Raw genomic sequence first — 56,408 nt, 5'->3', positions numbered from 1 at the left:
GCACGCGCCGGCTGTCGCTGCACAGCCGCGCCGGGACGGGGCCGGTTCTGGCCGAACTTGCGCGCCAGCTTGTCCGGACCCGGCGTTTCGCGCTTGCGTTCGATGGCTTGCAGGCCGGGCGTCGGGGCGCTGCGCGGCACCAGGTGCTGCGGGCCGTTGCCGATCAGGTCGGAACGGCCCATGCGATGCAGGCCTTCCCGCAGGATGTCCCAGTTGGCCGGGTCGTGATAGCGCAGGAAAGCCTTGTGCAGCTTGCGGACCTTGCCGGCCCGCACGGTCTCGACGATTTCCGACTCGTCCGTCACCTTGTGCAGCGGGTTCTTGCGGGTGTGATACATCGCGGTGGCCAGTGCCATCGGCGTGGGCAGGAAGGTCTGCACCTGGTCGAGGCGGAAGTCGTTCTTCTTCAGCCACAGCGCCAGGTTCAGCATGTCCTCGTCCGTCGTGCCCGGGTGGGCGGCGATGAAGTAGGGGATTAGGTACTGTTCCTTGCCGGCCTCCTTCGAGAACCGCTCGAACATTTCCTTGAACGCATGGTAGGCGCCCATGCCGGGCTTCATCATCTTCGACAACGGGCCGGTTTCCGAATGCTCGGGCGCGATCTTCAGCAGGCCGCCCACATGATGGGTGACCAGTTCCTTCACATATTCGGGCGAGCGCACCGCCAGGTCGTAGCGCAGCCCGGAGCTCACCAGAATCTTCTTGATGCCCGGAATGGCGCGCGCCTTGCGATACAGCTGGATCAGCTTGCCGTGGTCGGTGCCGAGGTTGGAGCAGATGGTCGGATAGACGCAGGACAGGCGCCGGCAGGATTCCTCGATCTTCTTGTCCTTGCAGGCCAGCCGGTACATGTTGGCGGTGGGTCCGCCGAGGTCGGAAATGGTGCCGGTGAAGCCCTTGGTCTTGTCGCGGATCAGTTCGATCTCGCGCAGGATGGACGGCTCCGACCGGCTCTGGATGATGCGTCCCTCATGCTCCGTGATCGAGCAGAAGGTGCATCCGCCGAAGCAGCCGCGCATGATGTTGACCGAGAAGCGGATCATTTCCCAGGCCGGAATGCGGGCCTTGCCGTAGCGCGGATGCGGCGAGCGCGCATAGGGCATGTCGAAGACGAAGTCCATTTCGTCCATGGCCAGCGGCAGCGGCGGCGCATTCAGCCAGACGTCGCGGTCGCCATGCTGCTGCACCAGGGCGCGGGCATTGCCGGGATTCGATTCCAGGTGGAACACCCGCGATGCATGTGCATACATCACCGCATCATCCTTGACCTGCTCGAAGGAGGGCAGGCGCACCACGGTCTTGCTGCGCACTTCCTTCAGCGCCGCCATGCGCTCCTCGCGCGACAGGATCAGCACCGGCTTGGGCGCTTCCGGCGCCGCCTCGGTCTTGCAGGAGGCGTCTTCCTTGGACTTCATTTCATACGGGTCCGGATGCGGCTCGACCCGGCCCGGCGTGTCGATGCGGGTCGAGTTTGCCTCGCTCCATTCCGCCGCCGGTTTCCAGCCATGCGGCACCATGAAGGCGGTGCCGCGCAGGTCGCGGATGGACTTGATGCTTTCGCCGGCGGCGACGCGGTGCGTCAACGAGATCAGCGCCCGCTCGGCATTGCCGAAGATCAGGATGTCGGCCTTGGAGTCGGGCAGCACCGAGCGCTTGACCTTGTCCGACCAGTAGTCGTAATGGGCGATCCGGCGCAGGCTGGCCTCGATGCTGCCGATCACCACGCCGACTTCCGGATAGGCTTCCCGCACCCGCTGTGCGTAGACCACCACCGCCCTGTCCGGGCGCTTGTTCGGTTCGCCATTGGGCGTGTAGGCATCCTCGGAGCGGATCTTCCGGTCGGAGGTGTAGCGGTTGATCATCGAGTCCATATTGCCGGCGGTGATGCCGAAATACAGATTGGGCCGGCCCAGCGCGCGGAAGTCGTCCACCGACAGCCAGTTCGGCTGGGTGATGATGCCGACGCGGAAGCCCTGCGCTTCCAGCAGGCGGCCCACCAGCGCCATGCCGAAGCTGGGATGGTCGATGTAAGCGTCGCCGGTGACCAGGATCACGTCGCAGCTGTCCCAGCCCAGCGCATCCATTTCCGCCCGGGTGGTGGGCAGGAAAGCCGCCGGCTTGACATAGTCGGGACGATAACGCGGGTAGGAACGGATGTTTTTCGGTGCTTCCATGGGGCCAATGAAGGTAAGCGCATGCGCCGCGGCTGGCGATGCGGGTAGGTGGAATTTCGGGGAAGGCGAGAGTATGACAGCTTTATCGAAAACTGGCCGGATACCGCCAAAAAGCCGCGAAGTCAAGCCAGCGAAATGGCGGACAGTGTTGCCTTCCTGCCTCGTTAGCGAAGATAAAACATCTTATACTCGCCGCCTGTTCTATCACCGCCCAACCGTATGTCCGAATCCGATTTCCTCGCCGCCATCGATGTCGAGCGCCTGGCGCAACAGCTGGAAGGCCATGCCGATTACCGCGTCTTGCGCCGGCTGGCCGAGCGCCGTTGCTATGCCGAGCCGGACGGCAGGCCGCTGGCCCGTGGCGTGGTGGTGGATACGGAAACCACCGGATTGTCGCTGGAAGTGGATGCGATCATTGAATTTGCAATGGTGGTATTCGAATTCGACCGGGAAAGCGGGCAGGTCTACCGGATACTCGACATCCTCGACGAACTGGAAGATCCGGGCCGGCCGATACCTCCGGCGTCGACTGCGGTGCATGGCATTACCGATGAGATGGTAGCCGGCAAGCGTATCGACGATGCGCGGGTGGCCGCCTTGCTGGCCGGGGTGGAACTGGTAATTGCGCACAATGCGCGCTTCGACCGTCCGTTCCTGGAATCGCGCCTGCCGATCTTCGAAACCCTGCCGTGGGCCTGCTCGCTGCAACAGGTATCCTGGGCGGAGGAGAGCATGGCCTCGGCCAAGCTGGAATATCTGGCTTACCGCCTCGGCTTCTTCTTTGACGCGCACCGGGCCCAGGCGGACTGCCTGGCCTTGCTGGAATTGCTGCAAAAGCCCTTGCCTGTGTCTGGCCGCCTTGGCCTGGCCTGCATGCTGGAACAGGCCCATGTGCGTGATTTCCGCGTCTATGCGCTACGGGCGCCGTTCGACAGCAAGGACATGCTCAAGGCGCGTTCCTACCGTTGGGATGGCGAACGCCGCTGCTGGCACCGCACGCTGGCGGGGGAGTTGATGTCGGAGGAGATTGCCTGGCTCAAGGCGCATGTGTACGGCGGCCGGGCTACCAGCCTGGATTTTGAGGCGATGGATGCGCTGTGCCGCTTTTCACTGCGTCCCGGCAAGGTGTTCAGCCGGGACATCTGATATCGCTAGTCCGCTGCCGGTCTTACTTCGGCGGCGCGCCGGGCTTATCGATGGACTCGGGCGTGGAATGGTTATTGACCTGTCCGGGCATGGGCATTGCGGTCGATTCCTGCTGCTTGTCCAGTGTCTGCGGATTGGCTTGCGACGGGCTGGCCGAGTCGGGAATGGTGGCGGCGGCCGATGGTGACTGCGGTGCCATGGCGGCATCCTGCTGCGGCAGCGCGGATGGCGGCAGGGCAACGGAACTGCCCTTGCTCTCTACTGTGGCGGCGCCGGGCTGGCTCACTGCAGTCGCCGCGGTCGTCGGCTTGGGCGCATCGCTGCGGTTGCAGCCGGCCAGCGCCAGCGCCATCAGGCAAGCTGTCAGAGGCAGCGTTTTTGTCATGTGTATTGCTCCTGTATGGCATGCGGGCAGATGCCCCGCGCTTCGTGAATGCGCAAAGATGCAACTATCGAGAATGGGAAAGACGCTGAAAACAGGGCGGACGCTGGGTCCGCCCCGGTCGGGCAGGGATTAACGACGCAGCAGTCGGCTGATGATGAAGCCGGCGCCGGCGGCGATCGCCAGTGCCGTCATTGGCTTTTCACGCACGCGCACGCGCGTGTCGGCAATGACCTGGTCCTGCAGGTCCTTCATCTGGCCTGCCTTTTCGGTCATCATGCTGGCCGCCTGCGACGCAGCGGTCGACACCTTGTCAACGGCGACATGGGCTGTGCTGGACAGCTTTTCGACGGTCGGACGAGCGGCTTCGGCAGCCTTGTCTATCGTGTCATGCGCCGTGGTCTTGACCTCGTCGACACGCTCCTTCACCGCGGTGGCGGAACCTCCCATCGAACCCGGTGCGGGCGTGGTGCTGGAAGCGGTGCCGGTGGAGGGGGTGCTGGACGACGATGCGCCGGTGGAACCCGTCGAAGGGGTAGAACCGGCAGAGCCCGTCGATCCGGTAGAGCCCGTCGATCCGGTTGCGGGTTTGGCGGTGGTCGAGCCGGCAACGCCGCTTCCGGTGTTGGAACCCGTCGATCCGGTCGCGCCGCTGGAGCCAGTGGATCCGGCCGAACCGGTCGAACCGGTCGAACCCATCGAGGTGCCCGAGCCGGAAGTGCCTGCCGAACCCGGGGTCGACGTGCCGCTGGTGCTGGCGCCGGATGTCGGGAAGCTGCTGCTACCCGTGGTCGACGGCTTCTGCGTCGTGCTGCCGGTGGTGGAAGTGGACGAGCCGCCCGTGGAGCCGGAGGTCGAACCGGTGCTGCTGCCTGGCATATTCTTGCTGGTATCCACCATGATGCTTTCCTTTATAAAATTCGACGATCAAACATCCGCTATGCGGACCGGGGTATGAGGCAAGGCGAGCCGACGCACTGTTCGCTGAATTGCCGGCACGCCGAAGCATACAGCTTTGCCATTCGTTGAAATTAAGATAAAACATTTACGCTTCCGGATTCGGTTCGCTACCGAACACAATCCCTGCGTTTATTGAAATGGCAACGCCATCTCACTCTCTATCATCCTCACGCCAGCATCGCATTGCGCCGAATTAAAGCGGTGCCCCGGCACTCGTCAACCGCCTGCCTGCCATTTTGCGTTACTCTTTCGCAAACCTTTCACGACAATAACGATACGGAGCACACCTGATGTCCATCGAGCAGCCAGCACCCCTCTGGTCACCATCCGCCGAACGCATTGCCGGCAGCCGGCTCAATGATTACCTGCAGTGGCTGGGGCGCGAAAAGCGCCTGCCGTTTTCCAGCTACGACGCCTGCTGGCAATGGTCGGTCAGCCACCTGGAAGATTTCTGGGAATCGATCTGGCAATATTTCGACCTCAAGAGCTCGGCCCCCTACACGCAAGTGCTGGGTGAGCACAGGATGCCTGGCGCGACATGGTTCGATGGCGCCCGGCTCAATTTCGCCGAGCAGGTATTCCGCTTTCACACCGACGACGCGGCAGCCGATGCGCCCGCCATCATTTCCCGTTCCGAACTGCGCGGCTTGTCGGAACTGTCCTGGCGCGAGCTGCGCAGCCAGATTACGTCGGTGGCCAATGCACTGCGCGCGCTCGGCATCGGCCCGGGCGACCGGGTGGTGGCGTACCTGCCCAACATCCCGGAAACCGCCGTCGCCTTCTATGCCTGCGCCAGCATCGGCGCCATCTGGTCGAGCTGCTCGCCCGACATGGGCCATGCCAGCGTGCTGGACCGCTTCCGCCAGATCGACCCCAAGCTGCTGCTGGCAGTCGACGGCTACCGTTACGGCGGCCGCGATTTCGACCGCATGGAGGTGGTGGGCACGCTGCGCGAGGCGCTGCCGACGCTGGAACATACCGTGCTGCTGCCTTACCTGAACCCTGTCGCCGCGCTGGACGGCGCCATGCCGTGGCAGGCGCTGCTGGAGCATCCGGCGGCCCGGTCGCAGCCTATCCGTTTCGAACAGCTGCCGTTCGACCATCCCCTGTGGATCCTGTATTCCTCCGGCACCACCGGCATGCCCAAGCCCATCGTGCATGGCCATGGCGGCGCGCTGATCGAGAGCGTCAAGGGCCATGCGCTGCAACTGGACCTGGGCGAGCGCGACCGCTTCCTGTGGTTTTCCACCACCGGCTGGATCATGTGGAATTCCCAGGTCACCGGCCTGCTGGTCGGCGCCACGATCTGCATCTACGACGGCAATCCGGGTTATCCGGACCTGGGTACGCTATGGCGTTTCGCCGGCGAAACCGGCCTGACCTTCATCGGCGCCGGCGCCGCCTACTTCGCCAACTGCATGAAGGCCGGCCTGGAGCCGGCGCAGATTGCCGACCTGACGCCGCTGCGCGCGGTCGGCGTCACCGGCTCGCCGCTGTCGGTCGAAGGCTATGAATGGATCTACCGCCATGTGAAGGCCGACCTGCTGCTGGCCGTGATCAGCGGCGGCACCGATATCGCCGCTTCCTTCGTCGGCGCCTGCCCGGTCCTGCCGGTATACGCCGGCGAGATGCAGGCGCGCAGCCTCGGCATCGCCGTCTACGCCCTGGACGATCAGGGCAACAAGCTGGAGGACGCGGTCGGCGAACTGGTGGTCACCGAGCCGATGCCATCGATGCCGCTCTACTTCTGGAACGATGCCGGCAACAAGCGCTACCTGGAAAGCTACTTCGAAACCTATCCGGGCCTGTGGCGCCATGGCGACTGGCTGCGCATCACGCCGCGCGGCGGCGCCATCATCTATGGCCGCTCCGACACCACCATCAACCGCCATGGCATACGGATGGGCACGGCCGAGATCTACCGCGTGGTGGAGGACCTGCCGGAAGTGCTGGACAGCCTGGTGGTGGACCTGGAATACCTGGGCCGCGACTCCTGGATGCCGCTGTTCGTGGTGCTGCGCGAGGGCGTGACGCTGGACGCGGCGCTGGAGCAGCGCATCCGCGAGCGCATCCGCACCGAACTGTCGGCGCGCCATGTGCCCAACGACATCCACCAGGTCGAGCAGGTGCCGCGCACCCTGACCGGCAAGAAGATGGAGCTGCCGGTGAAGAAGCTGTTTTTGGGCATGCCGGTGGAGCAGGTCGCCAACCGCGATGCCATGGCCAATCCGGACAGCCTGGATTACTACATGGCGCTGGCCAGGCAGCGCAGTGCCGGCGCTGCCTGAGCGCAGCCTGATGGTCTGAAAGCCGGCGCCCGCTATTTAGCCGCGGCGCGCCGTTCCTGCAGTGCGGCCTCGCATGGGTTGTCCGCCGGATTGACCGCATCCCAGGCGGCGGTGGCGACCACGCTCAGCCCGCCGGTCAATACCGCCGCGCCGAGCCGCGCCAGCGCTCCCGGGCTGGAGGGGTCGAGCGCCATTTTCGGCTTGGCCAGCGGGCCGGCGATCGCCACATCGCCGCTCACCAGCGCCACGCCCAGGCTGATGCCGTTGCGGGCGCGCACCCTGCCGCGCAGGTCCACATCCTGTTGCCGCAGATCGATGCTGCCTCGGGTGAGCAGCTGGCTGGCATCGCTGCGGGCGCCCACCAGTGCGCCATCCGCCTGTCCATGGCGCAGCGGCAGCCGTGCAGAAAAGCATTGCAGCCGCAACTGGCTGGCATCGCGTTCGGAAAACAGCGGAAACAGATCGGTCAGCAGGCTTTCCGCATTGCCTGCCTTTTCCGAACGAATCACCGTGGCGCCGCCGCGCACGGTGATCAGGCCATCGGCGCTGGCGGCGATGTCGCGCTGGGTGTCACCCTTCGCCTGCAGGGTGGCGCGGATGCGCATCGGTCCGCCGCTGACGGGCACCTTGCGTCCGCGTTCGCTGAACCAGCGTTCCAGCATCATGCCGCTGGCGTCCAGCGTCAGGTCGGCGGCATGCCGCGTTGCATCCAGGTTGAGCTTGCCGCTGGCGCTGCCGCCCAGCAGGGCCATCGAGAAGGGCGCAACATGGATGCGGCCGCCGCCGCCGCGCAGGCTGGCTTCGAGCTGCTCCATGCGTATGCCCGAAGGCAGCTGGAATTTGTCTATCCGAAGCGTCACTTTGCTGTCCAGGCCGGCCAGCGCTTCCAGCGTTTTCCAGGGCAGGGGTGCGCGTCTGAATATCTCGCCCTGGGCAAGCGGCGCTGGCGGCGGCCTGCCGGCGTCGCGGCGCAATGCTGCCCAGTCTAGGCTGGGTAGCGCGAGCTGGCCTTCAAGCCGCGGCTTGCCGTTCTCGTGGCGCAGTGTAAGGTTGCCGCTGGCTTCGGTCGAGCCCAGCTTCAGTTGCCTGATGTCGAACAGAAGCGCCTGATCGGCGCCACGCAGCCGGGCCTGCAGCGAGAGCGCCGCGGGGGGCGCATCGGCTGGATCGCCGGCGCTGAAGAAGCCGATGGCCTGCGCCACCGAGTCCGCCTGCACCGACAGATCCGCCGCCGTGTTGGCACTGCCCTGTGCCGACAGCGGCAAGATGCCAGTCAGGGTCGCCGAGGCGGCCGGCAGACGCAGCACGATGCGCCCCTTGCTCGATGCGCCGGCCTGGCCGGCTTGCGACAGGTCCGCCATCTCCGCTTCCAGGCGCATCTGCTGCGATCCACGCAGCAGCTCGGCCTGTAACTGCGCATTGCGCCAGCCCGGCGCCGCACTGCCGGCCAGCGACTGTATCTTCCATTGATGTTCGCCAGCCGGACTGCGGTAGACAAGGTCGACCATGCCGGCGCGCAGCTCTCCCAGGTCCTGCCAGTGCGCGCCGGAAGCCTTGCCATCGGGGGTAATGCTCCAGCTATGTTTGCCGTCGGCGGTGGTTTCGAGATGGATGGCTGCTTGTCGCATCAGGATTGCGCCAGGCGCCAGCCGGCCTGACAGCAGTGCCCGCCACGACAGTCGCATATCGACCTGGTCGGCCTGGATCATGTCGCGGTATTGCGCCCAGTCCGGATTGGATAACGCGACGCCCGTGGCGCGCAGGGAAGGTAAGGGCAGCCAGCGCACCGATAGTGTGTCGATTAGCAGCCGGCGCCCGGTGGCGGCATGCACCCGCTCCTGCGCCATCACGATGAGGGCCTGCTGATCGAACAGCAGGTGGCCGGCAAGGATTGCGCTGGCCAGCAATGCCGCTGCCAGCGTTGCGATTGCGAACGCCCTGCCGCGCCAGCCAGCCATACGGATTCCTTCGGGTCGATTGATCAAGGCACGCTGTAGCCTGCATTGTAGGGAAATGACGCTCTTGTTTGCCTGACAACAGCGGTGTCACCCGGAATCCGTCAACAGTCGTATTCATGCGGACTGGCTGCTTCCAGCGGCATGTGCCGGCGCCGCAGCATTGCGACTGCATCTGCGTTGCATGCGAAGCATGTCCTGGCGCTTGCGGCCTCGAACCGCTTGCCGTGAAACGGGGGGCAGCCACGCATCAGGCGGCAGCGAAGGAACCAGGCAGGCTTGGCGCCGACAAAGACGGCGGCTTTCAAGGCCACCCCAAACTTTGAACGGAGGAAGGAAAATGGCAATTGATTTCACCAAGCAGGTACGTGACAAGTTCTGTCCTGAAAATAATGAGAACAACGCCGATGCCGGCCAGCTGGCATCACCGCAGCGATCATCCGACATTGTCATCAGGTCGGTATCGGAACGTCAGCCAGTGCCGTCGCTTCTTGGCAATGCGGTGGCCGGTCAACGCAATGCAATAGGGCCCGGTAGTCCGGGCAATCGAACCGTGGCACAAGCCGGCAAGAAACTGTCCGGCTCTTCGATGACGAATTCGCCCCTGTCGATCAAGCTGCTGCGCAAGATCGACCGACTGACCGGCGACGACGAGGGCAGGAGCGGGCGTTCCTTGCTGAGGCTGCATGGCAATGATGCCGTAGATGGAAATGACAGGCTGGCGCCGCTCAGGATTAACTGGCTCATCACGGTTGACGAGCCGATAGTGCCAGGCGAACTGAGCAGGGCCACGCCGCCTCCAGGGGCGCTCAAGACGCAGCCGGCACAGGAAGACAAGGTCCGCATCATTGAAGTCCTCGGGCAGGAGCGGCTGAAAACGGACTTCAGCAAGTTGTCTGCTCGTCCGGAAGCCAATCCGCACCAGGCGCATTGGCAAGCCGCCGAGCCTGCGCGCACGCAGGCGTCAGGCAGGCGCCCATTTGAAGATGCCATGGGGCCTGACCACATGCCACCCCGGAAAAGGCAGAAAACGGATCATCGGGAAGCCTCCACCGCTGCCAGCGATGAACAACCGGCTTCGGCACGGCAGACCCTGGCCTCGCCCCGCCATGATTCACCGCGCACGTTCGATGCGGACAGCGACGCCGAGCTGTCACTGTCTCCGGAAAGAGAGCGCAGTCCGGTCAAGGCGCGTAGCCTTTCGTGGAAAACGTCCACCCTGAAACGCAAGCCCAAGATGACCGAGCTTCCATTCAAGGCGTGGCTGGCAAACACGTCCGCCAGGGGGCTAGGCGCATTGCCAGGTCCTGCGCAGCGATCGCCTGCGCAGCATGCCAGCGGCCCGCCTGTATCCAGCGCAGCCATCATGCCTGCGGAGTCGCATGGAAAGCCGTCGTCCAACTAGCGTCAGGGAGCCGCAAAGCGTGGATGGCTGGTGATCGAAACTTCCAGGTCCTAAGCACCAACGATCCAGCCTTCCAGCGCATCGAACGCGGGCAAGCCGTACCGCGCATCCCGTCTTTGCCATGCCCAGGCTGCAAGAATCCCGCATAACACCGCGTCGAGCAGGTCTGCGCTGCCGTCGTCGATCAACGCATCCCTGAAGCGGCCGGCATCGAGCTTCACGGCCCATCGATGCTGGCCGGCTTCGAGCCCCTCAACAATGCGTTCGCGGGCATCGCGCCGCGCCGGCGTCTGTTTGCTTGGCTGGTCGTTCTTGTATGAATCGCGGGTGATGTCACGCGCCACCATGCCGGGGTAGCCCTCCAGCGCAACCCGGCTGGGATCGCCCGGATGCAGATGGTAGATCGTCACGCCTGCCGCCAGCAGCTGCGGCACGCCCGCATGCAGCATGTAGGCCACCGGCGGGTTGACCCATTTCATCGACGGCGACGAACCGGCGGGATAGTCGGTGGCCCGATGTGCAAACTTGCCGCCCACGGGGCGCGCATCGCAGAAGGCCTTGAAGGTGGTGCGCAGGTCGGCGCGGCTCAATGTGCCGACATGGTGCATCAACGGCTCCCAGTCAGTTGGCCAGCCCAGGTGTTCCACCAGCTCGCGCGGGAGAGAGAAAGGAAAATCAAAGGCGCCCAGCCATGGACCTGGCTGGCGTAGCCAGTCATCGAAAGCGGCATGGTCAGGCAGGGAAATCAGCGATGTCAGCACGTAGACATCGCCTTGCAGCTCGCCGCTGGCAATGGTAATGCCCTTGCGCCGGCTGGGCGCCGAGGTGTAGTCGATGCCGTGCAGCTTCATGCCAGAGCGCAGGCTGCCAATGGTAGGGACATCAAAATCCTCCCGTCGGAGCCTGTATCGCGGCGATATCCGGCGGCAAGCCGTGGGCGCCCGGCATCCAGCCCAGGAGTGCCGAGGCAGCGTAAGCGCACATGCCCAGCACGGCGAGGAGGGCCAGCAGACAGTAAAGGAGTCGAAGCCTGGGATTCATGGTGATTGGCGAAATGACTGGCGGTGATGGCTGGATTATCACGTGAGTTTCTTGCAATCGGTAGTGCGTTGGCGCACAGAGCAAAAGCCGCGGGCAGCACGGAACTCATCCTGCACCGCGGGCGACTTAGGCCGCTCGTTGTTTGTCACCGTAAAAAGGAGTGTTTCGATGGCCTCGGAGAAGTCAGTATCAAAAAACAGATCACCACAGAAAAACGTTCCTTTTGCTTCCGTGCAGGCGGGAGAAAAACAGCCTGACGACCCTCACCAGGGCCAGGGAAAAGGCACGCCGGTGATCCAGGGTCGCAGCAGCAATACGGCAAGTCTGTTGAGCGCCGCGTCCCCGCCGGCGGATCGCGTGCCGATCATTGATGGTTCTTCCATCACGACATCGGTGACTGCCAGCTACCCGACGATTACCACCACCACGACTTCCACTGCCACGACTGTCACCAGCACAACGACAACGGCGCCACAGCAACGGGTCACGCTATTGAGTAATGACGGCGACTTCGTCTCTCCGGCATGGGACCACTATACCGAGTGCGCCATGCTGATCCATGGCACCCTCCTGAACGACACCTGCGGCACTGAACTGGTCAGGCAGGTGGGGCGCATTCCGTGCACAACAAATTTTTATCCCGTTGACGATGCCTTTATCGACGGCTTCATCGAGGTGGTGAAAGGCATGTTCGTTTCCGAAGCGGCCATCGAAGGCCTGCAGAACGAGGAGATTTCCTGGCGCGACTATCAAGGAAGGGCGCCATCGGCGCAGCAGGAGAAGATGAGCGTGTGGATCAGGCTTTTCGGCTACGCGTTGATGGCGGCAAAGGCGCTGCGCAAGGAAGAGGTCCAGGCTGGCCAGCAAGACCCGGCCGGCAAGCTCATCAAGCTGCGTAATCCGATTGATGCGGTACGCAGGAACCTGGCTCGCATCCATTTGGGCGACCTGTCCGGCCATGACACCAGTTGGGTGAGCGGAGCGGGCAAGGCGTCGGGCGGACCAAATGCCGATCCCGCATCTAATCAGCGTTTACGCGCTGGTTCAATGACGGCCTTGCTTCCCCTTCCATCGCCTGGCGGCGGGAAAGAGACCCTTCCGCTGCTTCCCAGGGAAAAGCTTGCAGGCTTTGCTTCCAAGGAAGAAGCCCTGCTTGCCTGGAAGAAGAAAGCCGACAGGCAGTTTGACAAGCATGATGTCAGCCGCTCCCTGTTGCGGTTCTTCGAGCGATCCCTTGGAGTCATCACGAACGACTGGCCCGTCCTTCATTGCATCGCGTACAAATTCGTCGCTTCCATCGCCTTTGCCGAATCGACCCGGGGGATTGGCATTGGCGAAGCCTTGATCGAGGCGACGGAGAATGAACTGGGTTATGTCAACGAGATATTGATCCTGCGCGAAAGGCTCAAGGCGGTCGTCAGACCCGACTCGGACGCAACGCCGGAAGACAAGCGGCATTGCCAGATGTGGCTAGACTTTTTCGGCCAGGTCGCCAGGATGATGTATTTCAAGCGCGACAATCGGGAAACGGCACTGAGCGACTCGCCTGACATGGCCAAGGCGCTGGCCAGCTGCGAAATCGCTTACGACGCCCTGGTGAAGGCGGTACGTCAGGCTGATGATTTCCTGCACGAGCAGGATGCGGATGCCCGAGCCAGGCAAAAATCCGAACGGGCAAAAGAGCGGCGCCGGAAAGGCCGGTCGATGGATTTCCTTCTGCCTGGCAAGGCGAAAAGAGCGGCCCAGCCTTCCGGCACCCGGGGCGCCGATGCGATTGGCCTGTCACCGCGAAAAAAAATCGCCAGAGACGCCAAGCCGCGTGAAAAGGTCTCGGACGAAGGGCTGACGGTCGAAATGGCGGCGGGCGTGGACGGCACGGCGATGCAGGAAAGAGAGAGGATCCGGAAGAAGTCGCCTATCGCCGAAAGCTTGCCTGGCGGCGGGCATTCGCTAACGAACCAGCCAACCAGCCCAAAAGCGGTGTCCAAGCCGAAGAAAAAGTCAGCAACGTTCGAAGTGGCGCAGCAGGAGGCCGGGCCGGTCCGGGCGGCGGAAAAGAAGAAAGCGAAATCCAGGGCAACACGGGCTGAAGAGGAAGGAAATATCGTTGCCCCGGAAGCCGAACAAGGCAGCAAGCCTAAGAGAGGCAGCGAGGAGAAAAGAGAGGCGAAGGAGGTAAGGAAGGAGAAAAGGGAGAAGACGCCGGGCAAGGCCAGCAAAGGCACGAAAGAAGATTAAGCGACGTCCGTCCAGATCCGCCAGTCATTACAGCGGGCTGGCAGCGCCTGCCGGCCTATGAAATGAATAAACCGCCGGAATCGCTACAGGCCTTGCGGCGCCTGGCGATTCCGGCGGTTCAGGACATCCCGGCTGGCGTCGACGACAACGCGATGCCGCGCTGCTACCGGTAGTCAGGCATGGATCAGCGTGGCGCGGCGTCCGGCAGTACCACGTTCACATCCAGCACTTCCAGGTTGCCTTGACGATCAAGTGAAATCTTGATGTCGTCGGCATTGACCTTGGTGTACTTGGAAATGACGTCGATCAGTTCCTTGTGCAGGGCCGGCAGGAAGTCGGGCCCCGCGGTGCCATTGCGCTCCCGCGCGATGATGATCTGCAGCCGTTCCTTGGCCGCATTGGCGGACTTGGGTTTGTTGCTGAACAGGAAAGAGAGCAGGGCCATATCACTTGCCTCTAAAGATTCTCTGGAACAGCCCGGGTTTTTCATAGGTGGTGAAGCGCATCGGCACATCCTCGCCGAGGAAGCGCGACACCACGTCCTTGTAAGCCTGCGACACATCGCTGCCTTCAATGTGGATGGCAGGATTGCCCTGGTTGGAAGCATGCAGGACCGATTCCGATTCGGGAATGATGCCAACCAGCGGTATGCGCAGGATTTCCTGGACGTCGGTATAGGACAGCATTTCGCCGGCTTCCACGCGCTTGGGCACATAGCGCGTGATCAGCAGGTGTTCCTTGACCGGCTCGCCGCCCGACTGGGCGCGGCGCGACTTGGCCTGGATGATGCCCAGGATGCGGTCGGAGTCGCGCACCGAGGAGACTTCGGGATTGGTGACGATCACTGCCTCGTCGGCAAACGTCAGCGCCATCACGGCGCCGCGCTCGATGCCGGCCGGGGAATCGCAGATCACGTATTCGAAATCCATCGCGGCCAGGTCCTTCAGCACCCGCTCCACGCCTTCTTCGGTCAGCGCGTCCTTGTCGCGGGTTTGGGACGCCGGCAGCACGAACAGGTTCTCGCAATGCTTGTCCTTGATCAGCGCCTGGTTCAGGGTGGCTTCCTGGTTGATCACGTTGATCAGGTCGTACACCACGCGCCGTTCACAGCCCATGATCAGGTCGAGGTTGCGCAGGCCGACGTCGAAATCGAGCACGGCGGTCTTGTGGCCGCGCAGAGCCAGGCCGGACGCGAAGCTGGCGCTGGAAGTAGTTTTGCCAACGCCGCCCTTGCCGGACGTTACGACGATTATCTTTGCCACAAACAAACTCCTTTATTAGAAAAACGGTGTTGGCAACGCTTAGCGATGCAATGCGCTCGTCATTGCGTTGATTTCAATGCGGTCGCCCAGCAGGCGCACCTGGCCCGGCGCATGCGCCAGTTCCTTGGGCAATCCCTCATCGAATGTGCGGTAATAGCCGGCAATCGACACCAGTTCTGGCTCCATGCTCATCGCGAAAATCCGGGCATTGCTGTCGCCAGAGGCGCCGGCCAGCGCCCGGCCGCGCAGCGGTGCGTAAACATGGATGCTGCCGTCGGCAATCAGTTCAGCGCCATTGTTGACCGCGGCGGTAACGATCAGGTCGCAGCCATGGGCGTAGACCCGCTGGCCGGCACGAACCGGCGTATCGATGATCATGGCGCCGCGCGCCACCGGCTGCTGGGCCGCAGGCGCCGGCTGTGCCGGCACAGCTTGCGGCGCGGGGACGGCTGGCGCAGGCGCCGGCTCCGCGCGTGGTGTGCCGCGTGGCTTGGCAACCACATCCAGCGACAGGCCATGGGCCAAGATTTCCGCTTCCAGCGCCGGCGGCGCATTGCGCACCGCGACCGGATTGAGGCCATGCGACTTGAACAGCGCAATCAGACCCGGCCAGTCGATTGCTGCAGGCGCGGGCGCCATCGAACCAACGTCGAGAATGGCGAATTCGCCGTCGAAATAGTCGGCGGCGCCGCCCGTCATTTCCGTCATCGCCGCCTGCAGCACGGGCATGCTGGTGTCGCCGAGGATGGCCGCGACCGCGACGACAGTGGAAATCTTGATTTCGATGGGCTTGCGCACTTGGGTATTGGACATAGAAAACCAGGGATGAAGACAAGAGATTTCCGGACCGGCGGACTTGTCGCGCCAGAACGGATATTGCAGGCACTCAATAAAACGGGCCGCGATCCGGCGGCCCACTTGCAAGGGTGCTTGCCACCGCTTGCAGTCCGGCGGCCATTATAACGTCAACCGTTCTGCTTTCTTCTTCCTCTGGCGACATAAAGCGAGCTGAAAATCGATTTCCTGCCCGCTGACAGGGAGGCAGGAGCGATGAATCCGGCATAAAGGTTACAAAGCGGATTTTTTCGAGGAGACAATTTCCATGAACCCAATTAATCGCTCCATACCGCCAGGGATTCGCGACCCGGGCAGACACGACGACACCGAGAGCACCGAATCCTGTTCGGAAGAGGAAGCGGCTGCCAACAGGCAGTATGACGAGACGGTATCGCAGCTCGCCCGTGCCCTGATGGCATGGACTCCTGAACTGATCGGCCCCGATGTACCGGCTTGCGCATCCCACCCTGCCGCCGGCATGCTTGCACTGTTCCTGACGGAACTGGAAGTGGCGGCACGTCCGCGCCTGGCATTGCGGCGGGAGGTGCTGGCATGGCTGAAGGGGCTGGGCGGCAACGCGGCCCGACAGCAGCAGGTGCTGGACAAGGTTGGCGAAAACAGTGGCACGGTTCCTGCGATGGCGCTTTATCGCCTGCTGCGCGAAGCTAACTGAACCGTAGCGGGCCCAAACGCCCGCTTGGACGCCTTGAAACACAAAGGCCGCGGATTCCCGCGGCCTTTGCTTGCAGCCTTTGTGGCAATGTTTAAGCCGCAATGCTTAAGCCAGCGCCGCCGCCACCTGCTCCAGATGGGTATCGGTGCTGCCGAACTGCATTTCGATGGCCATCAGGCGCTTGAAGTAATGGCTTACATCGAGCTCGTCGGTGACGCCCATGCCGCCGTGCAACTGCACCGCCTGCTGGCCGACGAAGCGGCATGCCTGTCCAACCACCACCTTGGCGGCCGACAGGTCGCGCCGGCGGCGTGCCAGGTCGGCATCGGTGCAGCGCACCGAAGCAAGGTAAGCCATCGACCGCGCCTGCTCGATATGCAGCACCATGTCGGCCATCCTGTGCTGAAGGGCCTGGAATTTGCCGATCTGCACGCCAAACTGCTTGCGGGTGCGGGCGTATTCCACCGTCGCCGCGAGCAGCTTGTCGAGCGCGCCGACGGCTTCGGCGCAGACCGCGGCCAGGCCGGCATCAAGCACCTCGCCGATACGGCCTTCCGCATCGTCGCTGGACTCGCCCAGCAGAGCCTGTGCCGGCAGGGTCACGTCATCGAGCAGGATCTCGCCGCCGATCGCGCCGTCGACCATGGTGAAAGGCGTGATGCGCAGGCCGGCCGCATCCCTGGGCACGGCGAACACCGCCATCGCGCCGGGCTGGTCCGGACCCTGGATGCGGGCGGTCACCAGCAGCACGTCGGCGTGGGGCGCATAGGCAATCATGCTCTTGTGGCCGTTAAGCACGTAGCTGTCATCGTCCTCGCGGGCGCTGGTCTCGATGGCCTTCCAGTCGAAGCGGCTGGCCCCCTCGTCATGCGCAAACACCGCGATCATTTCGCCGCCGGCCAGTGCCGGCAGCATCGCTTCCTTCTGCGCCGGGCTGCCCAGCGTGGCCAGCGCCCTGGTCGCCATGACCGCGCTGGAGAGGAAGGGCTCCAGCACCAGGCCTTCGCCCATCGCCGTCATCACCAGCATGGTGTCGATCGCGTTGCCGCCCAGGCCGCCGTCTTCTTCGGGCACGTTCAGCGCCGTCAGGCCGAGGTCGGCCAGGCCCTGCCAGACCTTGCGGTCGGCATGGCCTTCGCGCGCCGCCCTGGCGCGCTCGCGACGGGTCTCGAAGCTGTAATCCCGGGCGATGAAGCGCCGCGTGGTGTCCTGCAGCATCTGCTGCTCTTCAGTGAATGTGAAGTCCATGTCTTACAGTCCCAGGATCATTTGCGAGATGATGTTTTTCTGAATCTCGTTGGAGCCGCCATAGATCGACAGCTTGCGCATGTTGAGATAGCCGGCGGCCAGCGGGGTGGCGTAGTCGGGGCCGATGTGCTCGCCCTGATAGCCGGCGGCCATCGCCTCGCGCCGCAACTGCAGCGCATAAGGACCGACCGCCTGCGTCAGCAGCTCGGTGATGGCCTGCTGGATCTCGGTGCCCTTGATCTTCAGGATCGAGGCTTCCGGCCCCGGCGCGCGATGCTCCGCTTCCGCCGACAGCACCCGCAGGTTGGTGATCTCCAGCGCGGTCAGGTCGACTTCCACCTGCGCCACGCGGGCGGCGAACAGCGGGTCCTTCAGCAGCGGCTTGCCATTCTTCTGCTCCTGCAGGGCAACCCGCTTGAGGCGTCCGAGTTCGCGCTTGGCGATGCCGATGCCCGCGATGTTGGTGCGCTCGTGGCCGAGCAGGAACTTGGCATAGGTCCAGCCCTTGTTCTCCTCGCCGATCAGGTTTTCCACCGGCACCCGCACGTTCTCGAAATAGACTTCATTGACCTCGTGCGCGCCGTCCATCGTGATGATGGGGCGCACCGTGATGCCGGGCGTGTCCATCTTCACCAGCAGGAAGGAAATGCCGCGCTGCGCCTTGGCTTCGAAGTCGGTGCGCACCAGGCAGAAGATCCAGTCGGCATACTGGCCCAGCGTGGTCCAGGTTTTCTGGCCATTGAGCACGTATTCATTGCCTTCCCGTACCGCGCGCATCTTCAGCGAGGCCAGGTCCGAGCCGGCGCCCGGTTCGGAATAACCCTGGCACCACCATTCCTCGGCCGCCAGGATCTTGGGCAGGAAGCGCTGCTGCTGCGCCGGCGAGCCGAAGGCCATGATGACCGGCGCCACCATCTTCAGCCCGAAGGGCACCGCGCGCGGCGCGCCGGCCGCGGCCGACTCTTCCTCGAAGATGTACTGCTGGGTGGCATTCCAGCCGGTGCCGCCGAACTGCTGCGGCCAGGCCGGCGCGCCCCAGCCCTGCTCATGCAGGATGCGCTGCCAGCGCACGTAGTCATCGCGCTCGACGATCAGGCCGCCCAGCACTTTTTTCCGGATGTCGGCCGGCAGCTTTTCCTGCATGAAGCTGCGCACCTGTTCCCGGAATGCGGTTTCTTCCGCTGTGAAATTCAAGTCCATATTGGTCTCCGACGCCGCTCTTAGAACGCGGCGATGCCGGTTTGTTCGCGGCCCAGGATCAGCGCATGGATGTCGTGGGTGCCTTCATAGGTGTTGACCACTTCCAGGTTCACCATGTGGCGGATCACGCCGAACTCGTCGGAGATGCCGTTGCCGCCCAGCATGTCGCGCGCGATGCGGGCCACGTCCAGCGCCTTGCCGCAGGAATTGCGCTTCATGATCGAGGTGATCGAGGTCGCCGCCGTGCCTTCGTCCTTCATCCGGCCCAGCCGCAGGCAGCCCTGCAGGCCCAGCGTGATCTCGGTCTGCATGTCTGCCAGCTTCTTCTGGATCAGCTGGTTGGCCGCCAGCGGCTTGCCGAACTGCTTGCGGTCCAGCACATACTGGCGCGCGGTGTGCCAGCAGGCTTCGGCCGCGCCCAGCGCGCCCCAGGCGATGCCGTAGCGGGCCGAGTTCAGGCAGGTGAACGGGCCCTTCAGGCCGCGCACGTCGGGGAAGGCATTCTCTTCCGGGCAGAACACGCCGTCCATCACGATCTCGCCGGTGATCGAGGCGCGCAGGCCGAACTTGCCGTGGATGGCCGGGGCCGACAGGCCCTGCATGCCCTTTTCGAGGATGAAGCCGCGGATCGCGCCTTCGTCGTCCTTGGCCCAGACCACGAACACGTCGGCGATCGGGGAATTGGAAATCCACATCTTCGCGCCGGACAGCTCATAGCCGCCGTCGACCTTGCGGGCGCGGGTGACCATGGAGCCGGGGTCGGAGCCGTGGTTGGGTTCGGTCAGGCCGAAGCAGCCTATCCATTCGCCGCGGGCCAGCTTGGGCAGGAACTTCTGCTTCTGCTCTTCGGTGCCGAATTCATAGATCGGCACCATCACCAGCGAGGACTGCACGCTCATCATCGAGCGGTAGCCGGAGTCGACGCGCTCGACTTCGCGGGCGATCAGGCCGTAGCTGACATAGTTCAGGCCGGGGCCGCCATACTGTTCGGGAATGGTCGGGCCGAGCAGTCCGAGTTCGCCCATCTCGCGGAAGATGGCCGGGTCGGTGGTTTCGTTGCGGAAGGCATCCAGCACGCGCGGCTGCAGCTTGTCCTGGCAGTATGCAGCCGCTGCATCGCGCACCATGCGCTCTTCGTCAGTAAGCTGCTGGTCCAGCAGCAGCGGATCGTCCCAGTGAAATTGTGCTTTGGCTTGCATGGCGTTCTCCAGATTGAATGTTCGTTCTAAGGCAAGGGTAGGCCAACGCGAGACAGCGCAGGCCGGTTCGGATCAGACTTCGCGCTGCAACAGCGACAGGCCGAGTTCGGCGCGGCGCCGCAGCCACTGGCTGGCGCGGTAGCGCGGGTCGCCGGTTTCCTGCAGCAGGTTGTTGAGGATGGTCAGCACGGTGCGTGCACCCAGCTCATCGCCCCACGCCAACGGCCCGCGCGGATAGCCCAGGCCCAGCGTGACGGCGCGATCGATATCGGCCGGCTCGGCGATATTCTGCTGCGCAATCTCGGCGGCGATATTGATGATATGCGCCACCACGCGCTGCGACACCAGGCCGCTGCTGTCGCGCACCAGGCTGACCGGCACGCCATCCGCGCCCAGCAGGCCGCGCGCCATCTCGGCATAGGCGGCGTCGGTCGCCGGCGTGGTCATGGCCACGCGGCGGCGGGTCAGGTCGAACAGGGTTTCCACGCCGACCGTGCGGCGCGGGTCCAAACCCTGCGCCACGCAGCAGCGGGTGGCATCGTCGCCCAGGGGCGTGACGATGCACAGCGCGCGTTCGCTCGGCTTGGCGCCGTCTTCCACAGTCACGCCGGCTGCCTGCAGGAAAGGTGCGATGCGCGCAGCCAGTTCCGGCCGCGCCTGCGACACCCAGACGGAAGGCGGCAGCGCGGAGGAGGGCGCCGGCTCGGCGGCAACTTCCTTCTTGCCCTCGGCGCTATAGCGGTAGAAGCCATGGCCGACCTTGCGGCCGACCGCGCCGGCGTCAAGCATCTGACGCGTCAGGTTCTGCGGACGGAAGCGCGGCTCTTCGTAGTACTGGTGGTAGATCGATTCCATCACCGGATGCGACACGTCCAGGCCGGTCAGGTCCATCAATTCGCATGGGCCCAGCTTGAAGCCGGGGCCGTCGCGCAATATGCGGTCCAGGGTCGGGATGTCGGTCACGTTCTCGGCCAGGATGCGCAGGCCCTCGGTGCCGAAGCCGCGGCCGGCATGATTGACGATGAAGCCCGGCGTGTCCTTGGCGCGCACTGCGGTGTGGCCCCAGTGACGGCCCAGCGCCAGCATGTAGTCGACGATTTCCGGTGCCGTCATCAGCCCGCCGATCGCCTCGACGATCTTCATCAGCGGCACCGGATTGAAGAAGTGGAAGCCGGCCACCTGTTGCGGCCGCTTCAGGCCGGCGGCAATCGAGGTCACCGACAGGGAGGAAGTATTGGTCGCCAGGATGGCACCCGGATCGACGATGTCTTCCAGCGTGCGGAACAGGCTCTTCTTCGCTTCCAGCTGCTCAATGATGGCTTCGACGATCACATGGCAACCGGCCAGTTGCTTCAGGTCGTCGCCGGCATGCAGGCGGGCGATCGCGCTGTCGGCGGCGTCGCGCTGTAATTTGCCCTTCTCGGTCAGCATGTTGAAGGTGCCGGCCAGCGCCTGTCTGGCTGCCTCGGCGGCGCCGGCGCGGGTGTCGTTGAGCCAGACGGTGGCGCCGGCCAGAGCGGCAATCTGGGCAATGCCGCGTCCCATCACGCCGCAGCCGACGATGCCGACGACCAGGTCCGGGGAGCTTGGCTCAGGAAGGTAACTGGATTGCATGCTTATTCTCCTGGGATATTCTCTTGTTTCGCCGCGACGCCAGGTCGGGAGTTTTTCACTGCAAATTTTTATTCTGCACGGTGGAATGCTGTTTGAGCATGCGGAACTCTATGTGAGTGCCATGGAGATGTCAAGAATTGCGCGCATGGCGGTAATTTGATTGATGGAAGGCAATGCCCGCGACGGCAGGCGGTTTACCACGGCAAGCCAAATCACACTAGAATAGCGGTTTTGCAGTGCAGAACTCAGTTCTGAATGAAATTGATTTTTGGGTTCCATTATGACAGTATCGCCTGAAACAGAATGCATGCGCGACAGCATGCGAGGAGACAATATGCTGAATCAAGCGGCCGAACTGGTTTTGCCGCGCCGCATCCACGAGGCTTTTCTGCCGTGGGTTGCGAGCCATCCCGACAATATTGCCCTGACGGACGACCACCTGACCCTGCGCTACCGTGACATGCCTGATGCGGTCAGCGCGGTGGCGGCGCAACTGGCGGCGGCCGGCGTGCGCGCTGGCGACAGGGTGTTGCTGGTTGCCGAGAACTCGGTGGCCCTTGCGGTGTGCATCCTGGCGGTGAGCCAGCTTGACGCCTGGTCAGCTACGGTGAACGCGCGCCTGTCGGCCCGCGAGATCGATAATTTCATTACGCATTCCGGCGCGCGCCGCACCCTGTATTTCGGCACCGGTTCCGCTGCGGCGCAGGCGCATGGCCAAGCCCGCGGAGCGGAATCGCAGCAATGGCCCGTGATCGGGCAGGTCGCCATCGGCCCTCTGAATATACGCACCGAGCCCGAGCCGGTATTTGATGCCGCCCAGCGCCAGCCTGCCGTGCTGGTGTATACCTCCGGCACCACCGGTGCGCCCAAGGCCGTGATGCTGAGCCATGCCAATCTGCTTTTCATTGGCAACAACAATCGCCGAATGCGCGGGCTGGCGCCGGGCGACACGGTCTACGGCGTGCTGCCGCTGTCCCATGTGTACGGGCTCTCGGCCTTGCTGGTGGCATCAATGATCAGCGGCGCCACACTGATGCTGGTGCCGCGCTTCTCGGAAGCGTCCCTGGCGCATGCGCTGGCCATGCGTGGCGTGACCGTCATGCACGGCGCGCCGGCGATGTATGCCAAGCTGCTGGCCTGGAGCGAAAGCAGCGGCAATCCGCTGCCGGCGCCGCACCTGCGGGTTGCCCAGTCCGGCGGCGCGCCGCTGACGCCGGCCCTGAAGTCGGCATTCGAAAAGTCCTTCCATCTGCCTCTGCAGAATGGTTACGGCATGACCGAGGCATCGCCCTCGATCTGCCAGACCAGGCTAGATGCGCCGCGCACCGATTGCTCGGTCGGACAGGCGATCCCCGGCGTGGAAGTGCGGCTGCATGGCGCCGAGCAGGATCCGCAGGGCGTGGGCGAGATCCAGGTGCGCGGGCCGAACGTGATGCTGGGCTACTATCAGGCGCCTGAACTGACCGCCGAAACCATCATCGAGGATGGCTGGCTGCGTACCGGCGACCTCGGGCGCATGGATGCCGACGGCGCCTTTCACGTTGTCGGACGCAGCAAGGAGCTGATCATACGGTCCGGCTTCAATGTCTACCCGATCGAAGTCGAGCAGGTGCTCAATGCGCATCCCGCTGTGGTGCAGTCGGCCGTGGTCGGCCGTGCCGTCGAAGGCAACGAGGAAGTGATGGCCTTTGTCGAGATCGTGGGCGATGCGCAGATCGACGAGGAAGCGCTGCGTGCCTATGCCAGGGAACGGCTGTCGCCATACAAGGTGCCGAGCCGGATCGTGATCATGGAACACCTGCCGGCGGCAGCGACGGGCAAGATCCTCAAGAAGGAATTGCAGCGCATGGCCTCTGCCGGCTACTGACAACGGCGTTGACATCGATAACCAGGGAGCAAGACCATGACGCAACAATTGATGACGTCGCCCGATGCCATCCTGAGCCGGCCCAATATCAAGGAAGACCGGCATTTTGTCACCGCCCTGGCGCGGGGACTGGAGCTGCTGGCCTGCTTCCGCTCGGGAGACAAGCTGCTGGGCAATCAGGAACTTGCCGAGCGCAGCAAGCTGCCCAAGTCCACTGTCTCGCGCCTGACCTATACGCTGACCAAGCTGGGGTACCTGCAATACGACGAACAGGTCGGCAAGTACCGGCTCGGCACCGCGACCCTGGCGCTGGGCAGCGCAATGCTGTCCCGGCTGGACATACGGCAGATGGCGCGGCCCTTGATGCAGGAACTGGCCGACTTCTCGCATACGATGGTGTCGCTGGGCATGCGTGACCGGCTGAGCATGATCTACGTTGAGAACTGCCGCAGCCAGGCGGCGCTGACCCTGCGCCTGGACGTGGGCGCGCGCATTCCGGTGGCCAGCACCGCGATGGGTCGTGCCTACCTGGCGGAAGTCTCCGCCAACGAACGCAACGACATCCTGGAGCGGGTGCGCGACCTCGATGAACTGGCCTGGCCAGCGCTGCGCGACCGGGTAATGCGGTCAGTCGACGAGTATCACACGCTGGGTTGCTGTACCTCGTTCGGCGACTGGCAGCCGGATGTGAATGCGATTGCGGTGGCTTTCAGGCCAACGGAAAACGCGGCGCCACTCAGCATTAATTGCGGCGGACCGGCGTTCAACCTGTCGCGCGAATTCCTGCTTGAAGAAGTACGGCCAAGGCTGATCGAACTGGTTGCACAACTGCGGCGGCCTTCCGTCGCGCACTACGGCTGACGGTGCTCGCATCTGCCGCGCTGGCGCCTGCCGCCGTGGCGGCAACCGGGTCAGCCGCGGTTTCCGGCTGCTGCGCCGGATAGATTTCAGCGACCGCCTCGCGCATGTCGGCCAGGCGCAGGGGTTTGACCAGATAAGCGCGCGCACCGGCGCGCATGGCGGCCAGCGCATGACGCGGATCGTCGTGCGCGGAAAGAACGATGCAGGGCGGTGACGCAGGACAAGCGCGTAGTGCTGTCAGCAGGGCCAGGCCATCCATGCCTGGAAGGGCAAGGTCGCACATCACGAGGTCGACGCATCGACGGGCCAGCAACGCCAGCGCTTCCTCGGCTGTGCCGGCGCAATGCACTGCAAAGCCCAGCTTCTGCAAGACGGCGGTTGCCAGCATCCGCTCCACAGAACTGTCATCGATCACCAGCGCACAGCGGGAAACCGCAGGTGGAACGAGTGGCCATGAAATCTCCATGCGTGAACTCCCAAATGACGGAACGGGCGTATTAGTATCGCGTCGGCGATGAATGCTCATTGGCCTGGCTCAACTGCTGGCAACGCAGCACATGATCGAGCTGCAAATTGAAACTGCAATACGCCTTGCCGATCTCTGACATAAGACGGGTCAGCCCGGCGCGTTGTCCTGCCTGGCACTTCAGTTCCAGCACCCGGCACAGTCCCGCCATTCGCCATCCGGCAATCGAGGCGCAACTGCCGGCAAGCGCATGCGCCACCTTGCGCATCTGCATCATGTCGCTTCCGGCAGCCGCTTGCCGCAATGCAGTCAGGCGTGCTTCCGTATCGCTTCGGAAGGTCAGTGCGACATCGTCAAAGCCAGCGCCGAACAAGCTGGCCAGGGACAGCAATTCGGCCCGGGTCATCGCATCGCGCCGGCTGGCTTCTTCCACGGTATGCGGTGGCAGCCAAAGCAGAAGCAGGTTGCGCAGCGGCACGGGTTGCAGAGGCTTGACGCAGACATCATCCATGCCCGCGCGCAGGCAGGCGTTGCGTTGCTCATCCGACGACGCGGTAGTGCAAGCGATTAACGGCACCGTGCCATGCCGCTGTATGGTACGGATGCGCATGGTTGCTTCAAACCCGTTCGTGCCCGCCATCTGACTGTCCATCAGGATCAGGTCATAAGGACGTTTCCTGTGGCGTTCCAGGGCTTGCATGCCGGTGGTCGCCATTTCGGAAGAGAAGCCCAGGCTATGCAGCATGCGCTGGGCCACGATGCAATTGACCGGGCTGTCATCCGCGACGAGAATGCGGCGCGCCATTGCGCCAGGGATTCGGCGGCCGGCATCCATGGCTGAAGACAGTCCGTCAGATGGCATGTGGCTTTCGGTTTGTTCTGGAAGGCCGTGCAAGACATCATGGCCATGAACAGCCGGCACGGGCGGGGACTTATGGTAGGCCCCACCCGTGCCGGCTGTCAAAAGAGGCAGCGCCTGTCAGGCGCTCATCAATTGATCCCAGGTTGCAGGCTCGGCGCCGGATGGCTCGTCCGTCACGGGCGCCGCCCGGTTCTTGCGGCCGGCAGCCTGGCGGTTGCGGGTGGTGGACGGCGGCAGGCGGCGCAGGGTACGCAAGGCGTCGGCATCGCAAATGCCGATCGAACGCTGGTCGACGGTGATCAGCCCGATCTCATTGAATGCGGACAGCGTGCGGCTCACTGTCTCCAGGGTCAGGCCAAGGTAGCTGCCAATCTCGTGGCGCGTCATGCGCAGGTTGAACAGCTTGCTGGAATATCCCATGTCGGCAAAGCGTTCCGACAGCGACACCAGGAAACGCGCCACTCTGGCCTCGGCACTGAGCGCGCCCAGCATGCTGACCATGGACTGCTCGCGCACCAGTTCCCGGCTCATCACGCTATACATCGCGTGCTCGAGCTCGATGTGCGTCCGGCCAAGGGCGGTAAATTTTTTGAATGGCAGCAATACCAGGTCGCAATTGGACAAGGCAACTGCTTCCGATGCGTAACGCCGGGTATGAATGCCGTCGACGCCGAACAGGTCGCCTTTCATCGGGAAGCTCAACACCTGTTCATTGCCGTATTCATCGATCAGCACTGTTTTCAGGAAACCCGAATGAACGATGTACAGCGTATCGAACGGCTGGCCTATGGTGTGAATGCGTTGCCCGGTCTTGAACTGCACATGCTGGAACAGCAAGTCGTCATCGTTCATCGTCGATGTAGCCGGAATCCGCAGCAGCGCGCACAATTCTTTCAAATTGGACCAGAGTTTTCCCTGGCGTTGCCAGCCGGCTTCCATCGGCGGCAAGCGCATCGACATCGCACTGGCTTCGGAACGGTTTTCTTGAACTTGCGTGGCACCCATAGCGATCTCCCAAATCAGTGCATAGATAGAGCGTCGGGCCGGAAAGGGAATGATGATCGGTCTCCGGCAATGGTATTGCATGACGTTAATGTCTTGCGTGCCTTGCCTGCGGGATAGATGACGCACGGTTTGTGCGTCTTCGAGTTCGGCAGTCAGGTTTGTTACCGTAAGAAGCAAGGCGCGTGAAACACGTGGGCAGTATCCCAATACTGGCGGTTACTGACTATCGGGATGCGCTGAATGAGGGTGTAGGGATTTTCCTACCATTGTCCTACACGGCCGCTGTCAGACAAACGGTGCGATCAAAGACCTGCGTGATGGTTTTAAAGCCGGAAAGCCTGAGGAAACAAGTACTAAGAAGTCAAGGATGATCGAAAATCACAGCCGCATCGGCATCAGCAACCGGTGCGCTACCGCGTATTGAACCAACTCGGCCAGGGAGGGCATGCCCATCTTGTGCAGGATACGGGTCTTGTGCGTACTAACGGTCTTGACGCTCAGATGCAGCAGTTCCGCAATCTCGGTAATCGATTTTCCAATGACGAGCAGGCTGAACACCTCGAATTCCCGATCGGAAAGATATTTGTGCGGTAGTTCTTCTACCGAAGGCATGGCTTCCATGGCCAGTTGCTCTGCAACCTCGATGCTGATGTAAGGCCTTCCCGACGCCACCCGGCGTATTGCGCTGACAAGCTGGGTGCCTGCACTCTCCTTGGTCAGATAACCACGGGCACCAGCCCGGATGGCGCGGACCGCATACTGTTCTTCTTCATGCATCGTCAGGATCAGTATGTTGAGCTTGGGCATCTCGTCCTTGATCTGACGGATCAGTTCGACGCCGCTGCGGCCTGGCATCGACAGGTCCAGCATGAGCAGGTCGAATCCTCCCTTGCGAACCTGGGCCAGAACTTCAAAGCCATCTACCGCTTCTCCCACCACTTCAATGTCGTCTGCGCCATCGAGAATGCGCTTGAGTCCCTCGCGCATGATGGTGTGGTCATCAGCAATTACGATGCGAATCATGGTCGGCTTGCCTTCGGCAAATTTCTTGTTGGAAATCTCTGGTACGATCAGATGTTGCCTGACGTGCATGTCCAGTGCTTGCGAAAGTATAGATAGGTTGCGCTGGTACGCCTAGTGAATGCTGTACTTTTCATAATGTTTGATGGTTAAAGCAGTCAATTGGCTCCGTCATTTCCTGATTCGGCCACTCTGCTGCCTGACTTCCAGTAGCAGGGCGTGGGATTTCAGTTGCATGATAGATAAACAACGCAGGATAAATATTGGCCGAAGAATGATTCTGCGCATACAGTTCGATTCACCCAGGTGCGACCATACGGTTGGTTTCTTGTAATGAAACTGTTTTTTGGTAATTAGACGCGGTGCCGTTAGCGATGGATCGGCGGATAACAGGGGTGGCAATGAACCACGTCGGGTCAGGACAAGGCGATGACTTGAGTACTGAATCGGGCAGGGAAATGGCTGCCTCCGTGCTCGAGCTTGTCAGCAACGCGCTTGAAACGACGACCGTGATATGGCAGATCGAGGACGATCTGGTCTGTATCCTGAGCCATGGCGCAGCAGCGCAACAAGACGACACCGCCCCGACCTACCTGGACTCGATGGCAGCGCGTGCATTGCTTCACCCAAATGATCACGGCGAACTGAACGCGGCAATCAGCCGTTGTCTGGCGCGAAACATGCCAATCGTTACCGTTGATTTTCGCATTCGTGCCCTTGAAGGGTGGCTGCCGGTCACAGCACGCATGCGCGGCATGGCGTTTGACGAAGGTGGCCATGTTACCCGCATCGTGGCCATGCTCCATCCAATTGCCAATGGAGCGTCGCTGCAAGCATTGCAGGGACGCGACCTGCCGCCGGGAAAAAGCGCGAAGCTGCCTGCCGTCAGCGGCGTGCCCCAGCCAGCCGGCTCTGCTCTCCCGAAAACGCATGTATTGTCCCGGTTTCTCACAGCCCAGGCGCGGGTGATGAAAATGGTCCTGCATGGCGATGACCTGCAGGCCATCCTCGACGACATCGCGCGCATGGTCGAGCAATTGGCGCCGGACGCGCTGTGCTCAGTACTCCTGCTGAGCGAGGACGGCGAGCATTTCGAGCGTTCCGCCGGGCCGTCGCTGCCATCGTCATTTCATCAGGCAATCCTGCAGCTGACGGTGGATCCGGCTACCGGCTCCTGCGGCGCCGCCGCATACCGGCGCGCACCGGTCATTACCACCGACATCGCCAGTGATCCACTGTGGCGGAATTACCAGGATCTGGCGGTGCCCAACAAACTGGCGGCTTGCTACTCCAGGCCGTTCTTCGGCAAGTCGGGCCAGGTACTGGGCACCGTGGCGATCTATCATCGCGTACCAGGCGTGCCGCATGAATTCGACATGCAGATGCTGGCCGCCGCGGCCGACCTGGCCGGCGTTGCCGTCAGCGCCTATGTTGCCGAGCGCCAGATACGCGATCTTTCAAGCTATGACGCATTGACTGGCCTGCCCAACCGCGATCGTTTCCAGCAACTGCTTGAGGATGAGTTGCATCAGGCCCGTCGGCGCGGCCAGGCAGCGGGCCTGCTGTGCATCGATCTGGATCGCTTCAAACTGGTCAATGAAAGCCTGGGGCAGAAGGCAGGCGATGCCGTGCTGCGGCAGACGGCACGGCGCTTGCGGCAGGTGGCAGGCACAACCGACGAGACTGCCCGGCTGGGTGCCGATGAGTTCGTCGTTCTGGTGCGCAATCCGTCCTCGCTGGAAAGTCTGCAGTCGCTGGCGCATGAACTGGTGCAGGCACTGGCGGAGCCGGTCGAAGTCGACCTGCGGGTGTTTCGCCAGACGGCCAGCATAGGCTTATGCCTCTTTCCGGACGATGGCGACGATGCCCAGGCCCTGATGCGTGGCGCCGACCTGGCAATGAGCCAGGCCAAGGCTCAGGGTGGCAATGCCATCTGTCATTATGCTGCTGACATGCTGGCCGCTTCGGTGCAGCGGTTGGCATTGAGGGCGGATCTCCCCGGCGCGGCGCAGCGCAAGGAGTTGTGTCTGCTGTACCAGCCCAAGCTTGATCTCCAGTCCGGCCAGGTGATGGGAGTGGAAGCCCTGGTGCGCTGGATTCATCCGCAATACGGCATGCTGTCGCCTGCGATGTTCATTCCCATCGCCGAAACGTCCGGCGACATCATGGACATCGGCAATTGGGTACTGCACGAAGCCTGCCGGCAGATGGCGGACTGGCGCGCGACAGGCGAGGCCGTACTGCCAGTTGCCATCAATTTGTCGGCGCGCCAGTTTGCCGACCCGGCGCTGGCGGTCAATATTGAATCCGCCATCCGGCGCTATGCCCTCGACGGTGAACTGCTTGAACTCGAGGTGACGGAAAGCCTGGTGATCGAGGATCCGGCGCGGGCGATGAAAGTGTTATCCGCGTTGCAGGCGATTGGCGTCCGGATCGCGGTCGACGACTTCGGCACCGGCTATTCGTCGCTGGCGCAACTGAAACGCTTCCCGGTAGACAGCCTGAAGATAGACCGATCTTTCGTGCAGGACATTCCGGGCGAGCCAAACGATGTCGCCATCGTCAAGGCCATCATCGCGATGGGGCATGCACTCAATCTGAAAGTCATTGCCGAAGGCGTAGAAACATCCGATCAATTGCGCTTTTTGCAGCGTCATGACTGCGATGCGATCCAGGGCTATTACCTCAGCCAACCCTTATCCGCCGACCAGTTGCGTGACTTCATGCACCGGCATCACGCCGCTTCGCTCATTTGGCGTCCGGCTTGACCCTCATCCAGCGTGCAATGCCAACAATGACGAGGATGCCGACCAGGTCAGCCATCGCGCTCTGGGTGCTGACAGTAAAGCCTGCCAGGCCCTTGAGGCCCTGGACCATCATCCAGGCGCTCAGTGCCGACAGGGCAACGTGGCTCAGCGGGCCGGAGTAATTCTTCGAAAAAGCGGAGAGGAATCGGGATTTGTTGGGTTTGGACTGGTTGTTCATGAAAAACCTTGATGAGCGGGGACGTAGCGACAGGATCAACACATTATCGCGACAAACAAAAGTTTCCCCAAGTAAATTTCTTACCAGGATTTAGGAAAAGGATGAATCGGCGCGGCGAGTGTGCTCAAAAAGCTGCATTCTGTTATCTTCTTGCAAATAAGCATTATCTATTTGTTATTTGCACGAAAATCGCCGAAGTCGGCATGTTACATCAGCTTTTGCCGCTGTGCGCATCACGCATGATTTCACGCAAATATATAGCGGTTTTTGCCCGCGGTTTTTGCCCTGTCGACAGCTGTCTCAACCATCTCGGCGAGGGTGGCTGCGCTGTGCAGTTCGGCCGGATGGAAACAGATGCCGATACTGGCCGTTATCCTGATCTCCATGCCGTTTATCCTGAATGGCCTGGCGATCGCCGCCAGCAGCTTGCCTGCGACGATCTCGGCGTTTTCGGACGTGTTGACGTCGACCACCAGGATGCCGAACTGGTCGCCGTCGAGCCTGCCGACGACATCCGATTCCCGTACTGCGCGCATCAGCCGTCGCGCCACTTCAGCGAGTAGTTGATCGCAGTGGCGGCCGCCATAGGCCTGATTGAGTTGCCTGAAACCGTCGAGGTCCAGCAGCAGGAGCGCGGCGCCGTTGTAGCCGCACCGGCTGCCACGCTGCACCTGGTGCTTTAGCAGTTCCATGAACAATGCTCTGCCAGGCAAGCCGGTCAGGCTGTCAAAGCTGGCATTGCGCCAGTTGTGCTGTTCAGCCTGTCCGGTGCTGCCCAGTTCGGTGAATCTCAGCATCAGGCTGCCATCTTCGAGCCGGTTACCGCTTACTTGGCACGCCGGTCCAGCCGGGTATTCCTGTTCGAAACAAAAGGTTGGTTCGGATATCAGTCGGCGCATTTGCTGTTCGACGACTTCGGCGGAAAGATGGGCACCAAAGTCACCACGCGCAGCACGGTACTGGAGAATGTCGGCTAGTTGGCAGCCGTCGCTGGCCAGGTTTTCCGGCAGGTCGAGCAGGGCGGAAAAACGGGTATTGCACAAGCGCAGGCGGTATTCCGGGTCGAACACGGCCAGGCCGCCTTCCTGGCTGTCTGCGATTGCCAGCGCGAGGCTGCGTTCCTTTTTCAGCGCGGCTTCGAGGGTATTTCGATGTGTCCCGTTGTCCGCGGCAAGCGCCGGGACCAGGAGCCTGGCAAGGCGAGGCAACTGGTCGATGTACAGTTCATCGCTATCCTTGACCAGATAATCCAGGCCATCCTGGCGCAAGGCCGGTGCTGCCTGGCCAAGGTCGGCCGGTTCCACCAGCAACAGTATGGGCAGGTCGGGACGGGACTTGCGGGCGGCGCGCAGGATATCCAGGCCGCTGCCGCTGGCGAGCCGGAAATTTGCCACGAGGAGATCGATACGATGCTGCGACAGCGCGGTGATGCCGGCCATGTCGCTGCTTACCAGTATGGCGTCGATGCCATGCGGTTCCAGGCGACGCTGGACGTCACGTGCGCGCAGGGCATCGGATTCAGCGTAGAGCAGGGTGCAGTGGTCGGACATGGCGGGCAAGATGGATTGTCTGAAGAGGCGTCGCCCGGCACGGCAGGAACAGGCCGCGACAGCCGGTAAGGTCAGTTGAGGAATTTTTCGTTCTTGGTAATGACGGTCATGTCGACGAAGGTCGAGCCGGTGTGCCGTGTTGGCGAAAACTCCACCGGGAAACCGATATCGTAATTTTTCAGCGTGATTGTTTCGAGAGCGGCGATGAATTTCTCGCGGTTCAGGTCTGCACCGGCACGCCGCAGCCCTTCGGCAAAGACCTTGGCGGCGATATAGCCTTCCAGGCTGGAAAAATTGGGTTCGCCCTTGCCTTCGTTCTTCAGCGCGCGGGTGTATTCCGCCACCACGGGGTTCGAGGCTTTCCAGGGAAACGGCACGACCTGCGACACGCCCACACCCTGGCCATCGGCGCCAAGAGCTTGCGCCAGCGGCTGGCTGCCGACGAAGGACACATTATGGAACTGGCCGGTATAGCCCGCGGTGCGCATCTGCTTCACCAGGGCGGCCGACGCAGCATACGTGCTGATCTGGATAATGGCGTCGGGACGCTTCGCCAGCAGGCGCTGCGCAGCCTGACCGACATTGTTGCTGTTGCGCTCAACCGTCGCGCTGTCCACGAGAATCATGCTGCGCTTGCCGAGCGCCCACTTGACACCATCCAGGCCGGCCTGGCCGTAAGCGTCGTTCTGGTGGAACGCAGCAATATTGCGTATGCCGACGCGTGCCAGTTGATCGACCAGATGTTCGGTTTCTTCCACATAGCCGGCACGAATATGAAATATCTGACGGTTGAATGGCTCCCGCAGGGACAGGGCGCCAGTGAAAGGTGCGAAAAATGGCACTCTGGCGCTGGTAAAGACAGGCAGTGCAGCATTACTGGTTGGCGTGCCGACGTAGCCGAACAGCGCAAACACCTGGTCATTCTGTATCAGGCGCCGGGTATTTTCGACAGTCAGCGCCGGCTCATACTTGTCATCGGCAGTGACGATCTCAATCTTCCTGCCATGAATCCCACCCTGTCTGTTGACCTGGTCAAAATACAGCCGTGCGCCGGCATTGAGGTCTATGCCCAACTGGGCAGCGGGGCCGCTGAAGGCAGCTGACTGGCCCAGCAGAATGCGGTTGGGACTCACGCCGGCTTCGGCGCGACTGACGATGGGCGACAGGACCAGCAACAGGCAGGCGAGGCTGCGGGCGATGCGATTGGGTAGGGAAAACATGAGTAGCCTTTGGGCAATCTTGACGGCAACTCGAATGTATCAGAAAAATGGATGCTCACAGGCAATATTTATATTGATTTTAAGAAATTCATGGTGGACGCCGGCAATTCGAAGACGGCTGCACGTTGTCGGCGGGATGAAACGCCATCGGTGAAAACCCCGTGATCGTTTCGGAAATTATTCCGGGCGCGCAAGTCGATTCAGTTATAGTGATGCTCGGTCAGCGACCTGGTATGAGAGAACTTTTGCCGGGGTTGTTGATACTGAACCTGCCGGGCCGATTCTCCGGCCGGCATGGCGATCGGGATGATCTTCAGCCTCAAGGCAACGCCGCCGGTGTCAAGGAAAGTCTCTGTTAATTGTCTGTTTGAATGGTCACCATGCTTCATCTTCTTCGTCGCGGCCTCTGCCTGGTTTTTGCTCTGACAGCCGCTGTAGCCCATGCCAATGTGGTCGTGGTCTTGAATTCCCGGGATGCCACCGTCAGCCTGCTGGACCAGACGACACACCAGGAGATCGGCTCCTTTCCCGTTGGCAAGGAGCCGCATCACCTGATGGCAACACCGGACAACAAGTCGCTCATCGTTGCCAGCGCCGTCAGCAATGAACTGATCTTCCTGGACCCGCGCACCGGCCAGATGCAGCGTCGCATTCCGGACATCATCGATCCCTACCAGATCGGTTTTTCACCGGACAACAAATGGTTCGTCTCCAATGCGCTGCGCCTGGACCGGGTGGATATCTATGCCTATGACGGCAAGGACCTGAAGCTGAACAAGCGCATACCGCTGGCGAAGATGCCGAGCCACATGGCGTTCACCAGGGACAGCAAGATGGTGTTCATCACCCTGCAGGGGAGTGACCAGGTCAGTGCCATCGACCTGACTACCCAGACGATCAAGTGGACCATGCCGGTCGGAAAGCTGCCTGCCGGGATCGCGATCACGCCGGACGAAAAATATTTGCTGGTCGGCATCATGGGCAGCGATTATGTCGAGGTAATCGACTGGCGCACGCAGCAAACCGTCAAGCGGATCAAGGCTGGGGCGGGCGCGCATAATTTCCGCCTGACAGGCGACAAGCGTTTCATCTTCGTTTCAAACCGTGTCTCCAATACGATCAACATCATCGACCAGGAGAAGCTGGAAAACGTCGGCACGATCGATGTTCCCGGTGGCCCGGATTGCATGGAACTCACCGACGACGGCAAGACGCTGTGGGTCACGCTGCGCTGGATCAAGAAAGTGGCGGTGATCGATGTGCCCAGCAAGAAAGTCATACAGATGATTCCGGTGGGCCGTTCTCCGCATGGCGTCTATTTCATCAATCATTCTCCGAGGTAAGCGGGTGCGACGCCTTGTCGCGACGCTGTGCATCGCCGTGTCGGCTGCGCCCGCCGTGCATGCCGGCGATTGCCGCGGCACCATCTACCTGACCTTCGATACCGGCAGCCAGTCGCAGGCGCAGCTGGTTGCGGACACGCTGCGCCGTCATCATGCCAAGGCAACGTTTTTCCTGGCCAATGAAAAAACCGTACGCGGCGATTATTCCCTTGATCCGTCCTGGGCTTCCTACTGGAAAGCGCTGCGCGATGACGGCCATGCTTTTGGCAGCCATACGTTTGACCATGTCTATGCGCTACGCGATGTGGCGGACGGCAAGCTGGAGGTACGGCCGCAGTTCGGGCCGCAGGCAGGCAAGAAGCTGATATGGACGCAGAGCCAGTATTGCGATGAACTGCGCCGGGTGGATAGCCGGTTCCGCGAGCTGACCGGCACCGGGCTGGACCCCTTCTGGCGCGCGCCGGGAGGCAAGCTGACCAAGGCCAGCCAAGCAGCCGGCCGGGCCTGTGGCCTGTTGCATGCCGGCTGGGCGCCGGCCGGGTTTTCAGGCGATGAGTTACCAAGCGAGCGGGCATCGAATCAGCAATTGCTGGCGCGTGCGCTGGATGGACTGCGCGACGGCGATATCTTCATGGCGCATCTGGGTATCTGGTCGCGCAAGGACCCGTGGGCGCCAGCGGTGCTGGAACCATTGCTTGCGGGACTGGAACAGAGGGGCTTTTGTTTTGCGACGCTGCGCGAGCATCCTGACATGGGGAAGCGCTTGCAGCCCGGCGTCACCGGAAAAGGAAGTCGTCCGTGATCGCATCGCTGTCTGATTCTTTTGCCACCGTCCAGGCGTGGCTGTTCGAAACCGTTGTGCAGCCGTTGCTGTTCTGGTCCGGCCTCGGGGAATTTACAGAGAATGCCTTTGAAGGCACCGAATGGTTCCTGATCGGCGTCTGCGAACTGGTGTTGCTGTGGCTGGTGCTGCGCCCGCTGGAAGCCCTCATTCCCGTGCATGCGTTCAATGATCGCCGTGCACGCTGGAATGATTTCATCTACACCGTGGTGCATCGCCTGGGTGCTTTCACCCTGGTAATTTTCTTTTTGCTGGATCCGCTGATCGACCAGTTCACGGCCTTCCTGCATCTGCACGGCATCCATCAGTTCGATCTCGACAAGATGTGGCCCGGCGTCACTGACCTGCCGCTGGTGTCATTCTTTCTCTACCTGTTTGTGCTGGACTTTTTCGATTACTGGTATCACCGCGCGCAGCACAATATTGGCTGGTGGTGGGGGCTGCACAGCCTGCACCACAGCCAGCAGGACATGAATCTCTGGAGCGATGACCGTAATCATTTGCTGGATGATTTGCTGCGTGATCTGTTCATGGCGGTTATCGCCCTGTTCATCGGCGTGCAGCCAGGACAATATGTGCTGCTGGTTGCCCTGTCGCGCATCCTGCAGAGCATCCAGCATGCCAACATCCGGCTGCATTTCGGCTCGGTCGGGGAGCGCTTGCTGGTTTCCCCGCGTTTTCACCGTCTGCACCATGCAATTGGCATCGGCCATGAAAGCCGCGGCCACGGCAGCCTGGGCGGCCACAACTTCGCCGTGCTGTTTCCAGTCTGGGATGTGCTGTTCGGCACCGCGCGCTTCGGTGGCGGATTTGCGCTGACCGGGATACGGGACCAGTTGCCGCCGCCGCAGGGCAAGGGCAGGGACTATGGCCAGGGCTTCTGGCGCCAGCAATGGCTGGGCCTGCGTCGCATGGCGGAGTATGGGAAGCGGGCGCGTCGCTGACGCCCCGCTCTGATGGAAGACGGCGCTTCAGGCGCGCCGCGCAATGCGGCGGTCGCGGGCATTGCCCCAGATGGTGTCGGTGCAGTCGCTGATATGGCGCATTTCGCCGTCGCGGCTGACACAGTAGTCCTTGAAGACGATCATGTCCTCGACCTCGACATCATGGGCAATCCGGGTGTACTCGAAAATCATGCTCCGTACCACTTCGGCGCCGCCGACGATGTGGCTGCCGTGTCCAATCCAGGTCGGCCCGACGATGTGGCAGCCTGCTTCGATATGCGCGCCGGAACCGATGTACACCGGGCCCTCGATGGTCGTGCCTTCCCAGTCGATGCGGGCGTTCAGCCCGACCCAGACGCCCTCGGCCACTTGCTTGCCCGGCAATTTCAGGCTTTCCACCTCGCCCTGCATCACGCTTTGCAGCACGGTCCAGAAGTCGGTGATGCTGCCGATGTCGATCCATTCGAAGGGGCGACCCTGCGCGTAGAACGGCAGGCCTTTTTCCGCCAGCAGCGGGAACAGGTCGGAACCGATGTCGAACTCGGTGCCTAACGGAATCAGGTCAATCACTTCCGGTTCGAAGATATAAATGCCGGTGCTGGCGAAATTGGACAGTGCTTCTTCCTGTGCCGGCTTTTCCTGGAAACGCTGGATGCGGCCATCGGCGTCGGTGACGACCACGCCATAGCTCGATACCTTGTCCCAGGGCACTTCCTTGGTGATCACGGTTGCCATTGCGCCCTTGCGCTTGTGCTCTTCCACGGCAGCCTTGATATCCAGGTCGATCAGCGCATCGCCGCAGAGGACGATTGTCGTTTCGTCGAAGAAACCGCCAAATTCCTGGATTTTCTTCATGCCGCCCGCCGAGCCGAGCGGCACCGGCACGACTTCACCCTTGTCATCCGTATAGCCTTCAAACGAGTAGCCGATACGCACGCCAAACTGCTGGCCCTCTCCGAAATACTCTTCAATCTTTTCGTGCAGGTGACTGACATTGACCATGATCTCGTCCACGCCGCAACGCGCCAGATGCTCGATCAGGTAGGCCATCACCGGCTTGCCCAGCACCGGGATCATGGGCTTGGGCAGATCGTAGGTCAGTGGCCGTACGCGCGTCCCCTTGCCAGCGGCGAGTATCATTGCTTTCATATATTCACTCGTGAGTAATAGTTGTTGATCGGTAACGATAGCCTGCAGTCCAGGATAGCTGACTGCTGTGCCGGGGGCGGGCATGACAACGCCGAACCACGGCTGGATGTCATTATGACAACCAAGTCGCTGATCCGGCGTCTTTTGGTGGGCATGAAACGAAATGAAGGCTGTGCTCCGTTTCCGTTGCGCCCACGGCAGGGTTTATACGACTGCCATCTGCTCGCGCATGGCAGTCGCAGGTGCTACCTGGATGAATTCGCTGCCCGACGATGCTGCGGCGGCGGCAGCGGCCTTCTTTTCCTGCTGTTCGATTCGTGCGCGCGACGGCGGCAGGCGACGCAGGGTTTTCAATGCATTGATGTCGTGGATATAAATCGAACGCTGATCGACCGAAATTAGTCCCAACTCGTTAAACGCCGACAGCGTACGGCTTGCGGTTTCCAGGGTAACGCCCAGGTAATTACCGATTTCACGGCGCGTCATTGGCAGGTTGAATGCCTTGCCAGAGTAGCCGATTGCAGAGAAACGCTCGGAAAGCGAAACCAGGAAGCGGGCAACACGGGCTTCGACCGTCAGGGAGCCGAGCATGGTGATCATGCCCTGTTCACGGATCAGCTCGCGGCTCATCAGCCCGTAGAGCGCAGTTTCCAGAACCGGGTTGGTGCGGCCAAGCGCAGCGAATTTCGCAAACGGGATCAGGATGATGTCGCAGCTCGACAGTGCCACCGCCTCGGACGTGTATTTTTTGGTGTGTATGCCATCGATGCCGAACAGGTCGCCCTTCATCGGAAAGCTCAGAATCTGTTCGTTGCCGAATTCATCGATCATGACCGACTTCAGGAAGCCGCAATTGACGATGTAGAGCATGTCGAACGGCTGGCCCGCGGTATGGATGCGTTGACCGGCCTTGAACTGGACATGCTGGAAATGCTGGTCGTCGTCGCCGACGAATGTGCCTGACGGAATGCGGAGGAGATTACAGACATCATGCATATTGGACCAGATTTTATGCGTGCGACTGCCCGATCCCGCAGACCGCGTCGGTGTAGTGGTCGGAGCAGTGTTGCTTTCGATAGTTTGCGCACACGACATGGTGATCTCCTGTGATGGGTTAGGTTTGAATCGATTAGCGCCGCATCTTTTTAAGCATCAGCGTTTCTGTGCGGCAGTCTCAGGAAGAAGTATGTCGAAATGAAAACGCGGCCGGTATAGGACAGGCACTTGTTGCGTTGTAGGAAAAGATGAAGTCCCGCGACTTTTTCGCGTTTCTCAGGCGGGGCAAAGAGGAGGCCACGAGGCGGTTTTGCGGGCATCTCGTGGCGAAGGGAGATGTAGGACTACGTTTTTGATAGCAGGTTGCAGGAAAATACTGCTTTTCGGACGCCCGGCGTCAGATATTTGCGCTCGTTTTGCGCGATGTCGGCTTTGAGCAGGATTTGAAGCGAAGTGAGTTGCTTTGATAGCAACTTCGACGGACGGTGACGTATAGCTGCATTAAGCCTGCTTATCGGCAATTCGCCAATCTAAAAACGAACATAAAACCGTTGAACGCTTATTGTTCTGTATAAATATACAGTACAATTCAGCCGCTTTGGCCTTCTGTTTGGGCCGAGTAATCCATAGCGGCACATGAAAAAGATTCTTCTTACCCTCATCCTGGCCACGGCCTATTTCGGTGTCTCTGCGAAAAGCGGGGATGCCGTCGAGATGCTGGTCGATCAGGTTCTGGAAAAAACTGGTGACCTGCTGCGTGGCGCTGGGGTTCGCAGTGGTAGCTCGGCGACGGTGCCGGGCACTCAGCTTATCGAAGTTGCATTCTCGCCTAATGAAGGGAGCGAGGATCTGGTCGTTAAGGTGATCCAGTCAGCGCGAAGCAGCATCGGGGTGGCGGCATACTCCTTTACTTCCCCGGTCATTGCGAAGGCGCTGCTCAACGCTAAAAAGCGGGGCGTTGACGTGCGGGTGGTGGTGGATGAGAACGGTAACAAATCCAAGGCCAGCCTGGCGGCACTGAACCTGCTGGTTGGCGCAGGTATTCCTACGCGCACGATTTCGCGCTACGCGATTCATCATGACAAATACATGGTGGTGGATAAATCCACAGTGCAGACTGGCTCCTTTAATTACAGCAAGGCAGCGGCCAAATCGAACAGCGAAAACGTGGTGGTTATCTGGAATAACCCTGATCTTGCCCTGTCTTACCTCAAGCACTGGCAGGACCGTTTCGACCAGGGCAGAGACTACAAGAGCACTTACTGATGCCTTCGCAGCTAGGCAACTTTCCTAGTGGCGATATTTGCTGCTGATCGCCATCTCCACGGCCCGCAAGTCCGCTTCGATGGACTGGACCGATTCGGCCTGAGCAACCCGGACCAGCTCGCACAGCACGCGTCTGAGAACCGCCTTGTCTCTCTCGCTGGTGTCTTCCCTGACCGAAGACACCAGCATTTCTATCATCTCGTCGGATCGTTTCATGGTCCTCGTTCTCCTTGGATGCTGTTATGCCTGTACTTGCTCCTGATTCGGGAGTGTTATGCAATCGGCATGCCAGAGAGAGAATGAAGAAGGGAAAGGCGGATTGAAGAAGTGGTTTGCCGACATCACGCCTTGGCAGGGGGACGTTCATGTTGCGATCCGCGAGAAATCACCACCGCCATACATTGAAAAAAAAGCAATCCTGGTAAAAAAGGACCGGAAAAGTTTTCACGATGCTGGCAATGCGCGAATGCTTGGGCAATGAAAAAGGCCACGTGTCAACGTGGCCTTTTGTGTTCTGGCTCCCCGACCTGGACTCGAACCAGGGACCTGCGGATTAACAGTCCGTCGCTCTACCGACTGAGCTATCAGGGAAAAGAGGCGCTATTATAGGCGGGATATTGCAGTTCGCCAAGAGCGCGTTTGAAAAAATTTACCGCGTTCCTACAGTGCTCTCACTAAAGAGAAAAGGGCCTGATTTTGCAATCAGGCCCTCTTGTTCTGGCTCCCCGACCTGGACTCGAACCAGGGACCTGCGGATTAACAGTCCGTCGCTCTACCGACTGAGCTATCAGGGAAAGGAGGCAAGATTATAGTCTTGCCGTTCCTGCTTTGTCAAAGCATTGCAGAAAATAAAGACTGCACTCAGCCGGGCGGCTGCCCGACTGGTATTTGGCATTACAGAACGCTGGCGATTGCCTTCGCAACCAGGTCGATGTTCTTGCTATTCAGGGCGGCAACGCAGATGCGGCCGGTGTCGATTGCATAGATGGAATGCTCGGTACGCAGGCGTTCGACCTGGGCCTTGGTCAGGCCGGAATAGGAGAACATGCCGCGCTGGCGAACCACGAAACCGAAGTCCTGCGACGCGCCATTTTCAGCCAGTTTTTCCACCAGCAGCTTGCGCATCTCGCGGATGCGCACACGCATGCCAGCCAGCTCTTCTTCCCACGTCTGGCGCAGTTCCGGCGTCGACAGCACGGTGGCAACCACCTGGCCGCCATGGATGGGCGGGTTGGAATAGTTGGTGCGGATCACGCGCTTCAGCTGGGACAGCACGCGAGCGGCTTCCTCGGCGCTGACAGCCACAATGCTCAGCGCGCCAACGCGTTCACCGTACAGCGAGAACGACTTGGAGAAGGAGTTCGACACGAACAGCGGGCCGCCGGTCGCGGCGAAGCGGCGCACCACGTTGCCATCCTGCTCGATGCCGTCGCCAAAGCCCTGGTACGCCATGTCCAGGAAAGGCAGCAGGCCGCGCTGGCTGACGACGTCGATCACCTGGTCCCACTGGGCATCGGTCAGGTCGGCGCCGGTCGGATTGTGGCAGCAGGCATGCAGCACGACGATGGAGCCGGCCGGCATGGTTTGCAGCGCATTGAGCATGCCGTCAAAGTTCACGCCGCGGGTGGCAGGGTCGTAGTACGGATAGTTATTGACAGTGAAGCCAGCCGATTCGAACAGCGCACGATGATTTTCCCAGCTCGGATCGCTGATCCAGACCTGCGCATCAGGGGAAAAACGCTTCAGGAAATCCGCGCCCAGTTTCAGGCCGCCGGTGCCGCCCAAAGCTTGGACGGTAATCGCACGTTTTTCTTGAATTACAGCGCTGTCAGCCCCAAATACGAGTTCTTGCACCGCTTTGTCATAAGCAGCCAGGCCGTCGATCGGAAGATAGGTACGCGGCGCGGCTTTCTCCATCAGCAGCGCCTCCGCCTTGCGCACGCATTCCAGCAAAGGCACCTTGCCGTTGTCATCGTAATATACGCCGACGCCGAGGTTGATCTTGTTGGGATTCTTGTCCGCAACAAAGGCTTCGGTAATGCCCAGAATCGGGTCGCGGGGCGCCATCTCGATGGCGGCAAAGAGGGATGCAGGAGCAGGTGCGTTCATTGTGGTTGAATGAAAAGTTGACCGCAAAATCGATTACAGTCGGGTTGGATACTGCGTGGAGGGTTGTGTTGCCTTGCGTAAATATGCAGCCTGATATTTTACCAAAGGTCTGATGACAATGGCTGAATTATCCGAGGTTTCCAGCACGATAGACGAATCGAAAATCATCACTTTCCCCGACTCCGCATACCAGCTCTACCAGCCGTTTCCGCCTGCCGGCGATCAGCCGGATGCGATTGGCAAGCTGGTCGAGGGCATAGACGATGGTTTGTTCTACCAGACCCTGCTCGGGGTGACTGGCTCCGGCAAGACCTACACGATGGCCAATGTGATCGCCCGCTCGGGCCGTCCGGCCATCGTCTTTGCGCCCAACAAAACGCTGGCGGCGCAGCTCTACAGCGAATTCCGCGAGTTCTTTCCGCGCAATGCGGTGGAGTATTTCGTCAGTTATTACGACTACTATCAGCCGGAAGCCTATGTGCCCCAGCGCGATCTGTTCATCGAAAAAGATTCTTCGATCAACGAACATATCGAGCAGATGCGCCTGTCCTGCACCAAGTCTCTGATGGAGCGGCGCGACGTGGTGATCGTCGCCACGGTGTCGGCGATCTACGGTATCGGTAATCCGAATGAATACCACCAGATGATCCTGACCTTGCGGGCCAAGGACAAGGTGAGCCAGCGCGACCTGATCGCCCGCCTGATCCAGATGCAGTACACCCGCAATGAAGTCGACTTTGGCCGCGGCACCTTCCGCGTTCGAGGCGACACCGTCGATATTTTCCCGGCGGAGCATGCGGAACTGGCCATCCGGGTCGAGACATTTGATGACGAGATTGAAAGCCTGCAGCTTTTCGATCCGCTGACCGGCCGCATCCGGCAAAAAATCCCCCGCTTTACCGTGTATCCCGGCTCGCATTACGTGACGCCGCGCGGCACCGTTCTGCGGGCGATCGAGTCGATCAAGGAAGAGTTGCGCGAACGGCTGGATTTTTTCCGCAAGGAAAACAAGCTGATCGAGGAGCAGAGGCTGGAGCAGCGCACCCGCTTCGACCTGGAAATGATGCAGGAAATCGGCTTTACCAAAGGCATCGAGAACTATTCCCGCCACCTGAGCGGCGCCAAGCCGGGTGACCCGCCGCCGACGCTGGTCGATTATCTGCCGCGTGATGCGCTGATGTTCCTGGACGAATCCCATGTGCTGATCGGACAGTTGAGCGGCATGTATAACGGCGACCGGGCGCGCAAGACCAATCTGGTGGATTACGGCTTCCGGCTGCCATCGGCACTCGATAATCGTCCGCTGCGCTTCGATGAGTTTGAAACCAAGATGCGGCAAACGATCTTCGTCTCGGCGACGCCTTCCGAATATGAGGGCTCGCATGCCGACCAGGTTGTCGAGCAAGTGGTGCGCCCGACCGGCCTGGTGGATCCGCTCATCTCGGTACGGCCGGCAAGCACCCAGGTCGATGACCTGATGTCGGAAATCACTGAGCGGGTGGCGAAGAACGAACGCGTGCTGGTGACCACCCTGACCAAGCGCATGGCCGAGCAGCTGACCGAATTCCTGAGCGATAACGGTGTCAAGGTGCGCTATCTGCACAGTGATATCGATACCGTCGAGCGGGTGGAAATCATCCGCGACCTGCGTATCGGTACCTTCGACGTGCTGATCGGCATTAACCTGCTGCGCGAAGGCCTGGATATTCCGGAAGTGTCGCTGGTGGCGATCCTCGATGCTGACAAGGAAGGCTTTCTGCGTTCCGAGCGCAGCCTGATCCAGACCATTGGCCGCGCCGCGCGTAACCTGAACGGCATGGCTATTCTGTACGGCGACAAGGTGACAGACTCGATGAAACGGGCGATAGACGAAACCGAGCGTCGCCGCGCCAAGCAGGTTGCGTTCAACACCGCCAACAACATCACGCCGATGGGCATCCGCAAGGAGATCCGCGACCTGATCGATGGCGTCTACAGTCCGCAGGAAGCACGCGCCGAACTGCAGGTGGCGCAGGAGCAGGCGAAGTACGAGTCGATGAGCGAAAAACAGGTCAGCAAGGAAATCAAGCGACTGGAAAAAGCGATGATCGACCATGCCAAGAACCTGGAATTCGAGAAGGCGGCCCAGGTGCGCGACCAGTTGCGGATCCTGAAAGAGCAGCTGTTCGGCGCCGGTGGTTCCGACAATGTCGTGCCCATTGCCCGCAGTTAATCACCGAACAACGTAGAATCGCGTTTTTGCTTCCGGGTGCAGCCGATGTCCGACGCGATTCCTTCCTTGTTCACCGATGCGCTGAAGCTGGCGCATTCCTCCTGGCGGCCAGCGCTGCGGGATGGGCTGGCCGCCGTTTCCCGGACCAGTCCGAATTACCTGCCCGAACTGGCCGCCGATACCTTTTTGCCTACCGAAGGCCGCATCTTCGCGGCTTTTTCCCAGCCTCTGCCGTCGGTTCGCTACGTGCTGGTCGGCGAAGGGCCTTATCCGCGGGCTGAGAGCGCCACGGGTTACTGTTTCATGGATGGCGCAGTGCATGCGCTCTGGTCGGAAAAAGGCTTGTCCAAGCCAGTCAATCGCGCGACGTCGCTGCGCAACTTCATGAAGATGCTGCTGGTGACCAGCGGCCATTTGAAAAAAGGCCAGACCAGCGGCGCTGCGCTGGAACCGGTCGCAGCCCAGGCCAGCGCTGCCAATTCGCCATGGATCCAGACCCGTGAAGAATTGCAGGACAAGCTGCTGGGGCATGGTTTCCTGCTGTTGAATGCGGCGCTGGTGTTCCGGCCGCACGTGCCGCCGCTGAAAGAGGCAAAGGCTTGGCAGCCGCTGGTGCAGGCGGTGCTGGCCGCGCTGGCCGCGCAGGCTGAAAAGGAGAGGGGGGCATTGCCGACCATGGTGCTGTGGGGCAAGGCGGCGGAACTGCTGAGCGGCCTGCCGGAAAATGCGCTGTTCCCCAAGGTCGTATCCGAACATCCTTACAACCTGACCTTCATCGATAACGCTGGCATGCAGGCACTGTTCGGTCCCATGGATTTATTGCACAGGTGATACGTTAATCGCCTGGCTGTGAAATAATGCGGCCGCTGCAAAAAATCAGAAGGTTCCATCCGAAACCAATACCTGACAAGATTACTCAAGTTTGATATACTTGACCGAAATGTTCGGGAATGTCTTTTCCGTGTACTTGGAGCCGGATGCATGCGTTTAACAACCAAAGGCCGTTTTGCCGTCACCGCGATGATTGATCTGGCGCTGCGCCAGGACAAGGGTCCGGTTACGCTCTCCGGCATCAGCCAGCGTCAGGAAATTTCCCTGTCCTACCTCGAGCAGCTGTTCGGCAAGCTGCGCCGCCATGAAATCGTCGAATCCGTGCGTGGCCCTGGCGGCGGTTACCACCTGGCGCGCAAGGCGGAAGACGTGACGGTGGCCGACATCATCATCGCCGTCGACGAGCCGCTGGACGCCACCCAGTGCGGCGGCAAGGAAAACTGCCATGGACATACCCCGGAAAACGGCACCCGCTGCATGACGCATGACCTGTGGGCGACGCTCAATGCCAAGATGGTCGATTACCTGGACTCGGTTTCCCTCAAGGACCTGGTGGACCAGCAGAAGCAAAAAATGAATGAACACAACGTGGTCGTCGTACATCGTCCCCAAGCGGCCGCCTGATCCGAACGGAGTTGAACACTATGAATGCACCTTTGACCAAAAACCTGATCGACACCTTGAAAGCGCCGCATTTCCCCATCTACATGGACTATTCGGCGACGACGCCGATCGATCCGCGCGTGGCCGACAAGATGATTCCCTACCTGCGCGAGCAGTTCGGCAATCCGGCGTCGCGCAGCCACATGTATGGCTGGACCGCGGAACAGGCGGTGGAGCAGGCGCGTGAACAGGTGGCGGCGCTGGTCAATGCCGACCCGCGCGAAATCATCTGGACGTCCGGCGCGACCGAAGGCAACAACCTGGCGCTGAAGGGCGCCGCGCATTTCTACAAGACCAAGGGCAAGCACATCATCACGGTCAAGACCGAGCACAAGGCCGTGCTGGATACCGTGCGTGAGCTGGAGCGCCAGGGCTTCGAGGCCACCTACCTGCAGCCGCAGGACAACGGCCTGATCACCATCGCCCAGCTGGAAGAAGCGATCCGCCCTGACACCATCCTGGTCTCGGTGATGCTGGTCAATAACGAGATCGGCGTGATCCAGCCGATCGACGAGATCGGCGAACTGTGCCGCAAGAAGGGCATCATCTTCCATTGCGACGCCGCCCAGGCCACCGGCAAGATGCCGATCGACCTGCAGAAGACCAAGGTCGACCTGATGACCTTCACCGCGCACAAGACCTATGGCCCGAAAGGCATCGGCGCGCTGTTCGTGCGCCGCAAGCCGCGCGTGCGGATCGAGCCGCAGATGCATGGCGGCGGACACGAGCGCGGCCTGCGTTCGGGCACGCTGCCGGTGCACCAGATCGTCGGCATGGGCGAAGCCTTCCGCATCGCCAGGGAAGAGATGGACAGCGAGATCGAGCGCATCCGCGCATTGCGTGACCGCCTGGCCGCCGGCCTCACGCAAATGGAAGAAGTCTATGTGAACGGCGACATGGAGCATCGCGTGCCGCACAACCTGAACGTCAGCTTCAACTATGTGGAAGGTGAATCGCTGATCATGGCTATCAAGGACATCGCGGTGTCGTCCGGTTCGGCTTGTACTTCGGCCAGCCTGGAACCATCTTATGTGCTGAGGGCGCTGGGTCGCAGCGACGAGCTGGCGCACAGCTCGATCCGCTTCACCTTCGGCCGCTTCACCACCGAGGAAGACGTGGACTTCACGATCCAGCTGATCAAGGACAAGGTCACCAAGCTGCGCGAACTGTCGCCGCTGTGGGACATGTACAAGGAAGGGATCGACATCAATTCGATCCAATGGGCGGCACACTAATCACTGCATTCAAGGAGCAACACCATGGCTTATTCGGACAAGGTACTGGACCACTACGAAAACCCGCGCAACGTGGGCGCGTTTGAAAAGGGCGACGAAACCGTCGGCACCGGCATGGTCGGCGCGCCGGCCTGCGGCGACGTGATGAAGCTGCAGATCAAGGTCGGCGCCGATGGCGTGATCGAGGATGCGAAATTCAAGACCTATGGCTGCGGCTCGGCGATTGCGTCGTCGTCGCTGATCACTGAATGGGTCAAGGGCAAGACCCTGGACCAGGCGATGTCGATCAAGAACACCCAGATCGCGGAAGAGCTGGCCTTGCCGCCGGTGAAGATCCACTGCTCGATCCTGGCGGAAGACGCGATCAAGGCCGCGGTGCAGGACTACAAGGCCAAGCACGGCGCAAGCAGCGAAGTCGCCTGAGAGCAGGGCGGCATGGGCGGACGGCAATGACGTCCGCCGGCTTCATGGAGAGAGTGTAACGATGGCAATCACACTGACTGAAAAAGCGGCAAAGCATATTACCCGGTACATAGACCGGCGCGGCAAGGGCCTGGGCCTGCGCTTCGGCGTGCGCACCACCGGCTGTTCCGGCCTGGCCTACAAGCTGGAATATGTGGACGAGGCCACGGCGGAAGACAATGTGTTCGAGTCGCATGGCGTGAAGGTCTTCGTCGACCCGAAGAGCCTGCCGTATATCGACGGCACCGAACTGGACTTCGCGCGCGAGGGCCTGAACGAGGGCTTCAAGTTCCACAACCCGAACGTCAAGGACGAGTGCGGCTGCGGCGAAAGCTTCCGCATCTGAGCCGCGATACCTGCCTTGCTCCGGCAACAGGCGTCGTGCCTGTATTGACCCAGCCTGTTGAAGTCGGACAGGCTTTTGTTTTAGATGACCATGCAAAATCACTTTGAGCTGTTCCACCTGCCGCAGCAGTTTGACGTCGACATGAAGGCGCTGGACCAGGCTTATCGTGAAGTGCAGAACCAGGTGCATCCGGACAAGTTCGCCAGCAGCCCCGACGCCGAGAAGCGCGTCGCGATGCAATGGGCCACCCGCGCCAACGAGGCCTACCAGACGCTGAAGTCGCCGCTCAGGCGCGCCACCTACCTGTGCGAGCAGAACGGCGTGGACTTGCAGGCCGAGTCCAACACCGCGATGGCTCCGGCCTTCCTGATGCAGCAGATGGAATGGCGCGAGGCGCTCGACGACGCCCGCGCCGGCCGCGACCTCGATGCGCTGGAGCGCCTGGACAGGGAACTCGGCGCGGTGCGCCGCCAGGAACTGGTACGGATCGGCGCCGCGCTGGACGGCCGCGACTTCGCCACGGCCGCGCAGGGCGTGCGCCAGCTGATGTTCCTGGAAAAATTCGGCGACGAAGTCGCCGCCGCCTTTGACCGCTTGACGGATTAAGACCACACCATGGCATTACTGCAGATTTCAGAACCCGGCATGTCGACCGCGCCGCACCAGCACCGGCTGGCGGTAGGCATCGACCTCGGCACCACCAACTCGCTGGTCGCCACCGTGCGCAACAGCATTCCCGAAGTGCTGGACGACGAGGAAGGCCATGCGCTGCTGCCGTCGGTGGTGCGCTACCTGCCCAATGGCCATGCCAACATCGGCCACAAGGCCCACGCGGCGCAGACCACCGACCCGCGCAATACCGTGGTGTCGGTCAAGCGCTTCATGGGCCGGGGCCTGAAGGACATCGCCCATGCGGAGAACATGCCTTACGACTTCGTCGACCAGCCGGGCATGGTGCAGTTGCGCACCGTCGCCGGCGTCAAGAGTCCGGTCGAGATCTCGGCACAGATCCTGGCGACCCTGCGCCAGCGCGCCGAGGATGCGCTCGGCGACGATCTGGTGGGCGCGGTGATTACCGTGCCGGCCTATTTCGACGACGCCCAGCGCCAGGCCACCAAGGATGCGGCCAAGCTGGCCGGCCTGAACGTGCTGCGGCTGCTCAATGAGCCGACGGCAGCGGCGATCGCCTACGGCCTGGACCATGGCTCCGAGGGCGTGTACGCGGTGTACGACCTCGGCGGCGGCACTTTCGACATTTCCATCCTGCGCCTGTCCAAGGGCGTGTTCGAGGTGCTGGCGACCGGCGGCGACTCGGCTCTCGGCGGCGATGACTTCGACCACAGGATCTTTTGCTGGATCGTCGAGCATTCCCATCTGTCGCCGCTGTCGGATGAAGATACCCGGGTGCTAATGGTCAAGGCGCGTGAAGCCAAGGAGCTGCTGTCGACCAATGCGGAAACCCATATCGACGCGGTGCTGGGTTCGGGCGAGGAAGTGCATCTGACGCTGACCGCATCCACCTTCTTCGACATCACCCAGCACCTGGTGGCCAAGACCATTGCCGCCTCGCGCAAGGCGCTGCGCGACGCCGGCCTGGCGGTGGACGATGTCGACGGCGTGGTGCTGGTTGGCGGCGCGACCCGGATGCCGCATATCCGCAAGTCTGTCGGCGATTTCTTCCAGACCCTGCCGCTGGCCAATATCGACCCCGACAAGGTGGTGGCGCTGGGCGCCGCGGTGCAGGCCAACCTGCTGGCGGGCAACCGCGCGCCGGGCGACGACTGGCTGCTGCTGGACGTGATCCCGCTGTCGCTGGGCGTGGAGACGATGGGCGGCCTGGCCGAGAAGGTCATCCCGCGCAACTCGACCATCCCCTGCGCGCGGGCGCAGGAATTCACCACCTTCAAGGATGGCCAGACCGCGATGGCGATCCACGTGGTGCAGGGCGAGCGCGAGCTGGTGTCGGACTGCCGCTCGCTGGCGCGCTTCGAGCTGCGCGGCATACCGCCGATGGCGGCCGGCGCCGCCCGCATCCGCATCACCTACCAGGTCGATGCCGATGGCCTGCTGTCGGTGTCGGCGCGCGAGCTGCACTCGGGCGTGGAAGCCGCGATCACCGTCAAGCCTTCCTATGGCCTGGGCGACGACGACATCGCCCGCATGCTGCAGGAATCGTTTTCTTCCGCCGATACCGACATGCAGCTGCGCGCATTGCGCGAGGAGCAGGTGGAAGCGGAGCGCATCCTGCTGGCCACGCAGTCGGCCCTGGATGCCGATGCCGCCTTGCTGTCGGACCAGGAACGGGACGACATTGCACGGCTGATCGAGTCGCTGCGCAGCACCGCGCAGGGCACCGACCACCAGGCCATCAAGGAAGCGGTGGAAGCGCTGGCCCGCGGCACCGAGGAATTCGCCGCGCGGCGCATGGACCGCAGCGTGCGTGCCGCGCTGGCCGGCCGGAAGCTGGACGAGATTGCCTGAACGGGCGCATTGAACAACAGGATTTTTGAAGGAAAGCCACGTGCCACAAATCGTCGTGTTACCCCATCCCACCCTGTGCCCGGAAGGCGCCGTGATCGAAGCGCCCAAGGGCATGACGGTCTGCAATGCGCTGCTGGAAAACGATATCGAGATCGAGCATGCCTGCGAGATGTCCTGCGCCTGCACCACCTGCCATGTGATCGTGCGGGAAGGCTTCGATTCGCTCAACGAGCCGCTGGAAAAGGAAGAAGACCTGCTGGACATGGCCTGGGGCCTGGAAGCCAATTCCCGGCTGTCCTGCCAGGCGGTGGTGGACGAGGAAGACCTGGTGGTGGAAATACCGAAATACACCATCAACCATGCGCGTGAAAATCACTGAGCGAGGAGGCGACCATGAAGTGGACCGACACCATACGCATTGCGGAAGAACTGTTCGAGAAGCATCCGGAAGTCAATCCGCTGACAGTGCGCTTCACCGATCTGCATCGCTGGGTCTGCGAGCTCGACGACTTCGATGACGAGCCGTCGCGTTCGAATGAAAAGATACTGGAAGCGATTCAGATGGCGTGGATAGAGGAAGCGGAGTAGGGCTTCAGCCTTGCGCATCCATCAAAAAGCCCTGCCGCCGTGACTGGCGCCAGGGCTTTTTGATGTCCGCCGCAGTCCGCCCGGCCCGTTTCTTCAGCAAGGCAGGGCGATTGCAGTCGGACGGCCTGGCGCTGCCTCCTGCCGCCATTCAAGGCAGGCTCTGCGTCAGCAGCGCCTCCAGCACCTTGGGCTGGAATTGCCTTTCCGTGGTAATCGCATAAAAGTTTTCAAACACCTCCGGCACCACGCAGTACTGCTGCAGCAGACCGATCTTCAATTCATCCTGCACCACCACGGCAGGCACCAGCGCCACACCGCCCGAGTCGCGCGCCAGCAGGCGCAGCATGGCCATGTCGTCGACTTCGGCGAAGATGTCCACAGCGATGCCCCGGGCTTCGCACAGCATGTTGAACTCGGTACGGATGTCGCTGCTGTGGCCGGGCAGCAGCAGTTTCATGCCCTTCAGGTCTGCGGGAAAACGGAAGGGCTTGTTGCCTGCCAGCGGCTTGCCAACGAGGCAGACCGGCTGCCGCGCTATCCTGCGACAACGCCACGCCTGCTCTTCATCGGCACTGACAGGCCGGTTCGACAGTACGATGTCCAGCTTGTGCACCGCAAGCCGGCCAAGCAGCTCATCCAGCGTTCCGGATTCCAGCACCAGCTTTACCTCTTCCATGCCCATCACGGGGCGCAGGAAATTTTCCTGGAAGTTGCGTGACAGCGTGGCAACCGCGCCCACCCGCAGGCGCTGCGATCTCTGGCCGCGCCCGGCTGCCACGACCTCGATCAGCTCATTGCCCATCGCGAAGATATTGTCCGCGTAATCGAGTACCACATGCCCGAGTTCGGTGAGCTTGAGCGAGCGGCCCTCGCGCAGGAACAGCGCGTAACCGAGTTGCTCTTCAAGCTGCCGGATCTGCATCGATAGCGCCGACTGCGACAGGTGCATCTGCTCCGCAACCCGCGTCAGATGACCTTCCTTGGCGACCATCCAAAAATAGTAGAGATGGCGGTAATTCAGGAGTGTGAAAGGCATCGTTCTGTTTTATTGATGAACTATTGGTTAATTATATATTTTACTTAATCTGTGGCGCACGGCACAGTAGCGCATCTTTTCGTGGGAGTCGCCAATGATAAATACTGATATCACCGCATTGCTGTGGCTTATGCCGCTGGCATATGCGCTCGCCCTCATTCCTGCGCTCGCCGGCATTGGCGAGCAACGCGCCTGGCGGATCGCGAAAGGCAGCGCGGCAGCGGTCCTCGGCCTTGCACTGAGCGTTCTGGCAGCGGCGGCCTGGCAGGCCGGCGCCGGCCATGGCGGCATCGACGCGCCGGGCCTGGCGATGGCTTGCCTGATCGGCCTGCTCAGCTGGGTCATCCTGCGCTTTTCCCATCGCTATCTGCAGGGCGAGCCGGGCCAGCACGGCTATATCGCCGCGATGCTGTTCACGCTCGCATCGGTCAGCGTGGTGTGCATCACCGATCATCTTGGTGTGCTGGCGCTGGCATGGCTATTCAGCAGCCTGGGCCTGCATCGTCTGCTGATGTTCTATGCCGATCGTCCTGTCGCATGCGTGGTCGCCCACAAGAAATTCCTTGCCAGCCGGTTGGCCGATCTCAGCCTTGCCCTGGCCCTGGGCCTGATCTACGCCGAGGCGGGCACGCTTTCCATGCAGGGCATCGCTGCACACGTGGCTGCCTCGGCAAGCCTGGCGCCCGGCATGCATGCCGCGATGGCGCTGGTGGCGCTGGCGGTGATCTTCAAGTCGGCGCAACTGCCGGTGCATGGCTGGCTGATACAGGTCATGGAAGCGCCGACGCCGGTATCGGCACTGCTGCATGCAGGCGTGGTCAACCTGGGTGGCCTTGTGCTCATCAGGCTGGCGGCGCTGCTGTCGGCGGCTCCTGTGGCGCAGGCGATGCTGGTAGTGGTCGGCAGCCTGACCGCGGTGCTGGCCGGGCTGGTGATGATGACCCGCATCAGCATCAAGGTGCGGCTCGCATGGTCGACCTGCGCGCAGATGGGCTTCATGCTGCTGGAATGCGGTCTGGGGCTGTATGAGCTGGCCATGCTGCATCTGCTGGCGCACTCGCTGTACAAGGCCTATGCCTTCCTGACGGCTGGCGAGGCGGTGATGGACACACGTCGCCGCCAGTTGTTTCCCGACAGCGCCGCAGACTCTCCGCTGAGGCTGCTGGCCGGGCGCCTTGCTGCCGCGCCGCTGGCGATGGCTGCCGTCTGGCTTTCCACGGTCGCGTGGCAGGCAGTATCGCCGCATGCGCAGGTGCCCGCCATCGTGGTGCTCATCATCGGACTCGGACTCGCTCCGCTGCTTTGGCAAAACACCCCGTCGCGCATGCTGCGTGGCGTGCTGGCCGTGCTGTTGCTGGCCCAGCTCTATGTCGGATGGCATCTGGCTTTTTCCGCGCTGCTGACCTTGCCCGGCAGCCAGGTTGCCGCGCCTCTGGTGGCCTGGGTCGCCGTCTGCTTCGCGCTGCTGTATGGCGTGCAAGCCTGGCTGCTTGCCTTTCCCGGCGGACGACTCTCGGTTGCCCTGTATCCCTGGGCTTATGCCGGCTTTTACCTCGATGAGCGCTTCACCAGGCTGACCTTCCGCATCTGGCCGGTGCAGCTGCCGCACCGTGCACCAAATCCATTCCCTATCGTCACCGGAGAACAAGCATGAAAATCGCAGATGCCGTGTTTCGCCCCGCGCAGGAGAACATCATCGAATCGCTGGAAGCGGCCTGCCGGGCGGTTGCGCCCACCTGGCCGCTGGACCGTTTCATCGCCGTCAATCCTTACTGGAGCTGGGTAGATCAGCCTTTCAATGCCACCGCGCAGCAGCTCGGCCGTCTCGCAGGCAGCCGGATGTGGATGCCGCGCGGTTTCTACCAGGACGCATGGCGGAAAGGACAGCTGACACGCGCTCATCTGGCGCTTGCGGTAAAGGAAGCCGGCTTGCTGTGCGGTGTCGACAGCGTGATCGAAGCAATGCACCAGCCAGCGCCGATTCCTGCCGCACTGCCGCTGCCTTCAGACCTGCTCGACGCATCCCGCGACCTGTCCCGCGAGCCGGCCTGGCGCTCCACCATCACCCATCAGGTAAGCCAGTTCTGCGCCGCTTATTTCGATGCCGAACAGGCAGACTGGCATCTGCCGCATCAGGCCACGCTGTTTGCAGGCTGGCGCGCCAATATCCTGCATGACTATGGCATTGGCATGCTGATGAATGCGCCGCAACTGCGCAGCCGCGTTGCGTCCCTGCCTGGCACGGCAATGGAGGCAATCGCCATGGCCATCGAAGGACTGGGCGTGCCGGCCTCCGGCAGCCAGGCCCTGATGACAGCCTGCCTGCTGCGCATCAATGGCTGGGCCGCATGGTGCGCCTATCTGCGCTGGCAAGCCAGGCTGGAAGGCAGGGATGACAACCACATCGTTGACCTTCTGGCCATTCGCTTGTGCTGGGAATATCTGCTGCATGAAGGTAATGCCGGGGCCGGCAAGGCGGCCTGGCATCAGGGCTGGGCCAGCGGGCAGGGCGCCGTCAATCAAGCCGTCAATCAAGCCGTTAATCAAGCGGACTTCGATGCATTGCTTCAGAGAGGGCTGGAGCTGGCCTATCAGGAAAGGCTCTGTGCTTCGCTGATGCATAAGCCTGCCTTGCCTGGGCAGTCCGCTGCAGCCACGGCGGTGCAGGCCGTGTTCTGCATCGACGTGCGTTCCGAGGTGCTGCGCCGTGCGCTCGAAACCGTCTCGCCGCAAGTGCAGACGATGGGGTTCGCAGGCTTCTTTGGCCTGCCCGTCAGCTATCAGGCGCTGGGCAGCGATGTCGTCCGGCCGCAATTGCCCGGCCTGCTCGCGCCCAGCCTGTGCGTGACCGACAGTTGCGGGCTGCCCCACGAGGATCGCGCGCTGGCGGCCGCGCAGCGTGCCAGGATGGCCGCCGTGAAGTCATGGCAGCCGTTCCAGCGCCTGCCCGGCTCCGCGTTCGCGCTGGTGGAAACCCTGGGGCTTTCCTATCTCGGCAAGCTGGTCAGGCGCAGCCTGCCGGCAAGGCATGCGCCGGCAGATCCTGCCAGGCAGGGTTTCGCGGCCCATCCCGGATTGCGCCCGGTCCTGGTGTTCGAAGGCAGCGACGCGCTGGTGCGCCAGGCCGACCTGGCGGAGAAGGTGCTCAAGGCCATGGGACTGCGCGACGCCTTTGCCCGCATCGTGCTGCTTGCCGGGCATGGCAGCCAGAGCGCAAACAATCCGCATGCCGCTGGCCTGGACTGCGGCGCCTGCTGCGGACAGACCGGTGAAGTCAATGCACGCGCTTTGGCCGGACTGCTGAACCACAAGGGCGTGCGCGAACTGCTCGCAACGCGTGGCGCGTCGATTCCGGCCGACACGCTGTTCATCGCCGGCCTGCACAACACCACCACGGACGAGGTGGTGCTGTTTGACACCGATAGCGCGCCAGCCAGCCACCAGCAGGACCTGTCAGCGTTGCGCGAATGGCTATCCCGGGCTGGCGACCTGGCGCGCCGGGAGCGCGCGCCGGCACTGGGCATGGCGCATGGCGCAGCGCAGCCGCAGGCACTGCGCGATGCGCTGGTATTGCGCGCCAATGACTGGGCGCAGACCCGGCCGGAATGGGGGCTGGCCAACAATGCCGCCTTCATCGCCGCGCCGCGTGCGCGCACCCGCGGCATCAACCTGCAGGGACGCAGCTTCCTGCATGATTACCAGTGGACCCAGGATGCCGACAACAGCATCCTGGAACTGATCATGACCGCGCCCATGGTCGTGGCGCACTGGATCAACATGCAGTACTACGCATCCACCGTCGACAACGGCCGCTACGGCAGCGGCAACAAGGTGCTGCACAACGTCGTCGGCGGCCACATCGGCGTGTTCGAAGGCAATGGCGGCGACCTGCGCATCGGCCTGCCGATGCAGTCGCTGCATGATGGCCGGCAGTGGATGCATACGCCGCTGCGCCTGTCGGTGTTCATCGAGGCGCCGCGCGAGCGCATCGAGGCGGTGATGGCCAGGCATGCGGTGGTACGCCAGCTGGTGGAGAATCGCTGGCTGTATCTGTTCAGGATCGATAGCCAGGCCGATGCCGTGGAAGCTTTTGCCGAAGGCGCATGGCAGGTGTGGAATTGAGTTGTGTAGAGCGATGCCTTGCAGATGGCGTGAACCCGCGAGGTTGAGCGCGCATTGGTGCCATGTCCCTTGAATACTGTCGAGCGTGTCGTGGCGGCATGGGTAGGGTGCAATACCCCAAAGGGGCATTGCACCATCGGTCGATTAAGGAAGTCGGCGGCAATGCCGTCCGGCCCTGCGGCCGTGGTGCAATGCCCTTCGGGTATTGCACCCTTGTATTATTCCGTCAGTTCGGTTGTGTAGTAATTCCGACGGTCTTGTACGACAAGCGTCGGAATGGTTGTAGCAGTTCCTTGGGGGCACCCAAGGAACGGGCGGCTGGATGC

Annotated in this window: 54 protein-coding genes and 2 tRNA genes (1 of these 56 running past the window's edge); 28 read left to right on the top strand and 28 right to left on the bottom strand. The window is 61.8% G+C overall.

The genetic code is table 11. The annotated features are described in order from the left end of the window. Positions 1-2,174 carry the 5' portion of a YgiQ family radical SAM protein gene (locus tag IGW04_RS18285; RefSeq protein ID WP_194714521.1) on the bottom strand. The gene continues 49 nt to the left of window position 1, outside the view, so only the first 2,174 of its 2,223 coding nucleotides appear in the window; the start codon lies at positions 2,172-2,174; its stop codon lies beyond the left edge, outside the window. A 219-nt stretch (positions 2,175-2,393) separates the two neighbouring features. Between IGW04_RS18285 and IGW04_RS18280 the strand changes: the two genes are divergently transcribed. Then, positions 2,394-3,320, top strand: coding sequence for a 3'-5' exonuclease (locus IGW04_RS18280; protein WP_194714520.1), 927 nt, complete (start codon positions 2,394-2,396; stop codon positions 3,318-3,320). Between the two features lie 22 nt (positions 3,321-3,342). Here the strand turns inward: IGW04_RS18280 and IGW04_RS18275 are convergent, their stop codons facing one another. Then, positions 3,343-3,705: a hypothetical protein gene (locus IGW04_RS18275; RefSeq protein ID WP_194714519.1), complete on the bottom strand. Its 363-nt coding sequence runs from the start codon at positions 3,703-3,705 to the stop codon at positions 3,343-3,345. Between the two features lie 129 nt (positions 3,706-3,834). Next, positions 3,835-4,152 (bottom strand): hypothetical protein, encoded by a 318-nt coding sequence (locus IGW04_RS18270; protein WP_194714518.1) that lies wholly within the window; start codon positions 4,150-4,152, stop codon positions 3,835-3,837. A gap of 16 nt (positions 4,153-4,168) precedes the next feature. Between IGW04_RS18270 and IGW04_RS18265 the strand changes: the two genes are divergently transcribed. Further along, positions 4,169-4,660, top strand: coding sequence for a hypothetical protein (locus IGW04_RS18265; RefSeq protein WP_194714517.1), 492 nt, complete (start codon positions 4,169-4,171; stop codon positions 4,658-4,660). A 292-nt stretch (positions 4,661-4,952) separates the two neighbouring features. Further along, positions 4,953-6,950 (top strand): acetoacetate--CoA ligase, encoded by a 1,998-nt coding sequence (locus tag IGW04_RS18260; protein ID WP_228527186.1) that lies wholly within the window; start codon positions 4,953-4,955, stop codon positions 6,948-6,950. Positions 6,951-6,982: 32 nt separating this feature from the next. Here IGW04_RS18260 and IGW04_RS18255 read toward each other — a convergent pair whose 3' ends face one another. Then, positions 6,983-8,908 (bottom strand): AsmA family protein, encoded by a 1,926-nt coding sequence (locus IGW04_RS18255; protein ID WP_194714516.1) that lies wholly within the window; start codon positions 8,906-8,908, stop codon positions 6,983-6,985. Positions 8,909-9,245: 337 nt separating this feature from the next. Here IGW04_RS18255 and IGW04_RS18250 point away from each other — a divergent pair, with 337 nt between their 5' ends. Next, a complete protein-coding gene (locus IGW04_RS18250) occupies positions 9,246-10,310 on the top strand; it encodes a hypothetical protein (RefSeq protein ID WP_194714515.1) in 1,065 nt (354 codons plus the stop codon). A gap of 50 nt (positions 10,311-10,360) precedes the next feature. On the opposite strand, the gene IGW04_RS18245 is transcribed toward IGW04_RS18250, so the two are convergent. Continuing rightward, positions 10,361-11,161: a DUF429 domain-containing protein gene (locus IGW04_RS18245; RefSeq protein ID WP_194714514.1), complete on the bottom strand. Its 801-nt coding sequence runs from the start codon at positions 11,159-11,161 to the stop codon at positions 10,361-10,363. Positions 11,162-11,519: 358 nt separating this feature from the next. On the opposite strand from IGW04_RS18245, the gene IGW04_RS18240 reads away from it, so the two are divergent. Then, entirely contained in the window at positions 11,520-13,589 is a 2,070-nt protein-coding gene (locus tag IGW04_RS18240) for a hypothetical protein (RefSeq protein WP_194714513.1), read from the top strand. Positions 13,590-13,773: 184 nt separating this feature from the next. Here the strand turns inward: IGW04_RS18240 and minE are convergent, their stop codons facing one another. The 3 genes from minE to minC are packed head-to-tail and all read right to left on the bottom strand — an operon-like array spanning position 13,774 to position 15,664. After that, a complete protein-coding gene (gene minE / locus IGW04_RS18235; RefSeq protein ID WP_194714512.1) occupies positions 13,774-14,034 on the bottom strand; it encodes a cell division topological specificity factor MinE in 261 nt (86 codons plus the stop codon). 1 nt (position 14,035) lies between these two features. After that, the gene (minD, locus tag IGW04_RS18230; protein WP_194714511.1) at positions 14,036-14,851 is read right to left on the bottom strand and encodes a septum site-determining protein MinD; all 816 of its coding nucleotides are present in this window, start codon (positions 14,849-14,851) and stop codon (positions 14,036-14,038) included. Positions 14,852-14,890: 39 nt separating this feature from the next. Beyond that, positions 14,891-15,664, bottom strand: coding sequence for a septum site-determining protein MinC (gene minC / locus IGW04_RS18225; RefSeq protein WP_194714510.1), 774 nt, complete (start codon positions 15,662-15,664; stop codon positions 14,891-14,893). Between the two features lie 289 nt (positions 15,665-15,953). On the opposite strand from minC, the gene IGW04_RS18220 reads away from it, so the two are divergent. After that, on the top strand, positions 15,954-16,361 hold the full coding sequence (locus tag IGW04_RS18220) for a hypothetical protein (RefSeq protein WP_194714509.1): 408 nt from the start codon (positions 15,954-15,956) through the stop codon (positions 16,359-16,361). 105 nt (positions 16,362-16,466) lie between these two features. Here the strand turns inward: IGW04_RS18220 and IGW04_RS18215 are convergent, their stop codons facing one another. From IGW04_RS18215 to IGW04_RS18195, 5 genes are all read right to left on the bottom strand, one after another. Further along, a complete protein-coding gene (locus IGW04_RS18215) occupies positions 16,467-17,609 on the bottom strand; it encodes an acyl-CoA dehydrogenase family protein (protein ID WP_194714508.1) in 1,143 nt (380 codons plus the stop codon). Between the two features lie 3 nt (positions 17,610-17,612). After that, positions 17,613-18,809, bottom strand: coding sequence for an acyl-CoA dehydrogenase family protein (locus tag IGW04_RS18210; protein WP_194714507.1), 1,197 nt, complete (start codon positions 18,807-18,809; stop codon positions 17,613-17,615). 20 nt (positions 18,810-18,829) lie between these two features. Beyond that, positions 18,830-20,008, bottom strand: coding sequence for an acyl-CoA dehydrogenase (locus IGW04_RS18205; RefSeq protein WP_194714506.1), 1,179 nt, complete (start codon positions 20,006-20,008; stop codon positions 18,830-18,832). A gap of 72 nt (positions 20,009-20,080) precedes the next feature. Next, positions 20,081-21,622 carry a 3-hydroxyacyl-CoA dehydrogenase gene (locus tag IGW04_RS18200; RefSeq protein ID WP_194714505.1) on the bottom strand — a complete coding sequence of 514 codons (1,542 nt, stop codon included), beginning with the start codon at positions 21,620-21,622 and terminating at the stop codon, positions 20,081-20,083. Positions 21,623-21,730: 108 nt separating this feature from the next. Then, positions 21,731-21,901 carry a hypothetical protein gene (locus tag IGW04_RS18195; protein ID WP_194714504.1) on the bottom strand — a complete coding sequence of 57 codons (171 nt, stop codon included), beginning with the start codon at positions 21,899-21,901 and terminating at the stop codon, positions 21,731-21,733. A gap of 55 nt (positions 21,902-21,956) precedes the next feature. Here IGW04_RS18195 and IGW04_RS18190 point away from each other — a divergent pair, with 55 nt between their 5' ends. Further along, positions 21,957-23,489, top strand: a complete 1,533-nt coding sequence (locus tag IGW04_RS18190; RefSeq protein ID WP_194714503.1) for a class I adenylate-forming enzyme family protein — start codon at positions 21,957-21,959, stop codon at positions 23,487-23,489. 36 nt (positions 23,490-23,525) lie between these two features. After that, complete coding sequence (locus tag IGW04_RS18185) at positions 23,526-24,350, top strand: IclR family transcriptional regulator (protein ID WP_228527184.1); 825 nt, start codon at positions 23,526-23,528, stop codon at positions 24,348-24,350. On the opposite strand, the gene IGW04_RS18180 is transcribed toward IGW04_RS18185, so the two are convergent. From IGW04_RS18180 to IGW04_RS18165, 4 genes are all read right to left on the bottom strand, one after another. Continuing rightward, a complete protein-coding gene (locus tag IGW04_RS18180) occupies positions 24,253-24,816 on the bottom strand; it encodes a response regulator (RefSeq protein ID WP_194714502.1) in 564 nt (187 codons plus the stop codon). The genes IGW04_RS18185 and IGW04_RS18180 overlap by 98 nt on opposite strands. Before the next feature lie 31 nt (positions 24,817-24,847). After that, a complete protein-coding gene (locus IGW04_RS18175) occupies positions 24,848-25,780 on the bottom strand; it encodes a response regulator (protein ID WP_194714501.1) in 933 nt (310 codons plus the stop codon). Between the two features lie 15 nt (positions 25,781-25,795). Next, positions 25,796-26,617 (bottom strand): Crp/Fnr family transcriptional regulator, encoded by an 822-nt coding sequence (locus IGW04_RS18170; protein WP_194714536.1) that lies wholly within the window; start codon positions 26,615-26,617, stop codon positions 25,796-25,798. A 444-nt stretch (positions 26,618-27,061) separates the two neighbouring features. Next, positions 27,062-27,706: a response regulator gene (locus tag IGW04_RS18165; RefSeq protein WP_194714535.1), complete on the bottom strand. Its 645-nt coding sequence runs from the start codon at positions 27,704-27,706 to the stop codon at positions 27,062-27,064. A gap of 359 nt (positions 27,707-28,065) precedes the next feature. On the opposite strand from IGW04_RS18165, the gene IGW04_RS18160 reads away from it, so the two are divergent. Beyond that, positions 28,066-30,471, top strand: coding sequence for a putative bifunctional diguanylate cyclase/phosphodiesterase (locus tag IGW04_RS18160; protein WP_194714500.1), 2,406 nt, complete (start codon positions 28,066-28,068; stop codon positions 30,469-30,471). Here the strand turns inward: IGW04_RS18160 and IGW04_RS18155 are convergent. Both IGW04_RS18155 and IGW04_RS18150 read right to left on the bottom strand, forming a co-directional pair. Beyond that, positions 30,452-30,688 carry a hypothetical protein gene (locus tag IGW04_RS18155; RefSeq protein ID WP_194714499.1) on the bottom strand — a complete coding sequence of 79 codons (237 nt, stop codon included), beginning with the start codon at positions 30,686-30,688 and terminating at the stop codon, positions 30,452-30,454. The genes IGW04_RS18160 and IGW04_RS18155 overlap by 20 nt on opposite strands. A gap of 245 nt (positions 30,689-30,933) precedes the next feature. Next, positions 30,934-32,154, bottom strand: coding sequence for a diguanylate cyclase domain-containing protein (locus tag IGW04_RS18150; protein ID WP_323744879.1), 1,221 nt, complete (start codon positions 32,152-32,154; stop codon positions 30,934-30,936). On the opposite strand from IGW04_RS18150, the gene IGW04_RS18145 reads away from it, so the two are divergent. After that, positions 32,098-32,307, top strand: a complete 210-nt coding sequence (locus IGW04_RS18145) for a hypothetical protein (protein WP_194714497.1) — start codon at positions 32,098-32,100, stop codon at positions 32,305-32,307. The two genes, IGW04_RS18150 and IGW04_RS18145, sit on opposite strands and share 57 nt — an antisense overlap. A gap of 2 nt (positions 32,308-32,309) precedes the next feature. On the opposite strand, the gene IGW04_RS18140 is transcribed toward IGW04_RS18145, so the two are convergent. Continuing rightward, a complete protein-coding gene (locus IGW04_RS18140) occupies positions 32,310-33,458 on the bottom strand; it encodes an ABC transporter substrate-binding protein (protein ID WP_194714496.1) in 1,149 nt (382 codons plus the stop codon). Positions 33,459-33,467: 9 nt separating this feature from the next. Between IGW04_RS18140 and IGW04_RS18135 the strand changes: the two genes are divergently transcribed. Next, positions 33,468-33,623, top strand: coding sequence for a hypothetical protein (locus tag IGW04_RS18135; protein ID WP_194714495.1), 156 nt, complete (start codon positions 33,468-33,470; stop codon positions 33,621-33,623). A gap of 35 nt (positions 33,624-33,658) precedes the next feature. Here IGW04_RS18135 and IGW04_RS18130 read toward each other — a convergent pair whose 3' ends face one another. Next, on the bottom strand, positions 33,659-33,901 hold the full coding sequence (locus tag IGW04_RS18130; RefSeq protein ID WP_194714543.1) for a hypothetical protein: 243 nt from the start codon (positions 33,899-33,901) through the stop codon (positions 33,659-33,661). On the opposite strand from IGW04_RS18130, the gene IGW04_RS18125 reads away from it, so the two are divergent. Genes IGW04_RS18125 through IGW04_RS18115 form a run of 3 tightly spaced genes read left to right on the top strand, consistent with a single transcriptional unit; the run spans position 33,839 to position 36,586 of the window. Further along, entirely contained in the window at positions 33,839-34,801 is a 963-nt protein-coding gene (locus IGW04_RS18125; protein WP_194714494.1) for a YVTN family beta-propeller repeat protein, read from the top strand. The two genes, IGW04_RS18130 and IGW04_RS18125, sit on opposite strands and share 63 nt — an antisense overlap. Continuing rightward, positions 34,767-35,603, top strand: a complete 837-nt coding sequence (locus IGW04_RS18120) for a polysaccharide deacetylase family protein (protein WP_194714493.1) — start codon at positions 34,767-34,769, stop codon at positions 35,601-35,603. The genes IGW04_RS18125 and IGW04_RS18120 overlap by 35 nt, the downstream gene beginning before the upstream one ends. Next, a complete protein-coding gene (locus tag IGW04_RS18115; RefSeq protein WP_194714492.1) occupies positions 35,600-36,586 on the top strand; it encodes a sterol desaturase family protein in 987 nt (328 codons plus the stop codon). Before IGW04_RS18120 ends, IGW04_RS18115 begins: the two co-directional genes overlap by 4 nt. Before the next feature lie 27 nt (positions 36,587-36,613). Here IGW04_RS18115 and IGW04_RS18110 read toward each other — a convergent pair whose 3' ends face one another. Continuing rightward, the gene (locus tag IGW04_RS18110; RefSeq protein WP_194714491.1) at positions 36,614-37,735 is read right to left on the bottom strand and encodes a sugar phosphate nucleotidyltransferase; all 1,122 of its coding nucleotides are present in this window, start codon (positions 37,733-37,735) and stop codon (positions 36,614-36,616) included. A gap of 204 nt (positions 37,736-37,939) precedes the next feature. After that, the gene (locus IGW04_RS18105; protein WP_194714490.1) at positions 37,940-38,830 is read right to left on the bottom strand and encodes a Crp/Fnr family transcriptional regulator; all 891 of its coding nucleotides are present in this window, start codon (positions 38,828-38,830) and stop codon (positions 37,940-37,942) included. Positions 38,831-39,367: 537 nt separating this feature from the next. Here IGW04_RS18105 and IGW04_RS18100 point away from each other — a divergent pair. Continuing rightward, on the top strand, positions 39,368-39,997 hold the full coding sequence (locus tag IGW04_RS18100; RefSeq protein ID WP_228527183.1) for a phospholipase D family nuclease: 630 nt from the start codon (positions 39,368-39,370) through the stop codon (positions 39,995-39,997). 24 nt (positions 39,998-40,021) lie between these two features. Here the strand turns inward: IGW04_RS18100 and IGW04_RS18095 are convergent, their stop codons facing one another. Then, positions 40,022-40,213 (bottom strand): hypothetical protein, encoded by a 192-nt coding sequence (locus IGW04_RS18095; protein WP_194714489.1) that lies wholly within the window; start codon positions 40,211-40,213, stop codon positions 40,022-40,024. Between the two features lie 58 nt (positions 40,214-40,271). On the opposite strand from IGW04_RS18095, the gene IGW04_RS18090 reads away from it, so the two are divergent. Next, complete coding sequence (locus tag IGW04_RS18090) at positions 40,272-40,478, top strand: hypothetical protein (RefSeq protein ID WP_194714488.1); 207 nt, start codon at positions 40,272-40,274, stop codon at positions 40,476-40,478. A gap of 34 nt (positions 40,479-40,512) precedes the next feature. Here IGW04_RS18090 and IGW04_RS18085 read toward each other — a convergent pair. From IGW04_RS18085 to IGW04_RS18075, 3 genes are all read right to left on the bottom strand, one after another. Beyond that, positions 40,513-40,588: transfer RNA gene (locus tag IGW04_RS18085), tRNA-Asn, on the bottom strand. Between the two features lie 127 nt (positions 40,589-40,715). Beyond that, positions 40,716-40,791: transfer RNA gene (locus IGW04_RS18080), tRNA-Asn, on the bottom strand. A gap of 100 nt (positions 40,792-40,891) precedes the next feature. Next, positions 40,892-42,106 carry an amino acid aminotransferase gene (locus IGW04_RS18075; protein ID WP_194714487.1) on the bottom strand — a complete coding sequence of 405 codons (1,215 nt, stop codon included), beginning with the start codon at positions 42,104-42,106 and terminating at the stop codon, positions 40,892-40,894. A 118-nt stretch (positions 42,107-42,224) separates the two neighbouring features. Between IGW04_RS18075 and uvrB the strand changes: the two genes are divergently transcribed. From uvrB to iscX, 10 genes are all read left to right on the top strand, one after another. Beyond that, complete coding sequence (gene uvrB, locus IGW04_RS18070; RefSeq protein WP_194714486.1) at positions 42,225-44,318, top strand: excinuclease ABC subunit UvrB; 2,094 nt, start codon at positions 42,225-42,227, stop codon at positions 44,316-44,318. 45 nt (positions 44,319-44,363) lie between these two features. Beyond that, positions 44,364-45,149 carry a uracil-DNA glycosylase family protein gene (locus tag IGW04_RS18065; protein ID WP_194714485.1) on the top strand — a complete coding sequence of 262 codons (786 nt, stop codon included), beginning with the start codon at positions 44,364-44,366 and terminating at the stop codon, positions 45,147-45,149. A gap of 150 nt (positions 45,150-45,299) precedes the next feature. Further along, positions 45,300-45,773 carry a Fe-S cluster assembly transcriptional regulator IscR gene (gene iscR, locus IGW04_RS18060; RefSeq protein ID WP_194714484.1) on the top strand — a complete coding sequence of 158 codons (474 nt, stop codon included), beginning with the start codon at positions 45,300-45,302 and terminating at the stop codon, positions 45,771-45,773. Between the two features lie 20 nt (positions 45,774-45,793). Then, positions 45,794-47,047, top strand: a complete 1,254-nt coding sequence (locus tag IGW04_RS18055; protein WP_194714483.1) for an IscS subfamily cysteine desulfurase — start codon at positions 45,794-45,796, stop codon at positions 47,045-47,047. Positions 47,048-47,071: 24 nt separating this feature from the next. Beyond that, on the top strand, positions 47,072-47,470 hold the full coding sequence (gene iscU, locus IGW04_RS18050) for a Fe-S cluster assembly scaffold IscU (protein ID WP_194714482.1): 399 nt from the start codon (positions 47,072-47,074) through the stop codon (positions 47,468-47,470). 61 nt (positions 47,471-47,531) lie between these two features. Further along, entirely contained in the window at positions 47,532-47,855 is a 324-nt protein-coding gene (gene iscA / locus IGW04_RS18045; protein WP_194714481.1) for an iron-sulfur cluster assembly protein IscA, read from the top strand. 90 nt (positions 47,856-47,945) lie between these two features. Then, positions 47,946-48,461, top strand: coding sequence for a Fe-S protein assembly co-chaperone HscB (hscB, locus tag IGW04_RS18040; RefSeq protein ID WP_194714480.1), 516 nt, complete (start codon positions 47,946-47,948; stop codon positions 48,459-48,461). 9 nt (positions 48,462-48,470) lie between these two features. Next, positions 48,471-50,336, top strand: a complete 1,866-nt coding sequence (gene hscA, locus IGW04_RS18035) for a Fe-S protein assembly chaperone HscA (RefSeq protein WP_194714479.1) — start codon at positions 48,471-48,473, stop codon at positions 50,334-50,336. Positions 50,337-50,376: 40 nt separating this feature from the next. Then, positions 50,377-50,715, top strand: a complete 339-nt coding sequence (fdx, locus tag IGW04_RS18030) for an ISC system 2Fe-2S type ferredoxin (protein WP_194714478.1) — start codon at positions 50,377-50,379, stop codon at positions 50,713-50,715. A 14-nt stretch (positions 50,716-50,729) separates the two neighbouring features. Then, a complete protein-coding gene (iscX, locus tag IGW04_RS18025) occupies positions 50,730-50,924 on the top strand; it encodes a Fe-S cluster assembly protein IscX (RefSeq protein WP_194714477.1) in 195 nt (64 codons plus the stop codon). Positions 50,925-51,072: 148 nt separating this feature from the next. Here the strand turns inward: iscX and IGW04_RS18020 are convergent, their stop codons facing one another. Next, the gene (locus IGW04_RS18020; RefSeq protein ID WP_194714476.1) at positions 51,073-51,960 is read right to left on the bottom strand and encodes a LysR family transcriptional regulator; all 888 of its coding nucleotides are present in this window, start codon (positions 51,958-51,960) and stop codon (positions 51,073-51,075) included. Between the two features lie 94 nt (positions 51,961-52,054). Here IGW04_RS18020 and IGW04_RS18015 point away from each other — a divergent pair, with 94 nt between their 5' ends. Both IGW04_RS18015 and IGW04_RS18010 read left to right on the top strand, forming a co-directional pair. Continuing rightward, on the top strand, positions 52,055-53,614 hold the full coding sequence (locus tag IGW04_RS18015) for an NADH-quinone oxidoreductase subunit L (protein WP_194714475.1): 1,560 nt from the start codon (positions 52,055-52,057) through the stop codon (positions 53,612-53,614). After that, on the top strand, positions 53,611-56,082 hold the full coding sequence (locus IGW04_RS18010; protein WP_194714474.1) for a YbcC family protein: 2,472 nt from the start codon (positions 53,611-53,613) through the stop codon (positions 56,080-56,082). The genes IGW04_RS18015 and IGW04_RS18010 overlap by 4 nt, the downstream gene beginning before the upstream one ends. Positions 56,083-56,408 lie beyond the last annotated feature (326 nt).

The organism is Noviherbaspirillum soli (genome assembly GCF_015352955.1).
GTDB lineage: Bacteria > Pseudomonadota > Gammaproteobacteria > Burkholderiales > Burkholderiaceae_D > Noviherbaspirillum_A > Noviherbaspirillum_A soli.
The sequence above is the reverse complement of the archived record's forward strand: the minus strand, read 5'-3'. Positions and strand labels throughout refer to the sequence as shown.

Bases quoted from the DNA above. Each gene is read 5' to 3' on its own strand.
- IGW04_RS18145 (WP_194714497.1), top strand. From the start codon at position 32,098: ATGCTGCGACAGCGCGGTGATGCCGGCCATGTCGCTGCTTACCAGTAT.
- IGW04_RS18055 (WP_194714483.1), top strand. From the start codon at position 45,794: ATGAATGCACCTTTGACCAAAAACCTGATCGACACCTTGAAAGCGCCG.
- IGW04_RS18215 (WP_194714508.1), bottom strand. From the start codon at position 17,609: ATGGACTTCACATTCACTGAAGAGCAGCAGATGCTGCAGGACACCACG.
- IGW04_RS18190 (WP_194714503.1), top strand. From the start codon at position 21,957: ATGCTGAATCAAGCGGCCGAACTGGTTTTGCCGCGCCGCATCCACGAG.
- IGW04_RS18170 (WP_194714536.1), bottom strand. From the start codon at position 26,617: ATGGAAGCCGGCTGGCAACGCCAGGGAAAACTCTGGTCCAATTTGAAA.
- IGW04_RS18155 (WP_194714499.1), bottom strand. From the start codon at position 30,688: ATGAACAACCAGTCCAAACCCAACAAATCCCGATTCCTCTCCGCTTTT.
- IGW04_RS18100 (WP_228527183.1), top strand. From the start codon at position 39,368: ATGAAAAAGATTCTTCTTACCCTCATCCTGGCCACGGCCTATTTCGGT.
- IGW04_RS18095 (WP_194714489.1), bottom strand. From the start codon at position 40,213: ATGAAACGATCCGACGAGATGATAGAAATGCTGGTGTCTTCGGTCAGG.
- IGW04_RS18125 (WP_194714494.1), top strand. From the start codon at position 33,839: ATGCTTCATCTTCTTCGTCGCGGCCTCTGCCTGGTTTTTGCTCTGACA.
- uvrB (WP_194714486.1), top strand. From the start codon at position 42,225: ATGGCTGAATTATCCGAGGTTTCCAGCACGATAGACGAATCGAAAATC.
- IGW04_RS18110 (WP_194714491.1), bottom strand. From the start codon at position 37,735: ATGAAAGCAATGATACTCGCCGCTGGCAAGGGGACGCGCGTACGGCCA.
- IGW04_RS18165 (WP_194714535.1), bottom strand. From the start codon at position 27,706: ATGATTCGCATCGTAATTGCTGATGACCACACCATCATGCGCGAGGGA.
- IGW04_RS18130 (WP_194714543.1), bottom strand. From the start codon at position 33,901: ATGGGCTACAGCGGCTGTCAGAGCAAAAACCAGGCAGAGGCCGCGACG.
- IGW04_RS18205 (WP_194714506.1), bottom strand. From the start codon at position 20,008: ATGCAAGCCAAAGCACAATTTCACTGGGACGATCCGCTGCTGCTGGAC.
- IGW04_RS18090 (WP_194714488.1), top strand. From the start codon at position 40,272: ATGCAATCGGCATGCCAGAGAGAGAATGAAGAAGGGAAAGGCGGATTG.
- IGW04_RS18065 (WP_194714485.1), top strand. From the start codon at position 44,364: ATGTCCGACGCGATTCCTTCCTTGTTCACCGATGCGCTGAAGCTGGCG.
- IGW04_RS18015 (WP_194714475.1), top strand. From the start codon at position 52,055: ATGATAAATACTGATATCACCGCATTGCTGTGGCTTATGCCGCTGGCA.
- IGW04_RS18210 (WP_194714507.1), bottom strand. From the start codon at position 18,809: ATGGACTTGAATTTCACAGCGGAAGAAACCGCATTCCGGGAACAGGTG.
- minC (WP_194714510.1), bottom strand. From the start codon at position 15,664: ATGTCCAATACCCAAGTGCGCAAGCCCATCGAAATCAAGATTTCCACT.
- IGW04_RS18260 (WP_228527186.1), top strand. From the start codon at position 4,953: ATGTCCATCGAGCAGCCAGCACCCCTCTGGTCACCATCCGCCGAACGC.
- IGW04_RS18120 (WP_194714493.1), top strand. From the start codon at position 34,767: ATGGCGTCTATTTCATCAATCATTCTCCGAGGTAAGCGGGTGCGACGC.
- IGW04_RS18240 (WP_194714513.1), top strand. From the start codon at position 11,520: ATGGCCTCGGAGAAGTCAGTATCAAAAAACAGATCACCACAGAAAAAC.
- iscR (WP_194714484.1), top strand. From the start codon at position 45,300: ATGCGTTTAACAACCAAAGGCCGTTTTGCCGTCACCGCGATGATTGAT.
- IGW04_RS18220 (WP_194714509.1), top strand. From the start codon at position 15,954: ATGAACCCAATTAATCGCTCCATACCGCCAGGGATTCGCGACCCGGGC.
- IGW04_RS18255 (WP_194714516.1), bottom strand. From the start codon at position 8,908: ATGGCTGGCTGGCGCGGCAGGGCGTTCGCAATCGCAACGCTGGCAGCG.
- iscA (WP_194714481.1), top strand. From the start codon at position 47,532: ATGGCAATCACACTGACTGAAAAAGCGGCAAAGCATATTACCCGGTAC.
- IGW04_RS18275 (WP_194714519.1), bottom strand. From the start codon at position 3,705: ATGACAAAAACGCTGCCTCTGACAGCTTGCCTGATGGCGCTGGCGCTG.
- IGW04_RS18250 (WP_194714515.1), top strand. From the start codon at position 9,246: ATGGCAATTGATTTCACCAAGCAGGTACGTGACAAGTTCTGTCCTGAA.
- hscB (WP_194714480.1), top strand. From the start codon at position 47,946: ATGCAAAATCACTTTGAGCTGTTCCACCTGCCGCAGCAGTTTGACGTC.
- IGW04_RS18180 (WP_194714502.1), bottom strand. From the start codon at position 24,816: ATGGAGATTTCATGGCCACTCGTTCCACCTGCGGTTTCCCGCTGTGCG.
- IGW04_RS18245 (WP_194714514.1), bottom strand. From the start codon at position 11,161: ATGAAGCTGCACGGCATCGACTACACCTCGGCGCCCAGCCGGCGCAAG.
- iscX (WP_194714477.1), top strand. From the start codon at position 50,730: ATGAAGTGGACCGACACCATACGCATTGCGGAAGAACTGTTCGAGAAG.
- IGW04_RS18280 (WP_194714520.1), top strand. From the start codon at position 2,394: ATGTCCGAATCCGATTTCCTCGCCGCCATCGATGTCGAGCGCCTGGCG.
- IGW04_RS18140 (WP_194714496.1), bottom strand. From the start codon at position 33,458: ATGTTTTCCCTACCCAATCGCATCGCCCGCAGCCTCGCCTGCCTGTTG.
- IGW04_RS18200 (WP_194714505.1), bottom strand. From the start codon at position 21,622: ATGCAATCCAGTTACCTTCCTGAGCCAAGCTCCCCGGACCTGGTCGTC.
- minE (WP_194714512.1), bottom strand. From the start codon at position 14,034: ATGGCCCTGCTCTCTTTCCTGTTCAGCAACAAACCCAAGTCCGCCAAT.
- IGW04_RS18075 (WP_194714487.1), bottom strand. From the start codon at position 42,106: ATGAACGCACCTGCTCCTGCATCCCTCTTTGCCGCCATCGAGATGGCG.
- IGW04_RS18185 (WP_228527184.1), top strand. From the start codon at position 23,526: ATGACGCAACAATTGATGACGTCGCCCGATGCCATCCTGAGCCGGCCC.
- IGW04_RS18270 (WP_194714518.1), bottom strand. From the start codon at position 4,152: ATGGGAGGTTCCGCCACCGCGGTGAAGGAGCGTGTCGACGAGGTCAAG.
- IGW04_RS18195 (WP_194714504.1), bottom strand. From the start codon at position 21,901: ATGGAACCCAAAAATCAATTTCATTCAGAACTGAGTTCTGCACTGCAA.
- IGW04_RS18020 (WP_194714476.1), bottom strand. From the start codon at position 51,960: ATGCCTTTCACACTCCTGAATTACCGCCATCTCTACTATTTTTGGATG.
- IGW04_RS18105 (WP_194714490.1), bottom strand. From the start codon at position 38,830: ATGTCGTGTGCGCAAACTATCGAAAGCAACACTGCTCCGACCACTACA.
- iscU (WP_194714482.1), top strand. From the start codon at position 47,072: ATGGCTTATTCGGACAAGGTACTGGACCACTACGAAAACCCGCGCAAC.
- IGW04_RS18010 (WP_194714474.1), top strand. From the start codon at position 53,611: ATGAAAATCGCAGATGCCGTGTTTCGCCCCGCGCAGGAGAACATCATC.
- hscA (WP_194714479.1), top strand. From the start codon at position 48,471: ATGGCATTACTGCAGATTTCAGAACCCGGCATGTCGACCGCGCCGCAC.